The sequence below is a fragment of the Streptomyces sp. DT2A-34 genome (genome assembly GCF_030499515.1).
GTDB lineage: Bacteria > Actinomycetota > Actinomycetes > Streptomycetales > Streptomycetaceae > Streptomyces.
The window spans coordinates 1-56,412 of the sequence record NZ_JASTWJ010000001.1 but is presented as its reverse complement, the minus strand read 5'-3'; the positions used below and the strand labels follow the sequence as shown (position 1 = coordinate 56,412).

The window sequence follows — 56,412 nt, the reverse complement described above, 5'->3', positions numbered from 1 at the left end:
ACCGCGCGTACGCGGACGATCTGCTCACGGTCGGACGGGAAGGGTGACGGCGTGACCCGTAGGAGGTGGGGGGCGTATCCGAACGGATGGTTCGCGGTCGGCTTCAGCGATTCTGTGAAGCCGGGGATGGTCCGGAGCTGGTTTTTCATGGATCAGGCCATCGTCATCTGGCGGACCGAGGGGGGCGCGGTCGCCGTGGCGCGGGCGCAGCATGTGTGCGCCGAACTGGGGCGCGATGGGAAGGTGGAGGGCGAGTTGCTGGTGTGCTGCCCGCACCACCAGTTCTCATTCGACCAGGGCGGGAACTGTGTGGCCTCCAGGCATGGCGGTCAGCCGCCGTGGGCCCGGCTCGGCATGTTCGAGGTGGCGGAGACGAACGGCGTGATCATGGCGTGGTGGCATGCTGAGGGCCGGCCGCCTGAGTGGGAGCCGCCCGACCTGTCGCGGCCGGGCTTCTCGCCCTATGCCGTCAGGTTGGAATCACTGAGTGATCGTCCGGAGCACGTACACGGCCTCGATTCCGGGCGTCTGCTCGTCGTGCACGGCTTCTCCGTTCATCGCGGCATCGAGTGTCTGTCGGCGGACGGGCACCGGATGACGTTCGAGCATGTCACGCGCAAGCGGGTTCCCCTGCTCGGTGATGTGCTGTTCGAGAACCGGTTCGAGCTGTATGGGCTGGGGATCCTCGTCGCTGACGTCCGCGCGCCGAAGCTCGGGCTGCGGGTGCGGGTCCTGGTTCTGTCCACGCCGACGGTCACCTACCGAATGGGGCTGTGGACGATGCTGTCCACGAACGTTCCGGTCGCGCGAGGCGCCATCGACCGGGGCCTCCTGCGCTACCTGAGCCGTGACCTGCAGCGGGACTTCCCGATCTGGCACGACCAGATCCACCCCTTGTACCCGAGGATCGCCGCCGAGGATGGGCCGATCCTGGAGTTCCGGCGATGGGCCGCCACCTTCTACACGCCGTGACGGCCGGACCCGTGGGGTCCTGGTTCAGGTGAGGACGTGCATACGGTTATTGCTGGCGCCGATGCGATCGTCCGGCGGGGTGTTCCTTTTGGCCGGGACGGTCATACCAGCCGTTTGCGGCTGGTGACAGGGGTTCTTACCGGCACCCCGTGCTGCGGTACGTCGCTGACTGCGTGGCCGCCACGTGCTGTCCGATTTGGAACGTCGTTTCGGCCGGAACAAGGTCCGGCCTCCCTCCCCGCTCAACTTCGGTTCACTCGAACCGAAGTGGGCTGCTGCCGGACGTGACCAACGTGCCTCACAACCCATCGGATACCTGTAAGGCCGGTCCCCGAACAGGGCACTTGCGATCCGGCTCTGGCTTCGCCCATGACCCCGGACCGGCGCTAAAACGCCGTGATCGGATCGGTGGCGCGTTCGCGGCGGGCCAGGGTGCGCATCACCGGAAGGAAGCCGCGACGAGCCACAGCGATGCGGGTGAGGCAGGCGGTGACCGCGTCGGTGGCCTCAGCGGGCACCGACGGCGTGGGTGCCTCCAGGCTGACGGCCAGGTCGTCGAGGTGGACCACAAGTTCCACGAGGCGAGCGAGCAGACACTGGTCGAGTGGCAGTACGAGGGCGAACACGCCGACAGGCCGGCCAAGCGGCATGGTCGGCAGCTGCGCTGTGAGCCGGGCGCGAGCGGCGTCAAACTCCTCGGCCAGAGCGGCTGGTCCACCGGCCGCCTCCTGCTCGCCCACCTCGCGGATCCGACGCGGCACCGCATCATCCAGATCCGGCGCCGGGCCGGAGCCGGCCACGAAGTACACGACCGCATCGATCGGGAGCCCGCCCGCCTGGGGCGGCTCGGCCAACCAGCGCTCGACGTTGAAGACCGCACGGGCCAGATGCCCAGCCAGGCCGCTGATCCGAAACTGGGCCAGCGCGCTCGGCCGCTCCCAACGTTCGGCCAGCACCGGCGGACGCAGCAGCCCAGACGCGACCTCGGCGGTGTCGAGGAATGCGGAGATCACACCGGCAGGCTAGCGTCTGGCCTTTGCGGTGCCATCCGCTGCCCGAGATCGCCGCAGCTCCTCCATCAGGCTCCGCGCCTGATCCGCCGGACAGACCCTAGTAGTGCTTCGTTACGTTGAGTGATCTCGGCTGATCGTGGGCAGCTTCCCGGAGTGAGGTTGGGGGAAGTGGAACGGCTCCGGGGCGAGTTGGCGGAGTTCGTTGCCGATGTGTTCGGGTCGTTTCCGCGGCGGGATCAGCGGCGGTGGGGCGAGTGTTATCTGCGGGGCCTGATGCTCGACGGCCGGCGCAAGTCGATCCAGCCGATGGCCGAGCGTCTGCCGGACGGGAACATGCAGGCCCTGCAGCAGTTCGTGAACCAGTCGCCGTGGGATCCGCTGCCGGTCAGGCAGCGGATCGCCGAGCGGCTGTCCGGAGTTGTCAGGCCCGAGGTGTGGGTGATCGACGATGTCTCGTTCCCCAAGTGCGGCAAGGCGTCGGTCGGGGTGGCCCGCCAGTACTGCGGAGCGGTCGGCAAGCGGGCGAACTGCCAGGTCGCGGTCAGTGTCCATGCCGCCACCGACACTGCCTCGTGCCCGTTGGAGTGGCAGTTGTATCTGCCGCGTGAGTGGACGGACGAGCCGGACCGATGCCGCAGGGCAGGAGTCCCCGACGACGTGGTGCACCGGGAGAAGTGGCGTCTCGCGCTCGGTCTCCTGGACACACTCGCCCAGTGGCAGTTGAAGGCGCCGGTCGTGGTCGCCGACGCCGGCTACGGCGTCAGCACCCCCTTCCGGCTCGGTCTCCAGGAGCGAGGGCTGTCCTATGTCCTGGCCCTGAACGGGAAGGAAGTCGCCCACCCGGAGGATGCTGAGCCGCACCAGCCTGCGTATGGCGGGCTCGGACCGCCCACCCTTGCCCGCTACCGCACCCCACCGCGAGCCGTCTGCGTCCTCGCCGGGGAGGCGGGTGCGGAGCGGTTCACCGAGGTGACCTGGAGGCAGGGCAGCAAAGGCGCGATGACTTCGCGGTTCGCGGTGCTGACAGTGCGGCCCGCGGGCAAGCAGTCCCTGGCCGCAGCGCAGGAGGCGGACGGCGGCCGCAACCGGTGGGACGGCGTCCTGCCCGTCCAGACACTCCTCGTCGAATGGCCGGACGGCCAGGACGCTCCGACGGACTACTGGATATCGAACCTGCCTGCCGCCACACCGGCCGCTGACCTGGTGCGGTGGGCCAAGATGCGCTGGCGGATCGAGCACGATTACCGCGAGCTCAAGCATGGCCTCGGACTGGACCACTTCGAGGGCCGCACCTGGCGCGGCTGGCACCACCACGTCACCCTCGTCACCGCCGCCCAGGCATTCCTCACCCTCAGGCGGCTCGACCCAAAAGTCCACACACCGGCCTGACCCTCTACCAGGTCCTCGACGTTCTTCAGGACCTGCTGAGGTGCTGGACCGGTACCTGCACCACCTGCGGACGCCCCCTGCCCAGCCCTCGGAGCAGCCACAGACAGCCCACAACCTAACGAAGCACTACTAGGCGACACGGCGTCGGTCCCGGACCTCTGGGAGCTGCTGGAAGCCGGCGATGGTGATCGCCTGCCGTAGCCGTGACCGCGATGTTCCCGGCCCCCCCACGCCCATCGGCTCGAGCAACCCGGGCTTCCCCGGACCGGCCGACCACACCGTCACCGCCGCTACCGCGTTGCCCTGCTCGTCGTACGCGACCAGACACCGGGCGTCGGCGTACGGCAGTCCGGCCGCCATCGCGCGCCAGTGCTCGGCCGTGAACGTCGACCTTTCGAGCGAGGCCCGCTGTACGGCGGTCCGCACGTGCGCCTGCTCCGACCCGATCACCTCGATCCGCACGCCTCGGTCCTCCACCGGCTCCGTGAGGTCGCGGCGCAGCGGCGTCCACGGCTCATCGGTGTGCCGGCCGTCCTGGAACAGCAGATCTTGGACCAGTGCGCCCACGGGGCCTCGACGTACGCCTTCCCCTCTCTCAGTAGGTGTTTTTGATCCCTGGCCGTGAGGTGCGTGCGGCTGGATGATCTGAGTGTGGGGGCTGGTGAGACGGCTCGGCGGTACTGCCGGGAGTGCGGTGATCCGCTGGCGCAGACGATGGCGGCGGAGGCGGTGTTCTGCTCGGGTCGGTGCAGGTCACGGCAGTGGCGGAGGCTTCAGCGGGCCCGGCAACGGGTGGCCGCGATACAGCGCGGGAAGCAAGTTGAGTGCCCGGTCTGCGGGCGGTCGTGGACGGTGGGAGTAGAGCGGTCGAGGGCGGCGGTGTACTGCTCGGATCGTTGCCGGGTGCGGGCCTGTCGTCAGCGGCGGGCGTCGCGGAACGGCGTTACGGAAACGCCGTAGCCGAACGGCTCGCGAGCATCTTGAACATGCCTTGTTTTGCAGGGAAGTTGGGAGCGTCTACTCGGTGCTTCGAGCGCCCCTGGTTCACGCTCTGCCCCGGCCTGTCGCGTCCGCGTCACGGTGGATGGTGACCCGGGGCTGGCGCCCCTTTTGACCGGTCACGTCGTGGTGGCCGGGCCCGGGCGGGGGCGGTGGTCTTCATGACCGACGTGGCCGACCGGATCGGGAACGTCACCCGGCAGCATTACGAACAGCTCGTCACCCAGGCGAAGGAACTGATCGCGCAGGTCGCGAGGGCGCAGTTCGCCCTGGGTGACATGGCGTTGGAGGTCGAGCCGATGAGGTTGGTGGGCGGGTCGATGCCGAACGGCACGGATGACCTGTTCACGGTGACGGAGTCGTTGCAGATGTTCGTGGACGATATCGGCGTCGAGCGCCGGACGGTGGAGGACTGGCGTTACACCGCCAACCGGTGGCCGAAGGAGCGGCGCAAGGAGGGTGTGTCGTTCACGGTTCACCGCATCCTGGCGTCGGTCGTGGTCGATGACGAGCGGTGGGCGGCGATCGAGGACGCGCCGTTCAACCCGCGCACCGGAGCGAGGCAGTGGACGCCGGACGGCGCGAAGCGGGTCGTCGGCCAGCGCGTCGACCGGCCGGTCACGGTGGATGAGAAGGTCCAGGCCGTGGCCGACCTGACCCGGGACGACGAGGTCGCCGCCCAGGTCGCCACCGACCTGCTGAAGCGGCCCGCAGTGACCGAGCACGTCACCCCAGCCGAGAAGGTGCGGGTCGTCACCGAGCTGACCAGGGACGAAACCGTCGCCCAGGAGGTCACCACCAGCCTGCTGCGCCGTCCAGACATCGCCCGGAAAACGATGCGGGACGACACCACCCGGATGCTCGTCAACCGCGCCCAGTTCGACAACTCCCACGAGACCCGTGACCGGATCCGGGAACGCACCCCGGCCGTCCGCGCGATCGAGCACACCATCGAGTACCTCGACCTGGTCGGCTCCTGCCACGGCTTCGTGGCCACCCTCGGCCGCCTGGTCCCACAGCTGCGCGGGCGGGAGTTCACGGAGGACGAGCGCGAGACCGTGAGGCGGCAGATCGGGCGGGTCCTCGCCGCGGCGGACTGGCTCGAAGGAGCCCTCGACAACGGCGAGTTCACCCTGGACGAGCAGCTGGTCCAGCTACTCAAAGGCGAGTAGGCCATGCCGCGACACCGGGAGGCCCGGCCCCTGGCCGAGCACTACGGCGACCTCGTCCGCGTCGCCCTGATGGAAGCACGCCCCGCCGGCCAGCACACCTACCAGCTCATGGCCGCCACCCGCCTGACCCGCTCGCAGATCGGCCGCGGCATCCGGCACGTCCGCGACGTCGTCGCCGCGGAGAACCTGACGCCGATCACATGGACCCGCCGCGACGGGTTCATGTTCTCCGACGACCCCGCGGACTGGATCGAATACGACAAGCGGCAGTTCCGGCAGATCCTCGGCCGCCTCACCCGGATGATCACGGGCACGCTCGATCCGCACCTGGCCCGCTACCCCGACGACGAATGGGCCCAGCTCGCCACCGCCCAGCTCACCGGCGTCCGCGCCAGCCTCGCCCAGCTCTCCAAATAGCCCTCGCCGCCGATCACCCTGCCGAGCCCGCTGCCACCCGTCGCCGCCGCTACCCGTCCGACACCTCCGTCGCCGAATGGGCCCTTCTGGAACCCCTGCTACCCACCCCGGCCTGCCAGACCAAGAGCGGCGGGCATCCGGAGAAGTGGCCCCGGCGGGAGATCGTCGACGGCATCCGCTACATCGTCGACAACGGCGCGAAGTGGAGGGCCCTGCCTGCGGATTTCCCTCCGTGGGAGACGGTTTACGGGTTCTTCTGGCGGTGGAACCGGGCCGGGGTCGTCACCTACATACGTGACCAGCTCCGCCGGAGGATCCGTACCGGCAAGGGCCGCTGCCCCCATCCCGTGACCCTGATCGTCGACTCCCAGTCGGTCAAGGGAGCCTCCACCGTCGGCCGCAACAGCCGCGGTTACGACGCCGCGAAGAAGATCAACGGGCGCAAGCGACATATCACCGTGGACACGCTCGGCCTGCCGGTGATGATCACGGTGACGCCCGCCGATCTCCAGGACCGCGACGCCGCCCGCGACGTGTTCTGGCGCCTGCGCCTTACTCAGCCGCAGATCACCCAGGTCTGGGCCGACCGCGGCTACGCCGGCGAACTCGTGGACTGGGCCCGCGAGCGTCTCTGGCTCACCCTGCGCATCGTCTCCCGACCCAAAGGGGTCAAGGGCTTCGTCGTGCTACCCCGCCGCTGGAAAGTCGAGCGCACGATCGGCTGGTGCATGAACGCACGCGACTACGAACGGCTGCCCCAGCACTCCGAAGCACACCTGAACTGGGCACTCATCACCACGATGACCCGACGCCTCACCCGCAAGAGCCCCCGCACCGACACTTGGTCGAGGAAGTCACGGGCCACTCAGGGCTGATTCCATACAAGCGTATAGCGCCAGAACAACCGTCGTCGCAGCCGTGCGCCAGGGAGGACGTCTCTGGCTTCACGGATGATGTCGTCAAAGGTCATGTCCGCTGAGCGAGTGGGGGCCGTCATGGAGACGGGCCGCTGCGAGGGGCGACCCTTGTTCTTGAGCCAGCCCATGGCAGCGTTGGCCGGAATGGCGACAACACCGAGCAGGTGGTCCACAGGGGTCTGGGCGCGAGACAGGCCGACGATCACCAGGGTCCCTCCCGGAGCCAGATGACGGCGGAAACGGGTGAGCGCCTGGGTGAACGGCAGGTGGTGGATCGTGGCGACGCATGTGATGACGTCGTAAGGGCCGGCAGGAAACGCCTTACCGGCTCGCCCGCTGCTACGAGCGGCGCGCCACCGTCGTCGACGCATTCGGGACGAACGCTCGAACCGCCGACCATGACCGCGCCCTCGTCCGCGCCACATCCAAACGTCGCGCACCGCGAGCAGTTCGACCGCTGCCCCAGACGACTCCAGCAGTGGTGCAGCGGCAGAACGCCGGGGATCCGCCCGGAAGGCAGCGAGATCCTCGCTGCTGGGAAAGGTTATGAGGTGAGCCTCGACCTGATCGTCCAGAGTGCGCAGTCGGCGCTCAAGACGCCCTCCATGCTCGGCAAGGAGGGGCAGGACAGCGCTCTCATAAGCATCGAAGGCGCCCAAGCCCCCTTCAGGTAGCCGCGCGAGCATCAAGTAGGTCACGGCCATGGATCCCTCATAGCGGTCTGGAACCGGTGATCTTCTGAGCCTAGCTGGAGTACACGCCCTCAACGCCGCCCCAGCGGCCATCTATCCGCGCGACCTCTTACGGCCTGGTCCGCGATAGACGACCGGGGGAGGACGGCTTCTGGAGCGAACTGACAGCATGAGCTCATGGACGATTCAGTGGACCTCGGCGAGTTCGTTGTGCGCCGCGCGAGTGAGTCAGAATCGGACGCGCTGGTTGTGATCGACGCGGTCGCGGTCGAAGGTGACGTAGGGCGGCAGGCGAGCATCCGAAAGTGGTGCCAGCAGGGCTTGGTGGTCGTAGCGGAGGACGCGTCTGGCCTGCTTGGCTACTGCGTGGTTGAGTACACGTTCTTCGAACAGGGCCTCGTCACCATGCTGATGGTGGCCCCATCGGCCCGCGGCAGAGGCGTTGGTCATCGGTTGCTGAACGCCGTGGCTGCCTCGTGCACGAACCCCCAAGCTCTTCACCTCGACCAACGTCTCCAACCAGCCGATGCAGCGACTGCTTCAACGAGCCGGTTGGAGCCCGGTCGGCCTTCTCCACGGCCTCGATGAGGGCGACCCCGAGCTGTTCTACCTCTGCCGACCGTAGACGGGGCGGATGCACCCCGTTACCCGTGACGTGAAGCGGTACGCACGAGTTCATCGGATGTGTCGGTCGAACGGTCGATCGACTGGATCATGAACGCCCGCCGCAACTGCCGGGACTACGAGCGGCTGCCCCAGCACAGCGAAGCCCACTTGGACTGGGCATTCATCAGTCTCATGACGAGGCGACTGACCCGCAAAGACCCGCGCCACGACTGGTCCGAAAGGACCGCGGACACGAGCTGAGCCCAGCTGCTTGTCGGCGGCCAGCTGGATCTCCCTGCCTGCGCCACGCGACGGGGAGTCAACCGGCCACGAAAGTGATCAATGTGGGTAACCCATGCTCGGCTCGGTGGTTCTCGCCGCGCGCGTCATTCATCTGAGCCGGCACCGCCCGTGGCCGGGCCGACCAACTCGATCAGCTCGATCAGCTGAGGATCGGCCAGCAGCACCACACGGTCGGCCGTGGGGTCGAACCCGAGCACGGGATTCCCGTAGTCGCCTCCGCCGGTCATGACCACCGGCTTGCCCAGCCGACGGCCGATCGCCCCCAGGAAGTCGCACAGGATGTCCACCCCGTCCTGGCCCTGCAGCTCGCGGAAGTCGACGTCAAAGTCGATCTCGTCGGCGGACATCGGATAGAAGATCGCCAACACATCCGGGACCGGCCAGACCCGCAGATCAGCGAAGTCCGCATCAGCGGGACGTGACAGCACCTCGGCAGCAGACGGCAGCGACCCGGTGACGCCGCCCTCCGAGTACTCCCACGTCCATCCGCTCGACCGGACCAGGTCGAACACGGCCTCCCAGTCGGTGACCGACGACTCCGGCACGCACACGTCAGGCAGAGCACCCATCAAATCAGGATCGAAGAAGTTCTTGACGTCATCCCACAACAGATCCGGCATCCCGCCATGCTGCCCGTCAGCCCGCCCGAGCGCAGCCCGATTTCCTTGAGGAATCTCCCCTACAGTCCCGCAGCGCAGCCCCGTTGAGCTCCACCGCGTGACCGTGTGTCGACTCCGCTCTGATGCACCACTACGAGCGGGAAGAGAAACACCTACTCAGTACGCCGTGCTCCGGCTCGGTCAGGTCCTCGATCAGCTGCTGCGCCAGCTCCTCGTCCCGCTGGGTGTCCGGCGCGATCGTCAGCCGCAACAGCTGGGGAGCGTCCAGCAGCCCGACGGCGAGGATCTGTCCGTCCCGGCTCCAGGTCCGAGGCGCCGTCGCCCCTGCACCGAACCGCCAGAACCAGCCCAGGTCCCCAGGGTGCGGTTGCATCGGCGCCCCTTCGTACTGCCACTCCCGCAGCACACCCACAGCCTCACTCAACCCGGCGACTCCAGGTCTGCCCAACACGATCGCCATGCGGGATCCCCACGAAGACCGGGGAACCCCTGTGCCGACGGCGACCGGTCGGTGCGTACCGAGGTGTTCGACGCGACTGGCGACGGGGGAGTGGGAGGTGGCTCCCGCGCTGTGGCAGGAGACCGAGCTGCTGCTGTGGAAGCCGCCGACCGCGTGGTTCAGCATCAACGCCTTCTACACGAGTGCCGGGATGCGCAACTTGTACGTGAACTTCGAACATCCGACCCGCCGTACGCCGGACGGCTTCGACACCTTCGACCTCACCGTGGCCCTGGCCGTCACCCCGGCCTCAGCCGCCTCACGTGGAAGGACGAAGACGAGTACGCCCACCTGCGACGGCTCGGCATCATCAGCGACACCGAGCACCAGGCCGTCGACGACGCCCGCGCCTGGGTCCTCGCGATGGTCGAGGAACCCTCCGGTCCGTTCGCGGACGCCGACACGTGGACGTCCTGGCGGTGGAAGCCGGCCTGGCCCGCGCCGCGCCTGCCATAGCCTGTTTCCCGGCCTGGCCCGCGGAATGCGGTGCGGAGCAGCCCCGGATGCGGCGGGAGTCGCGGCGGCCGGCTCCGGCGCGCGGGCGTTGTCGCCCCCCGGCCCGGGATACGGCCCGCTGGGACTGGTCCGGCGGCAGTCTCTGATTGCCTGCGACTCACTTCCCGCAACGTCTACCGCGACATGGTGCCTTATGAGGTGAAAGCGGCTGCCGGTCGGCTGGTCACGGTGTCGCCTTGCGATCGCGCCCACGGTCTGGAGCTAGTTGAGGGACCGGGATGGGCGCGATGGGCGCCGCGGACGCAGCTGGGGACCGGGCCGCGCTCACCGGTGTTGCGCGTCGGCGCCGCCGCGCCCCCGCCGCCGACGGCGTGGCGGCGGGCTGAAGACTTGGAACGATGCCATGGCGAATCCTCACTGTCAGTCGTTCAGTCGTTCAGTCGTTTGGCCTACTGTCTCGGGCTGCGACGGTGGGCTGGTCCTAGGGTCGGAGCTGACCGTCCACTTCGGCCGGGAGGAGAAGCTCATGCGCAGCCGTACCGCTGTCACCGGCATAGTTGCCGCGGTCGCGTGGATCGCCCCTTTGTCTGGTGTTGCTCATGCCCAGGACCTCGACTGCCGCGACTTCGCTTTCCAGGAAGATGCGCAGGCATTCTTCAACCAGGATCCCAGCGATCCTCATCGGCTCGACGAGGACCAGGGGCCCGACGACCAGATCGCCTGCGAGGCGCTGCCACGCCGCGGCACTGCCGCTGCCGCGGGAACCGTGACTCCTGCTGCAACCCCAACGCGTGGAGTGAGGGGCGGGGTTGGAGGCGCCTCCAGCGTGGGAACGTCCGGCTGGGCCATCACACTCGGCGTGGGCCTGACAGCCAGTGCCTTCGCTGTCGGCGGCTACGTGTTGAGGGCTCGCCGCCGGTCCTGAATGGACGTCGCGTGCTTGGGCCGTGTCTGATGCGCGGACGCGACTCTTTCCCGTCGGTGTCGGTCGGCTCTCCCGTTCGGCGAGGGGCTGATCACCGCCGAGTTCGTGAGCCGGGCGGGCAAGGGCGGCCAAGGCTGCCCCGTACCTCCTGTGCGGACGGCGTGCTCCTCTCGTCGAGCTTTGCCACACGGCGCGCGGGGGCGTGTACCGGCGCGGGGAACAGCCGACTTGGTCATGCGCTTTCCTGCCGAGGCCGGCGTTGTTCAACTGGCATCGCAACCGATGCCGTCACCGTCCGCGTCGAGCCGGTGTGGGTCATTGGGGCCGACCCAGACCGGGCCGGACAGATCGGAGCAGTCCACGTCGGGAACACCGGCGGGAGGGCCGTCCGGCAGGTTCGGGCGGGTTGGGGTGTCGGGGGCAGGTATGTCGGAGGGAGCGGTAGGCGTGCTCGATGCATCGGAGCACGTGCTCCACAAACCGGCACCAGCCTGGCGGGCAGTGTCCTCGGCACCCGAGATCCTGGTCCAGTACTTGTCATTCGGAGGGTAGAGGACCGCCTTGGCGTGCCCGCTTCGGACAAGGGATTCGTTGACGAAGACGCCCTGCTCGTTCCACACGTACAGCAGGTAGCGGTCGTAGCGATCGGTGAGTTCCGTGTCGCGTTCGGCGCGTGCGCTGCTGCCGGGCGGCAGCAGTGCGGCAGTGCGGGCGGTCGCGTCGTCGGCGAAGCAGGCGCCCCGCTCCGGGGCGTCGATCTCCAGGAGCCGCACGCGGGCCACGCTGCCCTCCGGGACGACCTGTCCGCTGCCGCGCACCTCGATGGTGTCGCCGTCGATGACGCGGAGCACCACCACGCCCGGCTGTGGTGTCCTCGATGGTCTCGTGGTCGGCGTCGCTGGATCATCGCGCGTTTCCTGCGGCTGTGATGAGCGCGGGGCGTGGTGCCGTCGGATATATCTCTCCGGGCGGCGGATCTGAGGTGGACTGCTGGTCTTCCCCCAGGAGGGCTCCCAAGCCGCCGAGGCCAAGAAGGAGGCCGCAAAGGAGCAGGGCCGCGGCGATCCAGGGGTGCTTGAAGCGTCTGGGCGCCCGCTCACGGCGCAGCCGGCGCCGACGACGCCAGGCGTCCGGCTTTGGAGGAGTTGGTGGGCTCATACCGCCCTCCAAGGGAGGGTGTATTTGCTCCTCCATTACACCCCCATCCGAACCGCCCGCACAGTGGACGATCTGCAGTCCTGCCACTGCAGCCAGGGACCCGCTCATGGATCGTGCGGCGCCGATCCACCCTGGTCACCTTCTAAGTCGACTACCAGCCCGGCAGTGTCCTCACCTACCGCGAAATCCCTCGTCGCCCTGGCCGTGCGGCACGGTCACTGCCCAGCCGCCCGCCGGCACCGTGGCCGCATGGGTCGACACCAAACAGGCCCTGGTCGGGGGACGCACCCTGTGGGGCACCCCGAAACAGCGTGGAACGATCACGCTCCGAGCGGACGGCCGGGACACAGGTCGAACCGCCCACCGCTGGCACTCCGCCCGTCCGTGCGGGACCACTTCCTCGGACGGTCCACCAGAGCGACCTCGTGATCTGGGACTCCTTCAAGCAACCCCATCGCAAGACCCGCGACTGCACGGCATTCGGTCCGTTCCAGTTCGACCGTCACCCATACGATGACGCCCTGCGCGCGCTGACCGCCGCAATCGTCTGGGACGTGATCCGCACCCGTCGGCGCCAGTTCAGAGAAGCGAGGACTCTTGAACGTCGACGCCAATCATGAAGACCCAGGCCGGGACCTCAGCACATGGACGAGCGAACGCCTTCAGTCGTTCGCCTCGGACGCCCAAGGCCAGCAGCTTGAGGCGGTACGCGTCGTTGCGCTGGGTCATGCCTATCGCGCCGACCAACCCCGCGAAGCCCGCCAGCAGTGGGCCAAGCTGTCGTTGCGGGCCAACCAGCGTCTGCCCTGCGACGGCTTGTGGGATCGGGCACGGACGGCTCGGCAGAACTTCATGCTGCGGATGTGGATGATCGATCACCTGGGTCCGGAAAACGAGGACGAGGACTGGAGCCCCGAGACACTGGCGGCCGACACCGTCGCCGCGCTTTCCCTCACTCCTGCTGAGGCCCGTGCTCTCGCCGATCACTGGCGCGATCTCGCGGTCGAGCAGATCGGCGAGCTACGGCGGCACAAGAACCTGACGGCACATCTGGATCGGCTCGTCTGCTACCTGCAAGCCGGCCCGGATACGGGATTCGGTGCTCGCCCGGGCAGAGACCCGCCAGTACCTGCCCTGACCGAAGCCGCGAGTTCAGGGTGGCAAGGTCGGTTGTAGTAGGCGACACGCCTAGTCGGTGGAGCGAAGGCGTCGGAGATCGCTGTGGCCCCGGTGGGTCCCAAGTGGGTAGCCAAGGGCCGGCCAACCCGGTGTGTCTGCGGCTGTCGTGCTGGCTTGCGGTTACGTTCGCGGGGGCTAGTGGAGGCTGTGATGACTGATCACCCGAACATTGCCGTGTTTCATGAGAGCAGTGCTCTCGACGACCGAGATGTGATCACGGCTTATCGGAGCGCCTGCAACGCTTTGGAATCCGCAGAGACGGCGTTCGTTGCATCAGCCCAGAGGCATCTGGATATCGGTGTTGGTTGGCCCGGCGTTCACCAGCGCGATCTTGGTCGGGGTTCACTCGGCAGCGGAGCACGAGTCCACACTCCAGCAGTGGGCCGAAGAGCAGCTGCGCGGACGGGATCTGAATGAGATCGTCGGAGAGCGGCCGACCGCCCAACTCTTCGCCGTCTGGGCTTTACGAGCAGTGGGCCGGCCAGATGCCGGGGCTGTCTGCGGTACGTGTCGCCGAGACGCGCGACACGTCCTCGACGTACCGCGCGGCGTGCCAGCAGTGTCCGAGGCCCTACACGCTGTGCCGGGGCTTTATCTAGGGAGCCTTCTTGGCAGGCGACTTCCTCGCGGTCTTCCGGGCCGTGGCCTTCGTTGCCGTCGCCGGCAGTTCGGGGAGGTTCGCATCGTCCTCGCCGCGCGCGGCTCGGGCCTTGTCCACGGACTGCTGCTGCGCGGCCATCAGATCCACCGGTTGGCCGGGCCGGGCCGTCGGCTCTGGGACCTCCGGCAGTTGGCGGTCTTCCAACCGGCCCCGCCGGCTCAGGGTTGCTTCTCGACGTCCTTGACCGAGGTCGGCCCCAACTGCTTGGCGCTGGCGTACTCCGGCATCGTCATGGGTTTGTCGAACAGGAAGAACGACTGGTTCGTGCCGACCGTGAACTCCATGTACGCATCCGTCGTGGCGTCGAAACCGTAGTAGGCATTGCAGGTGGAACCCGACGTGTACGTGCCGTCCATGCCGGGCTGTGCGAGGACCGCGACGCCGTGGGAGGAGGACTCCGCCTTCTCCGTCGGAGTGAGCATCTTGCAGCGCGGCACCGGCAGGCCCTTCATGATGAAGTACCCGTACTCGCCGTTGGCGTTCTGGATGTAGACGTACGAGAGTTTGCCCCGCTTCCCCCATGTCTTGATCCACTGGTTGATCGCTTCGCGGGTCGGCGAGTACTCCATGCGGCCCGCCGGCTGCTGGGCCACGAGGTGGTCGTAGTTCTCCTGCTTGGCCTTGTTCTCCTTGTCCTGGCTGGAGTCGGTGCAGGACGTCAGGGCAAGGCCCACAACGAGCGCGACGACGGTGGTCAGGGCCGTGCGTGCGAACTTCTTCATGGGGTGCTGCCCTCTTCCCGGGATGAGATGGGGATCAGTTGGTGCACGTCGTGCGCTCGGCGGTGGTATCCAGCCGGTACGGCAGATCCTTGTCACGGAAGGGCGCGCGGTGCTCCTGGGCGGCCTTCGAGTTGTAGGCGTTGACCGACTCGATCCGCGTGGCCTTCAGCGCGGTGATCGACTGGTCGATCTGCGTCGTACGAGTCTGCGAAGCGGTCTTCCGCTCCTCCCGGAGCGCCTGGATCGTCCCTTCGGCGTTCTGCACGGCCTCGCACAGATCGAAGAACTCCTCGTATGTGGTCTGACGGAACTCGCCCGAGCCGACGGTGTTCTCGCGCTTGTCCGCCTCACCGCGGAACGGGGCAGTGATCCACCCCGCGCCGCCGAAGGCGAACACCCCGATCACGTACAACACCGCCAGGCCGATGACCCCGCCGACGGCCCAAGTCCCCAACCGTGCACCCTCGCGTACCTGCCCCATGGCCATTCCTCCTCGAAGACGCGTGCGAAAACTAGTGCTCCGCCGGGAAGAGCCGCAGCTTCGCGGTGTCCTCCACGATGGCGAGAACGGCGATCGACAGCTCGTTGACGGTGGAGGGTCCGCCCTGGTCGGGGCGTTGCCCGAGCAGGTTGGAGGTGAATCCGCTCGCGTCGACCGAGGTCAGGTCCACGCCCTCGGCACCGACGGCGCTCACTGTGAACGGTCCCGCCCTAAGGCCGGCGGCGCGCGGGATCTCGGTGCCCTTCGTCACGACGACCGTGCAGCTTCCGTCTGCACAGGCCCGCAGCTCGGCCGGGGTTGACGGCTTCATCGGCTTCACCGCGGTCGGCGACGGCGATGAAGAGGGCTTCGTGGGCGTGGGCGAGGCGGTCGACGGTTCGGCCGAACGCGACGGTGCGGCTGGCGCGGGCGCCCCCGCGTCGCCGCCCGAGTCGGAGCCGCAGCCGGTCAGCGCGGCGGCGAGGGCCAGGAGGGCGCAGGCGGTCCCCGCCGCGCCGCGCGCCGCAGACAGCCAGCCCGTACGGCGGCGGGCCGATGTTTCCGATGTGGTCATGGGGCCGTTCTATACGCGGGTCCCCGGGAGGGGTCCCGCGCGCTCGTCACCCCGGTGTCGGCCCTGTTCTCCCTCCGAGTCGCGGCCGCCTCGCCTGCGCCGACGTCGTTGGGGTGCCCTGGAAGGACGATCACCCGAGCAGTCTGGCAGACGAGGCCGCCGACGGCCCGCCCGGATCGACTGCGTAGGCCGCTGAAGACGGAAGATGCCTCGTGACCGCGGCCATCTACCAGTACGTCGACCTGTCCGATGCGTCCGTGGTTACCACCCGTGCCCTGCTCACCGCCGGGGAGAACATCTGCGACGCGGTCGCCGCGCGGGCCGTGATGTGTATCCATGGCGGCGCTGGCTTCGGTATGACGTTCGCCGTCAGCATCTGCCTGCGTGGACTCGAACCCCTTGAGGATATCGGTAAGATCACTTTCCGGGGCTCGTCCCATCGCCCGTGCGGTGCGCTAGTACTCCAGCTGTAGATCGTGATCTTCACGTTTGCTTGCCATCGGCATGGAGCAAGCCACCCCACGTCGGCTTGGCAGCGATGCTCGCGGCGCTACGGCATCACGGCCAGGCAGGGAAGCTCTGGACTCGTCAAAACCATGCCCGGCCTCTACGCACTAGAGTCAGGAGCCTTGGCGAGTCCGGGGGAGCATCGTGACCTTTGCTGTAGGCATCTTCGATCTGTTCACCTACGGGATACCTGGAGCGCTGCATCTGTCCTTGATCATTTACGTGCTCGCACGCTTGAACATCATCGATCTCGCGAGTCTGGCCTCGGCACCGTCAGTGCTGCAGGTGGTCGGAGCCGCTGTTGCCAGTTACCTGCTGGGGCATCTCGCCTATCCTCTGAGCGCCCTCTTGGACAAGGTGGCACCGCGCTGGAACTGGAGTCTCGATGACGCTCGCCTTGACTTTGTTGCCAGAGTGCCCGAGGCCCGGGACCGAGCCTTCGTCCGCGCTGATGTGTCTCTGCTGTTGGCTGCGGTGGAACTCCACGACAAGGAGGCAGCGGGCGAGATCACTCGGCTGCAGGGCCTCGCGTTGATGCTACGGAACTCGGCCCTCGCCCTGGTGTTCGCGCTCGTCGTCGTAGTGATCGAGCTCGTCGCGGGACCCGATCGTGTGCTGGCAGGAGGCTGTGCGGCACTGCTACTCGTGAGCCTGACTGCCGCAATCAGACATGGGCGGCGTGTGCGGCACTGGGACCGCCTGAAGACGTTGGAGATCTGCTTCTGGATCCCGGACATCGACGACAGATTCGGCTCCAACCACCGGTGACTCCCGGGCCGGTGCGGAGACGGGTGCGACCACCGTTGATCATCGTGAGTTGTGTGGACTGACGATGAGACGGTGGCCGGAGGTCACAGGATAGATCCCGCCCGATGGCGGGAGGCGTTCGAGGTGGCCATGGGTCGGATCGCGGGCCGGTTCGCCCGGGTCGAACCCCGCCTGCGGGCAGGGTGGTTGGTGCTGGGGCTGCTGTCGGACCTGCCGCGCAAGAACTGCTGGACGATCGCGGAGTGGGCCGGGGAGGCCGACCCGCACGGCATGCAGCATCTGCTGTGCCAGGCCGCTTGGGATGCCGATGCCGTCCGCGACGACGTGCGCGAATACGTCGTCGAGCACCTCCACGACGAGGCCGCGGTGCTGGTCGTCGACGAGACCGGCGACGTGAAGAAGGGCACCCATACCGTCGGAGTGCAGCGGCAGTACACGGGCACGGCAGGGCGGATCGAGAATTCCCAGGTCGCCGTCTACCTCGTCTACGCGGGCGAGCGGGGACACGCGGCGGTGGACCGGGAGCTGTACATCCCGCGATCCTGGACGTGCGACCCTGACCGCTGCCGGGCCGCGGGGCTCGGCGAGGACACCGTCTTCGCGACCAAGCCAGAACTGGCCCGCACGATGATCGAACGATTCTGGGACGCCGGCCACCGCGTCGGCTGGGTCACCGGTGACGAGGTCTACGGCGGCAACCCGAAACTGCGGGCTGCTCTGGAGGAACGTGGCATCGGCTACGTCCTGGCGGTCGCCTGCTCAGCCGAACTACCCACCAGCGCGGGCCCGTTCCGCGCTGATGCCCTGGCGAAGAAGGTGCCGAAGAGAGCCTGGCAGAAGCTCTCGGCCGGACGCGGCGCGAAGGGGCAGCGGTTCTACGACTGGGACGTCATCGACCTCGCCGAGACGGCACCGGGCCACCACCAGCTACTGATCCGCCGCAACCGCACCACCGGCGAACTCGCGTACTACCGCTGTCACTCCACCACACCAACATCCCTGGCCACCCTGGTCAAAGTCGCAGGTTCCAGATGGCGGGTGGAGGAGACCTTCCAGAGCCAGAAGGGGCTGGCCGGGCTGGACGAGCACCAGGTCCGCCGCTACCCCTCCTGGGCCCGCTGGGTCACCCTCGCCATGCTGGCCCATGCCTTCCTCGCCGTCGTCCGCGCCGATGAACACGCACACCGCCCCAGGCCGGACGACCTGATCCCGCTGACCTGCAACGAGATCCAGCGCCTGTTCATCACCCTCGTCGTCCGGCCCTTCAGCGATGCAGCCCACCGGCTGAGCTGGTCCGACTGGAGGCGCCGGCACCAGGCCCGGGCCAAGAACAGCCACTACCGGCGACAGGCTGCAACCCAGACATGAAGATCACGATCTACAGCTGGAGTACTAAGATGTCGTCTCATTTGGAGTGCTGGGTATTCTGCATTGTGTGGTGATGGTTGAGCGCATGGTGCCGGACGAATTGTGGGAGCTGTTCCAGCGGGTGGTCCCACCTGCTCCATCGCGGCCGCAGGGCGGCGGTCGGCGTCGGTACGGGACCGCGAGGTGCTGGCCGCGATCATCTTCGTAGCCACGACGGGCTGCACCTGGCGGCAGTTGCCGCCGGTCTTCGGTCCGTCGGGGCCGACCGCGCACCGGCACTTCGCCGAGTGGAGTGCCGCGCGGGTCTGGGCGAAGCTGCACCGCGTCATCCTCGACGAGCTGGGTTCGCGCGGCGAGTTGGACTGGTCGCGCTGTGCGATCGACTCGGTGAACATGCGGGCCCTGAAAGGGGGAGCTGACAGGTCCGAATCCTGTGGACCGGGGCAAGAAGGGCTCGAAGATCCACTTGATCACCGAGCGGACCGGTTTACCCCTCTCCATCGGCATCTCTGGCGCTAACCTGCACGACAGCCAGGCACTCGAGCCGCTCGTGCGCGGCATCCCGCCGATCTGCTCCCGCCGCGGCCCGCGCAGACGACGGCCCGCCAAGCTGCACGCGGACAAGGGCTACGACTACGACCACCTGCGCCGATGGCTACGCAAGCGCGGCATCCGGCACCGCATCGCCGCAAGGGCATCGAGTCCTCCACCCGGCTCGGCCGGTACCGCTGGACCATCGAGCGCACGATGTCCTGGCCGGCTGCCGCCGCCTGCACCGCCGCTACGAACGCAAGGCCGAGCACTTCCTGGCCTTCACCGCCATCGCCTGCAGCCTCATCTGCTACCGCAGAATCGCCAAATGAGACGACGTCTAAGCAGCGTCGACAGCAGTGGCTTGATGGGACTCTCCCCGCGAAGGTCGCTGCAGAGTGGAAGACTGGGCAGTACCTGTCAGCCACGATGTCTCACAGCGAGACCGTGACCTGCCCTTCCTGTGAGTCTGGTGGACTCCTCGAAGGTGACGAAGTAGTCAATGTCGAGATCAACTACCCATCCACCGCCGGCTACGGGTCGGAGGAAGAGTACGACAGCCACTACCTGGACGACGTCTCGGTGACACTGACGATCGGTGCTGACTACTTCAGCTGTCCCGGCTGCCAGCTAGTCCTGAATAGTTACGACTTGATCAGTCAGGCGGGACTGGACACCGAATTCGCTGTCGACGGCGACGTGGACGAATACGTCGGTCAAGAGCCTGAGTATGGGAACGACTGATTCGCGGGGGTTGGTTCTATGACCCTGCTGGCAGGCGCCACAGAAGTGGTCACCCGATCCGGCCTTCTCCCCATCGCCGAACTGGCAGGCGGCAGATGCGACATCCTCGTCCCGAAACTGACGCCCTATGGCATCCATGGCCATGGCTCTTTCCAACCGGTCGAGGTACGTTCGGGCGGCACTCAACCGCTTTGGGCTGTCACCCTGCACCGCGGTCGCCAGAAGCGAGTGATCCAGACAGCAGCAGGCCAGGTGTGGCTCACCCGCGTGCGTAAGCTCCGACCGCCCAAGCCGAACGGCGCCGGTGGTGGATCGCCCGGCACCGACGGGAAGCCGTCCCGGGAGTCGAGCAGGTACGAGCGGGCACCGGACGTCCGTCACGCGGGTACCAGTCGGCGAAGTCCTCGTCGCACCACAGTCCGTCCAGCCGGTTTCTCACCCACATCGCCGTCGTCCCGCCCGGGTTGCTCGCCCGCGCGATCTGCGCGGTCAGAGACGGGACTTGCTCGCCGGAACGGGGACGGAGCGACAACGGACACCTCGACAACTGCATCGGTCTTCGAAACAGTCCCGAGCATGCCCGCTGATCATGCAGCCGCACCGGGAAATTCCAAGATCCCCGACAGAGTCAAGTTAGGTCGTGTCTGCAAAGTAGTTTGCGCGTTGGTCTGTTCGTGGTGCGTCGTCATGAGCTGACTAACGAAGCGTGGTCGGGTATCGGGCCGTTGCTGGCCCCGCCGAGGAGGGGCCAGCCCGGCCCCAATCGCCGCCAGGTTGTCAACGGCATACTGTGCAAACTGTCTACCGGTCCCACCTTGCGGGATCTTCCCAAGTCCGCACAATCTTTCCCACCCTTCCTCGACTTAACCAGCGCCTTGGTCGGCGCAGGGTGCCGTCGCACCAGCTGCATCGCCGCACCGGACAGCATGCCCGCGCTGAGCGGCACTGCCCTGCCCGCTAGGAGGCGCTCATGAACCAGCGACAGGCGCTGAGCGCACTGGCTGTCAAATCGGCTTGGACAGCGGCCGCCGTCCGCCGGCCTGAGGCCAAGGTCCGCCTGTACTGCCTGCCATTCCTGGGTGGATCGGCTGACTTCTACTTGCCGCTGGCGCGTCAGCTTCCGCCGTGGGTGGAGACGGTGCCTGTCGAGTTGCCCGGCTATGGCCGCCGCAACGAGGGCCCTTCACCGCGCAGTCTCCCTGCCTTGGCGCACTCCCTGTTGGAAATGCTCACAAAGGACGCCATGGGGAAGCCGTCCGCCGTCTTCGGCCACTGCGGCGGCGGACTTGTCGCATACGAGATGACACGACAGCTCCAGACACAGGCTGTCGAGCAACCAGTGCTACTCGGTGTCTCATCCACCCCTCCGCCCCACCAGTGGCAGCAGCTACTGACCAGGATGAAACACAAGCCGCTGACTCACCTGATGCCGTTGACCCGCGAAGTCGCCCGCGACCCGGTCTATCGTCAAGCCGGCTTCAGAGGTCTGTTCAGCGGAGAGGCGGCCGTCTACCGCACGTATCGCCCTGAGGGCCTGCTCCCACTCGAATGTCCTGTCAGCGTATTCGGGGGGCGGGAAGACCCCGTGATCTGGCCAGAAGCGCTCAGCGCGTGGAGCGAACTGAGCAATGCTGAGGTGCGGAAGAGAATCTACCCAGGCGAGCATTTCTACCTCACCACCCACTGGCCCCAAGTCGCGCGCAGTCTCGCACTCGACCTCGACGCCGCCCTTCACAGCCCTCCTTCAGCACGCCCCTCGGAGGGAAGCCCGTAACTCTGGCTCGCCGCGACCTTCCCACTCGGAGCTGCCAGCCGGCCTCCAGAACCTCCGTGCCGAGCGCCTTGGGTGGCGACGACCGTGCTGGTGATCAGCTCGCTGAACGTCGCAAGGTCTAGGGTCTGTTGCGAAAGTGGATCTTGGTCGTGGATGATTTCGCTCTATGGGGCGTGGTGATCTGACGAACGGCCAGTGGGCCCGGCTGGAGCCGTTGTTGCCGCAGGGCATCAAGCCGGGCCGTCCGCCGGTGTGGACACGGCGGCAGCTGATAGACGGCATACGGTGGCGGGCCCGGACCGGTGCTCCGTGGCGTGATGTGCCGGAACGCTACGGGCCCTGGGACCGGGTCTACGACCTGTTCCGGCGCTGGCAGCGGGATGGCACCTGGGCGCAGATCGTCACCCGGCTCCAGGCCGAGGCGGACGCGAAGGGCCTGATCACCTGGGACGTGAACGTCGACTCCACCGTCTGCCGGGCCCACCAGCACGCCGCCGGGGCGTCGAAAAGGGGGACCTGCAAAAGGAGCCGCCCGGCGGCCTCGCCGTCGAGCCGGCCGACCACGGTCTCGGACGCTCCCGGGGCGGACTGACCACCAAGATCCATATCGCCGTCGAGCAGGGGCAGAAGCCGCTGTCTGTGCTGATCAGTGCCAGTCAGCGGGGTGACTCGCCGCAGTTCGAGCCGGTCCTGGAGGCGATCCGGGTGCCCCGCCTCGGGCCAGGCCGGCCCCGCAGGCGGCCGGACCGAGTGCGGGCCGACAAGGCGTACGACTCCCGCCGCAACCGTGCCTACCTGCGCAGACGCGGCATCAAGGCGACCATCCCGGTCCCCGCGGACCGGGTCCGCAACCGTCAGAAACTCGGCTCCCGAGGCGGCCGGCCGCCGAAGTTCGACAAGACCGACTACCGCGAACGCCACGCAGTCGAATGCGGGATCAACCGTCTCAAGCGCCACCGGGCCGTGGCCACGAGGTACGACAAGCTCGCCGTCCGCTACGAGGCGACCGTGCTGGTCGCAGTCCTCAACGAGTGGCTGTGACCAGCACTTTCCCAACAGACCCTAGCGCCCTGCCATCGTTCGCCGAGGAGGCTAGCCTCTCCTGGCACTGGGGTCGTCGTCTCGTGCCGTCGCACGCGGGGCCCGGCGCGCGCAAAGGACCGGGATGTCGTACTACGCCGCCGGGCACTGACCAGTCGGGCCGTTGCTGTACGGCGCCGCCGCGCGTCTCAGCCTCAGGTAGCGGATTTTGCAAGCCGCGAGAGCGCGCGGGTGCCCGGCCTATCGAAGGGTGGCCAGACTGTTGCAGGCGGCTGTCGTCATTGCCGGGCCGCATCGCTTTAGGGCGGCGCCGGGCTGCGAGGGCCGTTTCACGGCCGGCCTGCCCGCCGGCCCTGCGTACGCGCCGCCTCCGGACGAGCAGTACCCGTGACCCGTCGGGCGTGGGAGGGCTCGACCAGGGGGTTGCTTCCTCCCCGCTGGCGCAGGCAAGGCCGGAAGTCGCCGACAGGGGATTCAGGATGCATCGCGCGGCACGGTCGCCTACCGGCGGCCGCGCTGAGGGATGAACGCTGCCGCTGGTAGCGAAGCCAGCGCACGGTTCGCCCTGGCAGATGCATCCCTCGTGTGAGGGACTGTGCGGCTGGTGGTAGCTGCATACGCTGGCACCAGTGAGCCGTTCCGGCCGCTCGACGGGACGCCAGGAGACCCACGGGGGGAGCACGTGGTCGACGGACGAGGCGCAGCCAGTGGCCGTACCGGTAACCCGAACCGCCTGCGGTCCGCCGGTGTGGCGAGCCCAGCCAGTTCGGCGGCTGTCCAAACAACACACTGCTTGGGCAGGAATGCCGGTCACATACCAGACGGTCCTCTTCTCTCAGGACGTGACGAACGCCCATCCCGCGACGCCGCCTTCTCCGCAGACACACCTCAGAGGCTCGGGCCTGCCCTATCCCACGGCCCTGCCCTGCACAGCTGCCTCAAACGCTTCTGTGCTGGCTGAAACAACGCTCACCCACCAACTACGCGACTCAACTGCAGCCAAGCGAGCGCTCTTCCGGTCGGCGGTGCACCTGACGCGCCCCTGCATCGGAGGATGCGTATGGGCCCACTGCTAGGGCGCGCACCAGCATGCGAAGGGACCGTCTTGACGGAGCGGACATACCCAGCTGACCCGGTGGCGATCGTGGGCATGTCCTGCAGACTTCCAGGGGGACTGGACTCGCCTTCGGACTACTGGGCCATGCTGGCGGAAGGACGCAGCTTCTCCTGCGAGCTGCCGCAGGATCGGGGCTGGAACCCCAGCCGTCTCTATCACCCTGACTCCTCGCTGGAGGGCACCACATATGTGCAGCGTGGTGGCTTTCTGAGCGACGTCGGTGATTTCGATGCGGCGTTCTTCGGCATCGGGCCGCGGGAGGCCCTAGCCATGGATCCACAGCAGCGGCTGCTGTTGGAAAGCTGTTGGTCCGCGATCGAGGACGCCCGGGTCGCCCCGCGGTCACTGCACGGCTCGCGCACCGGGGTGTATGTCGGCATCGCCGAGAGCGGTTACGCGACCTGCCGCCACACGATGGACCTGTCCGGCGCGGAGAAGTATCTGGCCACAGGCGGAGCGCTCAGTGTCGCGGCGGGCCGCATCTCCTACGTGCTGGGTCTGCACGGTCCGGCGATGGCGCTCGACACTGCGTGCTCCTCATCGCTGGTGGCGACCCATCTGGCGATGCGGGCGCTACGCGCCGGCGAGTGCGAGATGGCGCTTGCGGCCGGGGTGTGCGTGATGGCCGACCCGAACGTGCTGCTCTACCTCTCCCGGCTGGGGGCACCGGCAGAAGATGGGGTAAGCCGCGCTTTCTCCGCGGATGCTCGGGGCTTCGGCGCCGCCGAAGGCGTGGCGGCAGTGCTGCTGATGCCGCTGGCCAGGGCCCTCGCCGAGGGAAGGCGCGTGCTGGCAGTGCTGCGCGGCAGCGCGGTCAACGAGGACGGCGCGAGCCAAGCGCTCAGCGTGCCCAATGGTTTGGCGCAGCAAGCGGTCATGCAGGCCGCGCTTGAGGACGCGGGGCTGCTGCCGGAAGAGGTCGATCTGATCGAGGCGCACGGCACCGGAACGGTGGTCGGTGACCCCATTGAGGCGGCGTCTCTGCACGCCGTCTACGGCGAACGGCATCGCGCCGAAGCACCGGTTTGGGTCGGCTCAGCCAAGTCGAACATCGGCCATACCCAGGCGGCTGCCGGACTCACTGGACTGATCAAGACTGTGCTGGCGTTGCGCCATGAGCGGATGCCGCCCACTCTGCACATCGAGCGTCCCCTTGCCTCGGTGGACTGGTCCGCTGGGATGCGCCTGCTGCAGCAGGGTCGGCCCTGGCCCCGGGGCGAGACCCCGCGGCGAGCCGGTGTGCTCTCGTATGGCATCGGGGGCACCAACGCCCACGTCCTTGTCGAGGAAGCGCCCGCCACACCCACACGGCGAAGGAGCGGGCCCACTGCGGGCATTCTCCTGTGGCCGGTGTATGCCGACACTCCAGAGTCCTTGCGTGCCCAGGCCGCAGCTCTGGCCGTGGACGTTCGCCAAGGGCGGGCGGACGCTGCCGATGTGGGGTGGTCGCTGCCCACCACGCGCAGCCGCATGGACCAGCGAGCCGTGGTAACCGGCTCGGACTCGGCGGAGCTGCTGGCCGGGCTGGACGCCTTGGTGGCGCGGCGAGACGGTGAGAGCACCACGGACCGGCTGCCTGCGAACGTGACCCGCAGCCGGGCGCTGCCCGGCCCGGGGCCGGTGTTCGTCTTCCCCGGTCAGGGAGCGCAGTGGGTGGGCATGGGCGCCCGGCTGTTGCAGGAGTCCACCGTGTTCGCCAAGGCCTTCAACCGATGTGCTCGTGCACTGCGCCCTTGGACTGACTTCGACGTCACCGATGTGGTGCGCGCTCGAGGGGGAGCGCCACGACTGGAGCGGGCGGAGGTAGTCCAGTCGGCACTGTTCGCCGTCTACGTGGCCTTGGCGGAACTGTGGCAGGCACACGGTGTGCGCCCCGCCGCGGTCATCGGCCACAGCCAGGGCGAGATCGCCGCCGCCTGCGTCGCGGGCGCCCTCTCACTCGAGGACGCCGCCAAGGTCGTGGCGCGGCGTGGCGCGGTGCTGCGCGAGTTGAGCGGCCTGGGGGCGATGGCGTCACTGGGCGTTCCGATTGGCCGGGCCCGGCGTCTGATGGAGCCATGGGAGCAACACCTGGAGATCGCGGTCGACAACGGACCGGCGGCGGTCGCGGTGGCCGGGGACCCGGCCGCTGTGCGCGAGCTGGTGGACCACTGTGCGCGACAGCAGGTGCTGGCCAGGGTCCTAGCGGTGGACTACGCCTCCCACAGCCGCCAGGTGGAAGCGGTGCGCGAACGCATCCTGGCGGAGCTGGACGGGGTCACCTCGGTGGAACCAGCCGTTCCGATGATTTCCGCCACGACAGGTGTGAGCGTGGGCACGGGTGAGCTGGATGCCGCCTACTGGTACCGCAACCTGCGACTGCCCGTACTATTCGACTCCGCTATCTATACGAGCCTGGCTATGGGCTACCGGCACTTCCTCGAAGTCTCCCCACATCCGGTCCTCACGGGTCCTGTGCACGAGATCCTGGCCGACGCCGGTGTGGACGGCAGGGTAGGTGCCTCGCTCCATCGTGACCGGGGCGACCTGGCCGACTTCACCGCCGCACTGGCCACCGCGCACGCGCAGGGAATCGAGGTGGACTGGGGACGACTCCATCCCGGTGCCGCCGAAGTCGACCTGCCCACCTACCGCTTCCAGCGCCGCCGCTTCTGGCCCCGCCCGGCCGCTGCTACCCCCGATCTGGCCGCTTCCGGGCTGCGGAGCACCGAGCATCCGTGGTTGACGGCGGCCATGGACCTGCCCGACGGCTCCGTGGTCGCCAGCGGCCGATTGTCGCTGACCGATCAGCCGTGGCTGGCCGACCACGCCGTGCACGGCACCGCGCTGCTGCCGGCAACCGGCATGATCGAGCTCCTCGCCTGGACAGCTCAAGACGGCGCCGAGGCCGACCGGGTGGAAGACACCGTCCTGCATGCCCCTCTGGTCCTGGGCGAGACCGCCGTCGACATCCAGGTGCACTGCACCGCACCGGCGGCCGACGGGCGCTGCAGGCTAACCCTCTCCTCCCGCAGCCACGCCGGCACCGGCAGCTGGACTAGGCATGCGGAGGCCACCACGACAGAGGCCACCTCCACCGCAGCAGCCGCCCCCACCCCTGCCACCGGCACGTCGTGGCCCCCGCCTGGCGCGGCACCAGTGGACGTCAGCACCTGCTACCGCGTCCTGCAGGACAAGGGGTACGCCTACGGGCCGACCTTCCGTCGTCTTGCAGCCATGTGGCGCGATGACCAAGCCCTTTACGCCGAAGTCCGCCTCCCAGTGACGACGGAGACCGGCGGGTTCCTCATCCACCCTGCACTGCTCGATGCGGCTCTGCACGGACTGATCCTGCAACACACAGGTGAGGAAACCCTGCTGCCGTATGCCGCAGCAGCCGTGCAGCTCACCGGCCAAGGCGCGTGCGTACTGCGCGCCACCGTGACCCGCACCGGCCTGGACCGGGTACGCGTGGACGCAGCCGACGACACCGGAAGGCCGATCGCCTGCCTGGAGGACCTACGCCTGCGGCAGACCGCACCGCGCCAGCTGCGGTCTCTGCTGGCAGCCACAGACCAGGTGATCTACCGTCCCCGATGGCAGCCCGTGCAGCTACCCGCCTCCAACCCCACATCCACCGGCGGTTGGGCAGCGGTCACCACCGCCGACGACTTCCCGATGAGCCAGACGTTCACGGACATGGCCTCCCTATGCGCCTCGCTGTCCGCCACGCCACCCGAATTCGTCGTTCTGGACTGCCGCGGCCCCCTCACACCACACACGCACAGCGAGGAGACGGCCTCCCCCCTCGGCCAGACCACCCGTGAACGGCTGAGGTGGCTGCTACGTCAACTGCAGACCTTCCTCAGCCAGGGACAGCTCACAACCACGCCTCTCCTGGTGCTGACCCGCCACGCCGAATCGACCGCCTTCGCCGAAGCCGTACAGGACCTGGCCGGGGCGGCGTGTGTCGGCATGGCCGCCTCGGCGGCCAGCGAACACCCCGCCCAGATCCAACTGCTAGACCTCGACATGGAACCCGTAAGCGGCGAGGTCCTGGCTACCGTGGTCGCCTCCCAGCGGCCACGCGTCGCCATACGGAACACCCAGGCACTGGTACTGCGCCTGGTGCCAGCCCACGACTCAGAGCCGCTCACGCTGCCGATGGACGGTTCCGCCTGGAGGCTGACCCCCTCCCCCCGCCACACCCTGGAAGATATCCGCGCCGTGCCGGCACCGGATCTCGCACAGCCGGTCGCAGCCGACCGGGCACGGGTACGGGTGAGCGCGACAGGCGCCAACTTCCGCGACGCCGCGGTCGCGGTCGGCCTCATTGAAGGCAACGCCCTCGGCTTCGAGGCCGCCGGCACCATCAGCGCTGTCGGCGCACAGGTCACCGACTGGCAGATCGGCGACCGGGTCCTCACGGTCCTGACATCAGCCGACGCCGGCGGCGGATACGCCTCGCACATCGATGCCGAACCCCGCCACCTGCGCCGCGTCCCCGACGGCACGACGCTGGCACAGGCAGCCGGACTACCGATCGTGTACGCCACCGCCTACCACGCCCTGATCGCGCAAGCCGGGGTGCGCGCGGGAGAGAAGGTATTGATCCATGCCGCAGCAGGCGGTGTGGGAATGGCCGTCCTCCGACTGGCCCGGGAACGTGGCGCCGAGATCTACGCGACCGCCAGCCCCGCAAAGCACCCGCTGCTGCACGCGGCGGGCATCGTTCCCGGGCGCGTCGCCAACTCCCGCACCCTCGAATTCGAGACTCAACTGCGCCAGGCCACCGACGGCACCGGCTTCGACGTCGTCGTCGGCAGCCTGGCCGGCGAAGCAGTCGACGCCTCACTGCGGCTGCTGCGACCGGGCGGCCGCTACATCGAACTCGGCCTGACCGACATCCGTGACCCCGACGACGTCGCTGCACAACATCCGGGCGTGAGCTACACCCACCTCGACCTGCGTGCCTTGGCGACCGACAACAACGCCATGTCGGCCCTCGACGGCGCTGGCATCTCTCCCCTGCCGACGCAAAGGTGGAATGTCCGCTACACCCGGCAGGCATTGCGCCATCTTGCACAGGGCCGGAGCACCGGAAAGATGGTCCTGGCTCAGCCCGTCGAACTGTCCCCCGACAAGACCGTGCTCATCACCGGCGGAACCGGAACTCTGGGCGCGCTGCTCGCCCGACACCTGGTCACCGTCCACGGGGTGCGTCATCTGCTCCTGCTCAGCCGCCAGGGCGAACGCGCCGACTCTGCCCCCGCCCTGCGCCAGGACCTGCAAACCCGCGGCGCCACGGTCACTCTTGCTGCCTGTGACGCCGCTGACCGCACAGCACTTGCACACGTCCTTTCCCGCATCCCCGCCCAGCATCCGCTGGGCACCGTCATCCACGCCGCCGGCACACTCGACGACGCCCTGCTGACCGACCTCACCCCCAAGCGCTTGGACACGGTCCTACGCACCAAGGTCGACGCGGCGCTCAACCTCCACGACCTGACCGCGGACACGGACCTGCAGGCCTTCGTCCTCTACTCCAGCCTCGCCGGCACACTCGGTAACCCCGGGCAGGCCAACTACGCCGCGGCCAATACCTTTCTCGACGCCTTCGCCCATCACCGGCGCCACCAAGGCCTGCCCGCAATCTCCATCGCCTGGGGACTGTGGCAGGAGACCAGTGGCCTGACCGCCCAACTCAGCGACACCGCCCGCGCACGCCTGACCCGCCACGGCCTAGCCCCTCTGAGCACACGCCAAGCTCTGGCCGCATTCGACGCAGCCCTCGACCTCGACTGGCCCCACCTGGCCGTCACCCGCTGCACGGCGGACACGCACCACCGGCCCGACCTATTCGCCGGCCTGCCGCGCCGAAAGACCCGCTCAGCGTCGACCGCGAAACCTACCGACACCTCCAGGCAACCCGATGTGTACCGCCTCCGCTCCCTACCCCCCGACCGACGCCACACCGCCCTCACCACGCTCGTCCGCGCACACGCCGCCGAGGTATTGGGATACAGCGGTGCCGACGACATCGACGCCGAGCGCTCATTCCGCGACCTCGGCTTCGACTCCCTTGCTTCCGTGGAGCTGCGCACCTGACCTTCCCCTCGTAGCGTAGAGATCGTGACTGCAGGGGAAGTTGGGAGTCATGGCGGAGAAGAGGCGGAAGTTCGACGCAGAGTTCCGTGAGGGGGCTGTACGGATCGTGACCGAGACCGGGAAGTCGGTCGCGCAGGTTGCGAGGGACCTGGGGATCAACGAGACGACGCTGGCGAGCTGGGTGTCGCGGGCTCGGAGGTCCGCCGGGGCCGGGGCGGTGGGCGAGAGCGAGGAGCTCGCGCGGCTGCGGCGGGAGAACGCCCAGTTGAAGAAGGACGTCAAGGAGCTGGGGATGGAGCGCGATGTCCTCAAACGCTGCATGGTCTTGTGGGTGAAGTAGCTGAGGCGGACCCGGCGGTGCTCGTCGGGGTGATCAGTGACCAGAAGACCGGGCACAACATTTCGCACCGCATCTCCTGCCGGGCACTGGGTGTGTCGGAGGCGTGGTTCTACAAGTGGCGCCGTCGGCCCGATGAGCCGACGAAACGCGAGATCAGACGGGGTGAACTGGCCGAGCGGGTCCGCTACTTCTTCGACCGCTCGGGCAAGACGTACGGTTCGCCGCGGATCACGCTGGATCTGTGGGAGGAGGGCTGGCAAGTATCGCAGAACACCGTCGCCGAGATCATGGCCGAACTCGGTCTGCAGGGCCGCAAACCGCCACGCCGACGCCGTTCGCTGACCCGTCCCGGCAAGCGGAAAACCGCTGGTGACCTGGTACGGCGCAAGTTCGACGCGATCGCGCCCGACGTTTTGTGGTGGGGCGACATGACGGAGATCGACACCGGTGAGGGCAAGCTCTACCTCGCCTCTGTCCACGACGCCTTCTCCCGCCGGGCCCTGGGCTACGCGATGGGTCGGCGGCATGATGCCGCGCTGGTCAGCGCAGCCCTGCAGATGGCGATCGCAACGAGAGGCGGCCAGGTCGACGGCGTCATTTTTCACACGGACCGCGGCAGCGAGTACACGTCCGAGGCGTTCCAGCAGTTGTGCGGCCGGTGGGGCGTGGTGCAGTCGATGGGACGCGTCGGGTCGGCCCTGGACAACGCCGCCGCGGAGTCGTTCCACTCGGTCCTCAAGGTCGAGTACGTCCACCGGCACACCTTCGCCACCCGAACCGAGGCGAGGCTGAAGACCGCCACCTGGATCGCGGACTTCTACAACACGAAACGGCGACACAGCGCGGCCGGCGGGAAACCGCCCGTCGAGTTCGAACGGATCATCCAGCAAGCGCGGACCCGGACCGATCAGGAGAGCCGGACCGCATAACCAACGTCTCTACGAAACCCGGGGATTGACAGGTCCCAGCCTCCGCGTGGCTACCGAGATTGGACGCTCTCGCGCACCGATCAGAGGTCATGCCCGCCCTCATGCTCGCAAGAATGGTCAAATCCGGCGGACTTGGAGGGGCGCCCAGCCACCCTCGCTTCCACGCCGACGAAACGTGGAAAGCCCTGCACGCGACAGGCATGACCGCGCCACCTCTGGATAGCGCCTACCTGCAACGCCTCGTCTCCCAGGTCGTTCCCATCGCTGTCGCCTGACCGTGCGTTCTCGTGGCGAGATCGTTCCTGGTCAGCGCCGTCAGCCCGCGGATGCGCTGGTGCCGTTCCTGGTGTACTGCCGACAGCGGCTGGCCGATGATCCGCACCTGTGGGCCACCCCTCTGTTCGACGAGGTTCGCGAGCTCGGCTACGACGGTGCGTACTCGACGTTCACCCGGGCCCTGCGCCGTCATCAGCTGAGTCCGCACTGCGAGCCGTGCCAGGGAGCCAAGGGCCGCGACACCGCGGTCATCACCCATCCACCGGGCCAGGAGATCCAGTTCGACTGGCTGGAACTGCCAACACCACCGGAAGAATGGGGTGTTGGTGAGCATGCTCATCTGCTGGTCGGAGCCCTGGGGCACTCGAGCCGGTGGCGGGTCCAACTGGCGGAGAGTGAGGACTTCCCGCACCTGGTCCAGGCTCTGGACTCGGGTGCTTCCTCACCGTCTCCGGTGCCACACCCGATCAGGACCGCTACCAGCACACTCAAGGTACGGCGAGCTTCTTCATGCATCCAGGATGATTCTGTCCATCCGGACTCGCACCCGGGCGCGCAAGAGCCGCCCCACACGCCTGCCCGGGGGTGCACGGGACTATAAATCGTTCGGTGTAACTCCCGATCATGGAAGATGCACCGATGACCAGTGAGAACGTGGCCGAGCACGAGGTCGGCGAGTCGGCGGCGGCTGTGTCGGCGAAGGCCGTCGACGACCAGCTGATCGACGAGTTGGTGAGCCGGGCGCAGGCAGAGGGTCTGCAGCTGACCGGTGAGGGCGGGCTGCTCCAGCAGCTGACCAAGCGGCTGCTGGAGTCCGCCCTGGAGGGCGAGATCACCGACCACCTCGGCTATGACAAGCACGATCCGGCGGGCAAGGACGGCGGCAACTCCCGCAACGGCAAACGCTCCAAGACCGTGCTGACCGAGGTTGGGCCGGTGGAGATAGCCGTGCCCCGAGACCGGGACGGCTCGTTCGAGCCGAAGATCGTCAAGAAGCGGCAGAAGCGCCTGACCGGCGTCGACGAGATGGTGATCTCGCTTGCCGCGAAGGGCCTGACCACCGGCGAGGTCCAGGCCCACCTGGCCGAGGTCTACGGCGCCGAGGTCTCGCGGCAGACCATCTCCACCATCACCGACAAGGTCCTCGAGGGCATGGCCGAATGGCAAAGCCGCCCACTCGACGCCGTCTACCCGGTGGTCTTCATCGACGCCATCCACGTGAAGATCCGCGACGGCGCAGTCGCCAACCGGCCCATCTACGTGGCCCTGGCCGTGACCGTCGAGGGCCGGCGCGAGATTCTGGGCCTGTGGGCCGGCGACGGCGGGGAGGGTGCCAAGCACTGGCTGCACATCCTCACCGAGATCAAGAACCGCGGCGTCGCTGACGTGCTGATGCTCGTCTGCGACGGGCTCAAGGGACTGCCCGAGGCGGTGGAGACGGTCTGGCCCCGCACCATCGTGCAGACCTGCGTGGTCCACCTGCTGCGGAACTCCTTCCGCTATGCCGCCCGCCAGGACTGGGACAAGATCGCCAGGCTCCTCAAGCCCGTCTACACCGCGCCGACCGAGGAGGCCGCCCTGGACCGGTTCGCGGAGTTCGCCGACGCCTGGGGCAGGAAGTATCCGGCGATCGTCAAACTCTGGGAGAACGCGTGGGAGGAGTTCACTCCGTTCCTGCGCTTCGACACCGAGATCCGCCGCATCGTCTGCACCACGAACGCGATCGAGTCGGTCAACGCCCGCATCCGGCGGGCAGTCAAGGCCCGCGGACACTTCCCGAACGAGCAGGCCGCCTTGAAGTGCGTCTACATGGCCATCATGTCCCTCGATCCCACCGGCAAGGGCCAAGCCCGATGGACCATGCGCTGGAAGACCGCGTTGAACGCCTTCGACATCACCTTCGACGGCCGGCTCTCAGCGGCCCGCCACTAACCCAACCACCCCAGTTACACCGTTCGTTTGACAGACCCGATGCTCACGTCGTCCATGGAGGCGATGACGGTGTCGGCGTTGATGCCCTTTTCGCGGGCTTTCTTCTCGTCGAAGATGCGGGGCGTCGCGGTCATGTAGAGGCGGTGGCGGGCGGGCAGTTGGTCGTCGTGGTGGATGCGGGCCCAGGGTTTGTTGTAGTCACCGGCGGTGCGGTGGGCTTCGTCGGCGATCACGACGTCCCAGCGGGGCAGGTGGAAGTCGCGGTGGGCTTCGACGACCTTGTCCAGGGAGTCGTAGGTGCAGAACACGTTGAGCGGCCCTGGGGTGTCGGCTGCCTGCCAGGCCAGGTCGTCGGCGGTGCCCACCATGGTGAGGATGCCGGCCAGGTACGGGTCTGCCGGGTGGCTTGAGGAGCAGACGCCGAGGTAGCGGCCGGGACGTCCTTCGCTGTGCCACTTCGCGGCGGTCTGCTCAAGGAGCCGCAGGGAGGGGACTGCCACCAGGGAGGCGCCTTAAGGCGCGGTTTCCTGGACGACGTGCAGGGCCACCAGGGTCTTTCCGGTGCCGGTGGCCATGTAGACGCCGACGCGGCGGTAGCCCTCGATGAAGCTGCTGGCGGAGGTGTCCACGGCGATTTGCTGGCCTCCGCGCAGGCGGGTCTTCAGACGCGAGGCGGTCGCGGGGGCGGTCATGTCCGGGCGGATGCGCGTCGTCGTGGCCATGGTCCTCCCCCGGTGACGGTGTGCACGTGCACCTGGTTCACAGGGTGAGATGGGTGTGCTGGGCGATGACTGGGCGTTTGCCGGGGTTCACCCGAACGAGTGCTGGTGCTCTTGACCAGCCCCTGGCGGGCCAGTCACGGTGCCCGTGGTGGCGGCTTCGGTGGAAGGGCAGCGGTGCTGGACGATCCCGGTCTGTACGGGCCTCGCTGGCCGCTGCCGCTGCGTGTGGGGCCGGTGCCGGGTGAGTCGACGGGGTCGTTCGTGAACCGGCTCGCGCACGCCAACTGCCTGAGCCTGGCTGCTTTCCTCGACCGCGTCGGGCAGGGCGAGGCATCCGCGTACCCCGAGCGGGTGGAGAAGTACCCGCAGTCCACCGAGATGTACATGAACGAGGCGGGGCTGCGCTATCTGGCTGTCCTTGCTGACCGGGCAGCTGGTCTTCTGCAGCAGGATCTGCCCAGCCTCAGCGCGGAACACCTGCTGCCCGGCCTGGAGGGGGCGCAGTGGAGGTGGCGCTGGGAGCCTGTGGCGGGGCACCTCGTGCGGTACTGCCCGCTGTGTGCTGATGCCCTGGGTGTCGGTGAGACGGTGTGGCTGATGTCGCCGGACAGCTGGCAGGTCTGTCTGCGGCACGGTTACTGGTCGGACGACTCCCGCGGCCGCGGTCCGGACTTCGTGCAGCTGGCCGAGCTACCCGAGACGGTGACCGCGCAGCGCGTACGGCAGCAGCTGGCCGAGCGGTGGGGGCCGGCCGGCGAGGAGTTGTTCGCCGATGCCTTCCAGGTGGCGGTGTACTGGTGGACGCGGATGCCGGACACCGTGTGCTGGGTGCGGCGGGCCTGGACGGCTGGGCTGGACGCGCGGGAGATGCGGGCGGCCCCGCTGGTGATCTACCCGGAGGCCGCGGAACTCGCGGTCGCCATGCTGGACTTCGAATGCGCGGGGCGGCGGGATACGGCGGACCGGTCCCGATGGCTTGCGGGCGTGGAGCAGTTGATGGCCGGGTGGGGGGTGGACGTGGCTGAAGGGCGTCAGGCGCTGTGATGTGGCTGGGGCGCCACCGTAGGGGGGTGCCCGCGCCGTCCGGTCCGGCGGGCGGAAGCGGGCTGCTGCTTGGGGCGGGGCACAGCCGGATCGCGTCCCGGACCGGTCCGGTGAGCGAACGCTCGTGCCTGACCTGGCAGTTGGGCATGGCGGCTGCCGACATGTAGGCGTCATAAGAGTGGAGGGCTCACAACCGTACGGTTGTGAGCCCTCCACTCTGCAGTAGCGGGGACAGGATTTGAACCTGCGACCTCTGGGTTATGAGCCCAGCGAGCTACCGAGCTGCTCCACCCCGCGTCGGTGAACACCACCGTACGTCATGGCGGCGGCCGCTGAAGACCATTTTTCTGCCGGTCGCCGGCTTCTACGCGGCGAAGCCGATGTTTTTGACGTACTCGTACTGGCCCCACTGGGAGCCGAGGTCGGGCAGGACATCGGCGGTCCAGGCGTCGTCCAGGCCCTGTTCCCGGCTGCCACAGCTTCCTCGAGGACGACGAACGCCTCCCGCATCGCGCGGTGCAGGGCCAGGCGGTCGCCGGGGTGGGCGCGCTCCGGGTTGTGCAGCAGGACCAGGTCCAGCCGCTCGCGCCCGAGCTGCTCGCGGTTGCGGCCGGTCTGCCAGCGCACATAGTCCGGGGTGAGGCTGTGCCCGACCACGGCCTGGTCCTCGGTGAGGACACCGGCGTCCACGGCATCGGCACCGGTGGCCGCAGTGAAGTAGCCGGCCTTCGTGGAAACCCGCATTGCCGGGTGGGCGGCCAGGGCCGGGGCCAGGATGGTCTGTGCCTGGCCGGTGGCGTAGTTGGGGGCGGTGTCGATCCACTGCACGCCGGAGACGGCCGCGCAGGCGGCCGCCTCCGGGATCGCCCGGCACCGGTAGGTGCCCAGAGCGAGCTCCGCTGTCACAGCAGGCTCCCCACCGTCGCGGCCTGCCCGGCAACGAGCTCCTGAACCAGCCCGGCGACGTCCTCCGCAGCCAGGCCGGCTGTTTCCGCGAGCGCGGCCAGATCCACGGTGCGGCCGTCGACCAACGGGCGCAGCACCGCCTCCGCCTCGGGTGCGAACTCGAACGTGCTCCCGGCGGCGGAGAGCGTCACCGCATCCTCACCGACCTCCAGCACCGCGCGGGCGGTCGTCAGCCGCACCCGCAGACCGCCGTCGACGGGAACGCCGTCGATGTACGGCAGGCTCGGCACCATCCGGCCGACGGCCTGGCCGTCCATCGCGGCCCGGTAGCGGGCGAGCAGCGTCGGGTCATCCAGCAGTTCCGCGAGCCGCTTGCGCATCCCGTCCACGGCGTCGGCCTGAATATCCGGCGCGGCGAGCAGCGGCAGATCGCGCCGCCAGTCCTCGTGCGCGAGCAGTTGCTCGGACACCCACGCCATCAGGTCCGTCGCGGTGTGGGTCTGCAGTCCGCAGGTGACGTGCAGGGAGCGGGTGCCCTGGTCGGCGGAGACCGCGTGCCACACGCCGCGCGGCACGTACAGGACGTCGCCCGGCCACAGGACCAGGTCGGCGACGGGCTCGGTGGGCGCCTCGCCCGGGTCCTCGATGTCGCAGTAGAGCGGGAACGGGCGGGTGGTGCCGTAGACCCGCCACCGCTTCGCGCCGTCCAGTTGGACGATGACGGTGTCGTGGTCGTCCCAATGGATGCCGAAGCCCTCGGTGCTGGTCCACGACGCGTACAGGTTCGCCTGCACGCGGGTGCGAAGGTCGCGCTCGATCGCTTCGCAATGCGGTGACGTTCCGCCCGAAGAGCGGACCCGTGCGCTTCCGCGGTGTCCTGGCCATCTGCACGGCCAGGTAGAGGCACAGCAGCTCGCGGTCGTCGGTACCGACGTCCGGAGGCATTCCCGTCTCGTCTATTCGGCGCAGGGCGGTAAGACCTCGCCCTTCCAGGCCGCTGAGCTCGTGCTCGACGGCCGTGGAGGGCATGCCGTTGTCGTCCGTGATCGTGTAGAAGCCGGTCTCGGCAGCGACGTTCTTGACGTTGGCGAGGTGCGTCTTCGGCGGGCACCGGCGCCTCACCCTGACCATGTCGCCTCGCCCGAATCGTGCCAGGTAGCTCTGAGGCACATAGTGGTGAAGTTTCGGTGCAGACACGTCGCCCAGCGTAAGCGGCCCGGCGGTGAGCAACGACGGAGTTTCTCCGGGTTGCGTGGAAGGCATAGCCGCATGACCTGGTCCTTGCCCGAGCCGATGCTCACCGTGGCCGTGGAAAGCCCTGACTTGCCCGCTGGGTGGGCCGCGGAGCCGAAGTTATGGACAGGGCTTGCCATTGTCCGTTGTCCATGGCCAAGTCAGGACCATGAAGGGCGGCTGGCCCACTCACACAGATCGCCGCACCCGTCGGTGTCGGTGGACTGATCGCCTCCGTCATTGCCCTGTCCGTCGGCTCATCCCTCTTCAGACGTCTACTAGTCACCGACACCCCCGCCGCACTCGAGCAGCGGGGGTGTCGCATGTTGGACTGACCTGGCCGTCACCCCGTACTTGTCACACGGCGCCGGGGTCCGCGCTGCGGCCGAAGACCCGTGTTTCACAGGTCTTGGAGCTTGTCGACGCGGACGGGACCGCCGGTGGTGACGGACTGGATGGCGGCGAGGGCGATGGCCAGGGCAGCGCGTGCGTCCTCGCCGGTGGCGGAGGGGGTGCGCTCGGTGCGGACGCTGTCGGTGAAGTCGGCGAGTTCGGCCACATAGGCGTCGTGGAAGAGGTGCTGGTCGTAGGTGACGCACTCGGCGGCGACGCCGTCCGGGCCGTATGCGGTCAGGTGGGTGCGGCGGACGTCGCCCATGGTGAGCATCCCGGCCGAGCCGAGGACCTCGGCGCGTACGTCGTAGCCGTAGACGGCCTGGAAGCTGGCCTCGGCGGTGGCGAGGGCGCCGTTGTCGAAGCGGACGGTGACGACGGCGGTGTCGAGCAGGCCGCGGTCCTTGAAGTCGGGGCGGATCAGGGCGTCCGCCATGGCGAAGACCTCGACGGGTTCGGCACCGGGATTGAGGTGGCGCAGGACGTCGAAGTCATGGATGAGGGTCTCCAGGAAGATCGTCCACGGCGGTATGCGGGCCGGGTCGGCCAGAGCGGGGTCGCGGGTGAGCGAGCGCAACAGCTGCGGTGTGCCGATGGCGCCGGCGGCGATCTTCTCGTGGGCGGCCCTGAAGCCCGCGTCGTAGCGGCGGTTGAAGCCCACCTGGAGGGGCACGCCCGCATCCGCGGCGGCCGCGATGGCGCGGTCGGCCTCGGCGAGGGTGACCGCCATCGGCTTCTCGCAGTAGACCGCCTTGCCCGCCTTGGCGGCCGCCTCGACCAGGTCGGCGTGGGTACGGGCCGGGGTGGCGATCACCACCGCGTCGATGTGCGGGTCGGCGAGCAGTTCACCGATGTCGGTGTAGGCGGTGGCGCAGCCGAGCCGGTCGCCCAGGCTCCGCGCGGCGCCCGGGGTGGGGTCGGCGATGGCGACGAGCCGGACGCCCGGGAGGCGGTGGGCGAGGGTCTCGGCGTGGAACGAACCCATCCGTCCGGCGCCGAGGAGGCCGACGGCGAGAGGCTGCTGGGTGGTCATGCGGGTGCTCCGTACGTCGTCGTCAGGGTAGGTACAGGCAGTGGAAACAGTCAGACGGTGAAGGCGGAGCGGAAGCGCTCCAAAGCGAGCTCGCTGTCGCCGGAGGCCCACGCCTCCATCGCCACCGTGCCCTCGTAGCCGAGGCCCGCCAGGGCGCGGGCGATGGCGGGGTAGTTGATCTCCCCGGTTCCGGGTTCGCGGCGGCCGGGGACGTCGGCCACCTGGATCTCGCCGATCAGGCCCAGGGCATGGGTCCTGCTGACCAGCTCGATCAGATTCCCCTCGCCGATCTGGGCGTGGTAGAGGTCCAGATTCATCCGCAGCCCGGGCCGGTCCACGGCCGCGACCAGGGCCAGGGTGTCGGCGGCCGTCGCGAACGGCACCCCGGGGTGGTCGACGGCGGTGTTGAGGTTCTCCAGGGTGAAGACGACCCCGGCGCTCTCGCCCAGCTCGGCGAGGCGGGTGAGCGTGCGGTGGGCGGCGATCCACATCTCACCGGTGACCTCACCGGTCACCGGCACCACCGGCAGGCCCTGGCCATCCAGTCCGGTGCCGTGCAGGTTCAGGCGAGGGCAGCCCAGTTGCTCGGCCGCCTTGAGTGACTCCTCGGCGGTGCTCAGGAGTTCGGCCGCACCCTCCTCGTCGGTCAGACTGCCGCGGATGTAACCGGTCATGGAGGAGAAGTTGGCCGGGGTCCGGGCCAGAGCGGCAAGGTCGTGCCGGGTCCAGTCCCAGATCTCGACCTGGAAACCGGCGTCGTGGATGCGCCGTGCCCGCTCGTCGATCGGCAGTTCCAGGAAGACCATCTCGGCGCAGGCCGCCAGTGTGTACATCGCCACGTACCTCTCTCCGCGACTTCGGGCTAGAACGTTCAAGGAACTAGAACGTTCTAGAACTCCGTGGAGCAGCAGTACGCCAGCTGTCGCCCTCTCCTGTCAAGGCTCCGGTGGTGCGTGAAAGCTAGAACGTTCTATAGTCGACTCTGTAGGAGACGACCCCGACCAGGGAGGACAGGTTGCCGGCGACCCCAGCGGTCCCCAACGGAAAGCGACCGACGCTCGCCGACGTGGCGTCGCGGGCAGGGGTGTCCACAGCGCTGGTCTCCATCGTGATGCGCGGCGCGAAGGGGGCCGGCCAGGCCACCCGCGAGCGCGTCCTTCAGGCCGCGCGGGAGATCGGTTACCGACCCGACGCCCGGGCCCGGCTGCTCCGCAGCCACCGCTCCCATCTGCTCGGGGTGCAGTTCGGCCTCCAGCATCCGTTCCACTCCGACCTGGTGGAGGGCATCTACGCGGCGGCCGAACCGGCCGGGTACCAGATCGCGCTGAGTGCCGTGGCCGCCGGGCGCGGCGAGCAGCGCGCCGTCGAGACACTGCTCGACGACCGCTGCGAGGCGCTGATCCTGCTCGGCCCGCAGGCCCCCGCCGCGCGGCTGGCGGAACTCGCCGGGCAACTGCCGGTCGTCTCCGTGGCCCGCCGGCTGCGGCCGTCCGTCCCGGGCCTGGAGGTCGTACGGACCGCCGACGACGAGGGAGCCGGCCAGGCGGTGGACCACCTCGTCGCTCTGGGCCACCGCGACATCGCCCACATCGACGGCGGCCGGGCACCGGGCGCAGCCGACCGGCGCCGCGGCTACCGCACCGCCATGAACCGCCACGGCCTGGGCGAATACATCCGCATTCTCCCCGGCGGTCTCACTGAGGAGGAAGGCGCCGAGGCCGCCCGAACCCTGTCGGCCACCCGCCCGCGCCCCACCGCCGTACTGGCCTTCAACGACCGCTGCGCGACCGGCGTACTCGACCTCTTCCTCCGCTCCGGCGTCGCGGTCCCCGGCGACATCTCCGTCGTCGGGTTCGACGACAGCCATCTGGCCCGCCTGGCCCACATCGACCTCACCACCGTCGGACAGGACATCGCACGCCTCGCCGGGCTCGCCGTCGGCCGGGCCGTCGCACGCCTGGAGGGTGCGGAGATCCCCGCCGGGGAACAAGTCATCACCCCCCGTCTCGTCGTCCGGGGAACGTCCGCCCCGCCCCCCTGAAGGCAGATCCCGGGCGTGCGCGGCCTGTGTGTTCCACGGCGACGACGCCGACCACACCGAGAAAGTACCGGTTCGACTCGACGTCGTACATGCCGACCGGCCTGATCAGGAACGGCTGCCCCTCGGGCACACGCCACTCGTCCAGTTGCTCATCGAGGCCGCAAACAGCTCGCTGAACTCCCGCATGAACGGCGACACATCCCGCGGCCACATCAGCTCGACGGGTGAAGTGCACCCGCCATCCAGTGATCGACATGGCGCCGGACGATATCCCGCGGACAGCTCAGCAGCGCATAAATCAAGTGGGACGGCTACCGTGCTCAGCTCGCCGTGTACGCAGGCGGACGGGTGCTGCTGCGCTCACGGCGCGGTACGGACATGACGGCCTCGTTCCCCGAGATCCGGGCGGCGGCCCTGGCGCAGCTGCCGGCGGACACCGGGATCGATGGCGAGCTGGTGGTGTGGGAGCGGGACCGGCTGGCGTTCGAGCGGCTGCAGCAGCGGCTCGCCCGGCGCGGGGCAGCTGCCGCTCAGGCGGCACGGGAGTGGCCGGCGCACTTCGTGGCCTTCGACCTGGTCCACCGAGGCGACGACGTGACTGGCTGGCCGTACGCGCGGCGGCGTGCGGCGTTGGAGGCGCTGTTCGCGGAGCGCGGCCTGACGGCGCCGTTCACGCTGTGCCCGTCGACGACCGACCCGGCCCTGGCGCGGGAGTGGCTGTCGTGGACGGCGGCCGGGGTGGAGGGACTGTGCTTCAAGCGGCTGGAGGAGGCCTATCGCGGGGGCGTGCGGTCGTGGCGGAAGTACAAGGTGCGGGTCACCACGGAGGCCGTGATCGGCGCGGTCACCGGGTCGCTTGCCGCACCCCGCACGCTGCTGCTGGGCCGCTACGACACCGCGGGCCGCCTGCAGTACATCGGCCGTAGCACCACTCTGTCCCGGGCCGCTGGCCGCGCTGTGGCCGACCATCTGGCCCCGCCGCACGGCGCGCACCCGTGGAGGGGCTGGACGTTCTCGGCAGGGTGGGGAACGCAGCGCACCCTCGATGCCGTCCTGGTGCAGCCGGAGGTCGTGATGAAAGTCGACGTCGACGTCGCCCGCGACAGCGCCGGACGGTGGCGGCACCCGACCCGCCCACACCGCATCCGCGGCGACGTCGACGTCCAGGAGGTGCCGCTGTTCGGCGAAGGCGGCGCCCGGTCATGAGTCAGGACCGGGCCATGGTCGGCTCCATGGTCGGGCCGGCCACGGCGGCCGCGGTGAGCTGCTGGCGCAGGTCCAGGTAGCAGCGCAGCTACGCCGGGCTGACCGGCATCCCGCGTCGTCTGCTCCGCTGTGGCTGTCGCCCACCGGTCGGCGAGCAGCTGCTGGAAGGCCAGGGCCGTGGCGTCGTCGGCGGCCGCGACGTCGACGACAAGCAGGCCCGGCTCGCTCACGTGCGTCTCGTGGATCGGGTCCGTGTACGGCACTACGCCCGGCGTCCCTGGGTAAGTTCCGCCGCTGCCGTGTCTTCACCCGACCGAGTGGCGGACGGTCAGGGGCTGTCGCCGCCCCAGTCCCAGCGGGCCGGCTCGCCGGAGCGCGGGTCGTACAGGGCTCGCCCGCCGGGGCCGAACTGCCCGAGCTCCGTGGCGAGGGAGACACCGTCGTCGATCTCCTCCGGCCTCCAGCCGGTGATGTCGAGCAGCAGTCCGTCCAGCGGTCCGCCCACCAGTTCGGCGTAGTTCCGTCCCGGCTTTGGGCCCGGGTGGTCGTGGTCGGCTCCGTAGATCCGGCCGCGCAGCAGCTGCTCATCGTCGCTGTCCATGCCCTTCAGCCTCGCAGCCGCCACCGACAACGAGGGCTTGCCCAGACGGCCCTCGGCGAGCCCTCGCGCTGCCAGAAGTGGCTTGCCCGGGTCAGTGCGTGTTTCTAAGCCCCGGTTTTGAGTAGCCTGAGGTCCTACGCTGGCCTGGTGTCCGAGGACGCCGGTCGGGCCGGGGAGAGGATCTGCCGGGGCTGCGGGGAACGGCTGAGGCCGGGAGTACGGCCCGGGGCGGAGTTCTGCTCGTCGGCGTGTCGGTCCAGGCAGTGGCGTCGAGAACGGCGGTTGCTCCAGCGCCTGGCGGCCGTCCGGGACGGCACGGGCGAGGTGGAGTGCCCGGAGTGCGGGGCCCGCTGGGTGGCTGGCGTCGACCGCCGCTCGGACGCGGTGTTCTGCTCACCGCGGTGCAAGGTGAGGGCCTGGAGGCGCCGGACAGAACCGTTCGGCGAACGGTCACAGTAACCGCTGGGCGAACGCATCCCGGATCCAACTTCGGTCACCACTCGGTCATTTGCGGTCATTTGTTGCGATCTTAGGATTTTCGGTCTGACTCTCGGCTTGAAAGCGGGCCCTGTCCCGTCGCGGCCCCAAGCGCCGTGCCCTGGCCCGTAGTTGGTGGTGAGACACCATGACCGAAGTGGTAGAGAAGGTCGGAAGCGTCAGCCAGTCCCGTTACGAACAGATCGTCACCGAGCTGCGGGATGTAGTCGAACAGCAGACGCGCGGGCAGTTCACGATCGGTGACCGTGCTCTGGAGATCGAGCCAATGAGGCAGCGGGGCGGTCCGATCGCGGAGCCGGAGTGGACAGTCGAGGCGTCGCTGAAGCGTCTGGCCGACGACATCGGGCTGTCGGTCGCCACGGTAAAGACCACCAGGTGGGTGGCCTCCCGTTGGCCGAAGGAACACCGGAGTCCGAAGACGGCGTCGTACACGGTCCACCGGGCCCTGGCGAACATCGAGGACGAGGCGGAACGGTTCGAGGCGATCCTGACGCCGCCGGACGGCAAGGCCCGGTGGACCACGGACGACGCGAGCCGGCGGGTGGGTCAACAGGTCGAGACCCCGATCACGCCGCAGGAGAAGGTCACCGCGATCCATTCGCTGGCCCGGGACGAGGAGGTCGCCGCGCGGTCACCACCGACTTCCTGAAGCGTCCGCAGGTCGCGTCCAAAGTGTCGGCGGAGGACAAGGTCCGGGTGGTGGAGGAGTTCACCCGCGACGAGTCGGTCGCGGCGACGGCCGCGACGAGCCTGCTGCGCCGACCGGACATCGCGTTCAAGGCGATGAGCGACGACACCGCCCGCTTCCAGGTCAACCATGCCCAGGTCGAACGTAGTCGGCAAGCCCGGGAGGACTTCGACCGCACCAGCCCCGTCGCCCCGGCAGTCCGCGCGATCGACCGGTCGGTGGAGTTCCTGGACCTGGTCACCGCCTGCCACTCCTTCGTCGCAGCTGCTGGCCGCACCGTCCCCGGCCTGCGCGACCGCACCCTCAACGACGACGAACGCACCATCGTGCACGAGAACGTCGCCCGGGTGAGGGCGACACTGGACTGGATCGAGACGGCCGTCGACACCGGCAAGGTCGACGTCGACGACGAACTGGCCCGTCTGCTCAAGGGCGAATGAGGATGCCCCGCGCCTCACGGCGACGGGGTGATGCCGCCAGACGCCACGCGGACACCCTGCGGTTCGTGCTGTTCGAGGCCAGACCCGCTGGCCTTGAGTTTCCTCAGCTGGTACGCGCGAGTGACCTGTCCCCGAGTCAGGTCCGTTCCGGGCTCGCAGCCTTGAAGGACCAGGCTGCGGAGAAGGGCTGGCCGCCGCTGACCTGGACCCGGCAGGCGGGCTACCAGCTCGGAGCCGAGCGGGCGGTGCTGGAGGCATACGAGCGGGCTGTGGTCAGGGAGAAGTTGACCGAGTTCCGCCGGTTCATCACCGGCACCGTTGCCCCGCACGCCGCCGCCCACCCGGGCGACAAGTGGGTCAAGCACATCGTCGCCCAGCTCAACTCCATCGAGTCCACCCTCGACCTCATCGCCAGCTCGTGACCTGCGGCGGGACCACCCTGCGGGCGGTCCCGCCGCACTCGTTCGAAGGCACTCGTCATGCGCCGACGCCGCTATCCCTCGGACACCACCAACGCCGAATGGGCCCTGCTCGAACAGCTGTTGCCCACCCCGGCCTGCGAAACCAGCACGGGCGGTCGGCCGGAGAAGCATCCCCGCCGCGAAATCGTCGACGCGATCCGCTACGTCGTGGACACCGGCTGCAAGTGGCGGGCCCTACCTGCGGATTTCCCGCCCTGGCGCACGGTCTGGGGGTTCATGGCCCGATGGGCAGCCGCCGGGATCATCGGGCAGATCCGGGACCATCTCGCCGGGCGGATCCGCCGCGACATGGGCAAAGGCCCCCGAGCGGTGGCCACCGTGATCGATTCCCAGAGCGTGAAAGCCGCGGAGACGGTCTCCGAGGCCACCCGCGGCTACGACGCAGGCAAGAAAATCAACGGCCGCAAGCGCCACCTGGTCGTCGACACCCGCGGCCTGCCCCTCATGGTCATGGTCACTCCCGCCGACCTGCACGATGCCGCAGCCGCCAAGGAAGTTCTCTTCCGCCTGCGCCTGATGCACCCCGAGATCACCATCGTCTGGGCCGACTCCGCCTACGCCGGGAAACTCGTCGACTGGGCGAAACAGCACCTCAATCTCACCATCAAGCCCGTCAGCCGTCCCAAGGACGCCTCTGGTTTCGTCGTGCTGCCCCGCCGCTGGGTCGTCGAACGCAGTCTTGCGTGGATGATGCACGCCCGCCGCCACGCGAGGGACTACGAACGGCTCATCCAGCACTCCGAAACCCTGATCACCTGGGCAGCCATCACCCTCATGACCAGGCGCCTCGCACGGAAAGGCGCCACCCCCAGCTGGCCGAGAAACCCGGCGCCAGCCGACGGCTGACCGGGCCTGCATCGCAAGGGTCCGGTCAGCCGCGTCGTCCCAAAGCCGGGGTGCCGAAAAGAGCCAGCGGGCGGGCGGAGCTTGCAGTCCTCGGCAGCGGCAGTCAGGGACGGCAGCCCCGCACCTTCCGAGCGGAGGGGTCAACAGCTCGACGCGCCGGAGGCATCAACCTGGCCTGGCCGATCGCGACCAGCGCGCGGTCCAGGACCTCCTGGACCTGGCCGAGGGCCGAGATCGTGGTCACCAGGCCCTGAGCTTGGTAGTGGTCGACGACCGGCGCTGTCTCGCTGCGATAGACCTCCAGTCGCTTACGAACGGTTGTCTCGCGGTCGTCATCGCGCTGGTACAGCTCACCGCCGCAGACGTCGCAGGCTCCTGCCACTTCAGGAGGGCTGTAGTCGACATGGAAAATGTGTTCGCGGTTCTGACGGCACAACCGTCGTCCAGCGATCCGCCTGACCACCTGGGCCTCGGGAATCTCCAGGTCTAGCACGGCGTCCAGTCTCGACTTCGAGTCGGCCAGGATGCCGTCCAGCGCCTCCGCCTGGGCAAGATTGCGAGGGAAGCCGTCTGCCACACCACGGTCTCCGCCCTGCCGACGCAGGGATGACCGCAGAACCTGCACGCGTTCGTCGAGGACGGCGGCTCCGCCCCGCACAGGTAGAGTTGACTTCTCGTCGACGAGCACCATGCCGATCGACTCCAACGCTGCCCCGCACGCACAGGGGTGACACGATGCGCGGAGTTGCGGTCGCGTATAGGCGGCGGTCCTCTGCACACGCAGGGATGACTCCATCGGACGTGCGCTCCGCTTAAACCGGTATGACTCTCAGGCCTTTGCCTGGCACTCGACCGAGGCGTGCTTCACCCCCGCACGCGCAGGGATGACACGTGGGAGGTCCACCTCAACCCGCACGACGTGTGCTCCCCCCAGCAACCGCAGGGATGACTCCCCGCGCACCACGAGCGGCGCGGAGACTGCTGACTTTGCCCTGCAGAGGCAGGGGTGCGTCCTTCGTGTCCACGTCGGGACAGTCGAACTTCAACTCCTGCCCTGCACACGCAGGGACGACTGCCAACGATGGGCCCCAGTCCCACGCACCCCCAACCCAGAAGAACCTGCAGGTCAGGCGGTGCTCGCTATCGGGATTCTCACTTCAATGTCCTGCATTTTCCCATATGACGTCACATCAGTTTCTCACCGACTGTCGTCCTTGATTCTGCCGAGACTCCGACAAATGAGCACGTGACAAGGGCTACAGCAGCAGAGGGGCACAGGACATCAAGGTGAGAGTTTCACCGGACATCGAAGTGAGACTCAGCAGCCTGGGCAGGCGTATCATGGCCGCACTCACCGAGGAACTGGAACGCCGGGCGCCCGCCACCGCCTACGTCTCGCTGATCGCCGACGGCCCGGCCCGCTTCCTCTACGAGAAGTTCGGCTTCGCCGACACCGTCACCCACGACTCGATCGGCATGTACCGCGTCATCGGCAAACCCCCTGGGGTCGGCCGACCACCGGCGCAGCTCTAGACGGTGCCGGCCCCGTGACCGCGGCTCCCACCGGGCCTACCCGTCCGGTGACCGCGACGGCCGGGCAAGGGCACCGCACCCCGCCCGGCCGATCGTGAACATTTCGTTGCAGGTCGAGGCGTTGATACTGGCCGGGCGAACGACGGGCTGGGGGCGACGGTGGACTGGACGGTGCCAGGAGGGCTGGTCGCCGGGCTGCACACGGCGGCGAGCGGCGCGGACACGCCGTCCCACCGAATGGCCCGCAATCGGCGCAACCCGGCGAACCTTCCCGTCACAGCACGGACCCGCTAAGACGTCGTTTCCTTTGGCGTGATCGTTCGTTGAGCCGTGCATGACGGATCTGATTGAGCGGTTGGTGCCGGAAGAGTTATGGACGCTGTTCCGACGGGTGGTTCCGCCGACGGAGGTCATACGTCCGCAGGGCGGCGGCCGACGGCGGGCGGGTGACCGCGAGTGCCTGGCGGCGATCATCTTCGTAGCCACCTCCGGGTGTACCTGGCGGCAGTTACCCCCGGTGTTCGGCCCGGCCTGGCCGACGGTCTACCGGCGTTTCGCCCGGTGGAGCCGGGACCGGGTCTGGGCCAGGCTCCACCGGGTCCTCCTGGACGAGCTCGGCGCCCGCGGTGAGCTGGACTGGTCGCGGTGTGCCATCGACTCCGTCAGCCTCAGGGCCGCAAAAGGGGGCCCCTGACCGGACCGAATCCGACCGACCGCGGCAAGAGCGGATCGAAAATCCACCTGATCACGGACCGGAACGGTCTGCCTCTGTCACTGGGCATCTCCGGCGCCAACATGCACGACAGCCTCGGTCTCAAGCCACTGGTGCGCGGGATCCCGCCGATCCGCTCCCGGCGCGGCCCGCGTCGCCGACGGCCGGCCAAGCTCCATGCCGACAAGGGCTACGACTACGACCACCTGCGGCGATGGCTCCGTAAACGGGGTATCCGCCACCGCATCGCCCGCAAAGGCATCGAGTCCTCCACGCGGCTCGGCCGCCACCGCTGGGTCGTCGAGAGGACGGTGTCCTGGCTGGCCGGATGCCGACGTCTGCACCGCCGCTACGAGCGCAAGGCCGAACACTTCCTCGCGTTCGTCGGCATCGCCGCGGCCCTCATCTGCCACCGCCGACTCACCAACTGAAACGACGTCTAAAGGCTCTGGATGGTGATGTGGCTGTGGCCTTGGATGACGCCCTCGGGGTCAAGGGGCGAGAGGTTAAGGGACTCCCCGGTGTCACTTGTTACGTGGACTACACCCGGCACGTGGCTCGTCACCTGGGTAGTCCCCTCCGCGGCCACCTCGGTCCCGGTAACGCTGGCCTCCACACAGAACTCACCCGCCGTGGAGGAAACCTCGACCCCAGCACATACGGCCGAGGCGGTGGGCGCGAGAGCGACCACTCCCGAAAGGATCAAGGCGGCTGCACCGAACACAGCTGCAATTCTGACGTTGAGTGTGGCCATGAGAAGTTCCCTCCTGGTGGGTAGGTGAGGACACTCAAGGCGAAGAAATCCTCGCCAGTTGAAAGTCCCACCGCCCCCGGCCGCCGTGAAGAGAGAACATCAGATTGAGAGAACGTGCGGACGGGTCTCCGACTCGCCAGCAGGACCGTGAAGCTGGCCAACGCAACTCCCGCCGCCCGCGGACCCGGACGGCGGGGGCTGGTGGCACTCAGGGGGCGGGTTCGTACGTCACCGTCTGGACCGGGCAGCGCGAAGCCGCCTCTTCCAGCGTGGCGAGCTCGGTGTCGACGGCGATGAGGGAGGGCTCGGCGCCCTGGTCGTTGGCGTACGTCTCGCGGCGCTGGGGTCCAGGCTGATGCGCCGCTGTCCCAGGCTCCGGCGAGGGGCACCATGTGGTCGATGTCGAGTCCGGACGCCGACGTCACGAGTGTGGCGTCGTAGTACGACCACCAGCTGCCGCCGGTCAGGCGGCAGCCGGGGCCTACGGTGGGCGGGGTGATTGCTTCATGGATGAGGACTTCGGCGCGGGTGTTGCAGCCGTCGGCCGGGTCGTCGCCGGTGTTCCAGTGGCGGAACTTGTTGCGGCTGTAGCCGTCGCGGGACTCGGTGGCCACGGGCAGGGTGGCGACGGCTTCGGTCAGGGGCAGGGTCTGTGCGGCGTGGGCGGGGGTGGAGACGGTGGCGGGCAGGACGGCGAGGGCGACGGCCGCGAGGCTGCGCAGGACAGCTTTGATCATGTGCCGTTGATAGCCGCCCTGAAGGGGGCGTGATCAGCGGTTTGCCCGGGGCGCCGGCCGTGTGAGTGGAAAAGATCATACCGGAGCTCTGATCCCTGCGCGTGGTGCTCTGGCGGAATGCGCCTCTTCCCCGCGGGTGGGAAGCCGCGGCATCTCTCGCGGTCGCGCAGAAGCCCTCCCTTTCTCACGTGGCGCAGTCGGCGAGGTTATCGACCGCTCCAGCGCAGCTTCGTGCCGTACGCGGGGGCCTCGGGGACGACGTCCAGGTGGCCGGTGTCCCCGTCGAACCCCACGGCCTGGACGTGGCCTGCGAGTTCGGGCGCCGCCGTGTGGTGTGAGGTCTCAGGACTCAGTTGACACTTCTGACTCATCAGATCCTTGACAGGCTCAAGACTTACTGGACATGGCCGGGCAGCCGAGGCCCGAAGCCGGTCGATCGAGCTGGTGGCAGCACCGTGGTCGACGAGATCAGGGCCCGTCTGAGTCGTCCACGTTCGGATCGACGTTCCATCGCCGGGGTAGGTCTGCGTCGCAGAAGACGCAGACGAAGTGGCCTTCTCGCACGATGTTGTGCTCCCGGCAGGTGGGACACCGACGGAAGACCACTGCGTGTGTGAAGCAGTCCGGATGGTCGAGGTCGGCTTGATCCAGTGCCTGTGCGACAGCCGGCCATGAGGAAACGTCCGGGCAGTAGCCGGTCGACTGGTTGCTGACCTCGTTCACCGCCCAGCGTCCGGCCTCGGGGTAGAAGCTGATTTCGCCAGCGCCCAGCACCCGATCGCCGCCCGCGCAGGCGACGTGTTCGCTGCGGCGTGGGGCCAACCGCAGAGCACCGTCCGTGCCGACGACGAAGGTGAAGGGCTCGTCCAGTTCCTCGGCGGTTCGGGCTGCCACCCAGTCCGCGAAGTCGGCGGCTGTGCGGATCGTGGCGCCACCGTCCGCTGCCTTGACGGCAGCGATCACATGGTGAGGCCCGACATAGCGGTAGCCCCGTCCCAACGCGCTCATGTCGATCAACGTAGAACACGCAGTCTTGGCGTGCTCAGAGTTTCGGCGCGTGGATCTTGGCCTTCCAGCGAGTCACCGGGTGCTGGTCCTTGCGGGCGTGCAGCGAGATCTCGGCGCCTTCGTAGGTGACGCGGAAGTGGGTGTCCTCGACGTAGATAGTGACGATCCGGCCCGCATAGGTGCGTCCGACGCGCAGGCGCTGGCGGGCCACCATCACGACGCCGTCGGTCGGGACCTTGCGCTCAACACTGACCGCGGCCGGGGCCGGCGGAAGCTGCGTCGCAGCGACGCGGGCACCGACGAGCCGTGGGCGCTCTCCAGCCGTGAACGGCGACGGCACGGCTTTGGCCAGCAGACCGTCGTGCACCGCGTGAAGGAGGTGCCCGTCGAGTCGCACGGTGATCCGCCGCGTGGCGAGTTCGGAGCCGATCTTCACCCGCTGCTCAGCCAAGTTGATCCAGCCGTTCGGATCCACGGTGCGTTCGACTTCGAGCGCCTGGTGCGAGGGGAGGCCGCCCACCCGGTCGACGGCCGGGAGAGCGGGTGGTGGTCCTGCCGGCCGGGCGCCGCGGAGCTTGAGCTGGTGCAGGTGCTCGGCGTCGAGGTTGGACGGCACGGTCTTCACCACCTCGCCGTTCACGAGGACGTGGATGGTGTCCTCATCGACCCAAATACGAGCTCGCAGGCCCGCCCGCCCGGCGCCCAGGCGGATGCGCTGGACGGAGGGAATGATGCTGAACTGGCCGCTGGCGGGGAGCACGGTGTCGAACTCGACCGCGCCGACCGACGGCGCCAGCACCAGTGCAGGAGGGGCCGACTCGGCGGGGACCGGCACGGACTCGGACCGCTGGGCCCGGACGACCTTGACCGGCTCGGGCTGCGGGTTGGGGCGGAACAGGCTGGCCGGTGTGGCCATGTCGAGGGCCTGGTGCGGGCGGAGGTGGTTGTAGGTGTGGACCCACTCTGCGATGGCGGCCTGGGCTGCCGCGAGGGACGCGAACGGCCCGCAGTCGTCGAGCAGTTCTCTGCGCAGAGTCCGGTGCCAGCGTTCGATCTTGCCCGTGGTGGTAGGTGAGTACGGCTTGGTCAGGGCGCCGATTCCGTTCTCCCGGCAGACCCGCTCGAACAGCACCTCCGCGGGCCGGGGCCGGGTGTAGCGGCCGGTGAACTGCTTGCCGTTGTCTGTGAGCACCTCGGCCGGCACCCCGTGGATCCGCATGGCCCGCACGAACGCGTCGGCTACCGCCCTCCCGGAGGGCACCGCGAGCACCTCGGCGACCACGATGAAGCTCGAGTGGTCGTCGATCCCTGTGAGCACCTTGCACTCGCGCCCGTCGGCGAGGTAGATCCCACCGACGAGGTCGAGCTGCCACAGGTGCATCGGCGTCTCGCGCTGCCACCGCTTGTACTTGCGCCGGTGCTGCTGTTCCTGCGGTCGAACGAGTCCGTTGCGGGTCAGGACTCGGTGGACGGTGGCCCGCGACGGAGCGGACTCAGCTCCGGTCCGCGTGATCTCGAGGGCGATCCGTCGGGCTCCCCAGCGCGGATGGGACCGCCGCATCTCGCAGACCAAGGCCTCCACGTCGGCCGGCAGCCTGGTCGGACTCGTCCGAGGCCGACGCGATGCCTCCCGCAAACCTTCGAAGCCACCCGCGGCGTACTTCGCCTTCCACGTGTAGACCGACTGCCGGGAGACCCGCCTCTCAACGCGGCGACCACCTCGTCCGTGAGCTCAGGCCCCCCGTCCGCAGCGACGAGAGCAAGCGCCTCCTCGCTCTCGATGCACTCACGCAGGTACCGGACTTGATCGCGCACGCTGTCATCTCTCACACCCGGCATCATTCCGCCCCTGACAGACCAGCGGGAGACGCCTCCCGCATCCCGCAGCTCGTGGGAGCGCGCAGCGCTCGGCCCGGGCGGGCGCGGAGCGGTCACCGGACACGCGGCAAGGCGGTACGACGCGCGGAGCACGGTGTCATACGCGCCGCCCCACCGACCGGCACGCACGGCGACGCGCCCCCGCCGGGAGAGAACGGATGCCGCGCCCCGCCCTGCCGCACCTGGACGACTACCGCGCCCCATTGCCCGGCCGCCCCCGGTATGCCGTGAGGCCGACGCCTGCGGCCTCCCCGTGGTCACTGCGCCGGTGGCACTTTCACGGAGCCGATCACTGCGCGGCCCAGTCGGGTGGCCCATTGCATGAAGTGCGTGTCTCTCGCAGCTACCGGCACCGTGCGGCAATAGCGTCCAAGCGCCGGTCTGCGAAGGACTGGATCGTGTGTCGGAGCCTGTCCCGGACGCTCGACGGCACCAACAGAGGGTGTGGGGCACCCACTTCGCGGCTTGATGTCCTCCATGACGCGCATCTCGTGGTGATCCAGCCGACCGGGCGGCACCGAAGGACTCACCGTGCCATCCTCCACTCGCCGTCAAGCCGCCCGCATCCGCGCCGCTTACACCAGGGAGACTCCTTCCCTCGCCGCACCCGGCATCCCCCGTCACGTCCCTAACGCCCCTTCGCTGGGTAATGCTTTGGGCCTCGACGCCTGCACGCCGGCGCAGCGGCAGCTGCGTGCGCTGCTGGCTCTGGGCATGTTCAACCACGGCCCGACCAGCCTGTGGCCACGTCTTGTCAGCCTGGCCGACATCACCCGCTACACCCTGGTCATCTCCCCTCACTACGACGACCTGGTGATCACTGCCCGGGCCCCCTACAACGTGGCCTGCTGGCTGGTCGGCCGCGACAAGCTCCCAGACATCGGACTGCCCGGGCTGCGGGTGGAGAGCTCCTACGCCGAGGGCTGGCGCCTACGCCACCTGCCCACCGGCGCCACCCTGACCCTGACCGGTGACCGCGACGGCCACCTGCAAGGCCCACCCGACCAAGGCAGCAACTACGCCCACCTCTGGACGAGCGACGTCCCCATCCGCGCGGAGGAGCACGCCGCACTCAGCACGCTCCCCCACCTCAGCGGCGACACCCAGACCCTGCTCGCGGCGCTGACCGTGCGGCTGTGCGCCCATGCCCCGGACGGCAGCTGGGACATCGCCATGTGGTTCAACGACCTGTCCGACCGGCCCGATCGTGGACATGCTCACCACCGCCGCCTGTCCGTTGAAGGCAACCAATGCACCCTCCATTGGGACTCCGACCCCCACCCCGAAGACCTCCTCGCCGCCCTCACCGCCCCTGTCATCGGACTTGCCGAGGCCGCCGGCCACCCGACTCGTGACGGATGGCTCCTGCACTACAAACGCGCCTGCCTCACCGCCCACCCCGTGACATACACGCCCCAACTGGCATGAACCTGAGGGCCGACGGGCAAGCCGGCCGCAACCGCGGCACGCGACAGAACCAGCCAGCCCGAGCCTTCGAGGCGGGGCGCCGGCGTAGCCAGCGGAGGAAGAACTTCCTCGCGGGGTCGGCTATCGGGACGAGCCGCTGCCAGAGGCCGGTGCTGGCCCGGGCGAGGATGACCGTGGCGAACTGCTCGCTGGCGCCGGCGCGAGGCCACCGGCGATGGCGGGTCCGTCGTAGACGATGTGGATGCGGGCCTGGCGCCCCTCGCACAGGACGTCCTCGATGACGGCGACGGCCGGGGACTTCTTGGGGTCGTCCTTCTGCCGGAACGTCTCCCAGCAGCGGGCGAGCTTGCGCAGGGTGTGGTCGGTGGCTTCGAACGCCACCGTCAGGCGCGGCAGGTCGTGGGGGTCGCAGTGCTCGTCGCGTAGTCGATGCGGCGCTTGAGTTAAGCCACGAGTCCGACCAAGGGTCGTGGTTGTCGGCGACGTTGGCGCGGTAGAGCAACGTCGCCTGTGGCGGTGTTGCCGCGCAGGAAGACCAGCCGGGCTTCTTCAGAGCCCACTATCACCGCGACCACGCTGCCGAGGATGGCCGTGGCGCGTCGTGACACAACCGGTCCTGCAATTGCATGGAGCGAGTCGTGTTACGACGGCCGGATGATCGAGCCCTTAACGCTTGTGGCGCTTTAGCTTCTGCGCGCGTCAACGTTGACGGCTTCGGCGATCACTTCCGCTCGATCGCGACCGGAAAAGAAAGAATCTTTTCACGGGCGAGAAGAAGCCATGACTGACACGCGGTGCTACGGAAGTCAGGGAGATTTCCGCTCTTCCCGCAACGAAAATCATGCGTCCTGGGGAGATCCAAGATATGGACACGCGTGAGGCAGATGGGCGATTAGCGCATCGCACTGTGTATCGGCACCTTCACCCTCAGGTGCGTGCGGGATCTCGACTGCGTCTACCAAACCCTGTCCGAGATCCCGCACGCTTTCAGCGACACAAAGGAGTGCCCCATGGGGCGATCTACCCCTCGGCGCCGCCGCGCCAAACGGCCTTCCGGCCACTTTGCTGACGGCAAGCCTAATGGCCGTAACGAAAAGTTCCGTTACGTGAACCGGTTTGGCACGCAGGCTGCTTTTGCATTCCTCGCGACTTTGTTCACCGGGTATGTGCTGGTTTTTCGACCGCCTGTGCAGGTGACGGTGTCCCAGGAAGCCGTCTACGCCCTTGCCGGTGTGCTGTCCGGCGCCGCGCTCAAGGTCTTCCATCGCCGACGCTACCGGCACTGACGCCCATCAGGCGGCGGGGGCGCTGACCGATAGGCCCTCACCGCCCCGACCCGTACGGTCCGGGCCCGCTCCCAACCGGGCCCGGCCGCTCGGGGGCGCGGCGTGTAACGAAAGCCGGTGAAGTTCGGCTGAATCAGCGCCGCGCAACCCGCTCTGAACCCTTTTCGTGACGGGATGGAAGATCTGTGAGCGACACATGCGGGTTCTGCGGCTCCGCTCTCGCCGGAGGCCCGGGCAAAGGCCGGCCACGCAAGTACTGCGGCGACGCCTGCCGCCAGGCCGCCCACCGGCGCCGCCTGCACGGTGACCCGCCGGCTCAGACCCCTGCGCCGCACGCCTCGCCGGCAGGGGTACCGGCGGAGTCACGGCCTGCACCCCGGAGCCCGGCGTCCCGCGCTGCCTCGCAGGGCCCCTCGGCCGGCGAGGAACTCCTGATCGAGATAGCCAAGGACATCCAGGACGGCGCACGCGACCTCGCGCGCCTGCTGCCGTCGTCCGACGGGGAGGAACCCCTGCGCCGCATCGCCCAGCTGCACGAGCAGCTCGACGGCCTGACAGCGGCGCTCGTCGGCCGGGCCCGCTTCCGGCGCCTGACATGGGCCACGATCAGCTCTGTCCTGGGCGTCAGCGAGGACACCGCACGGCACCGCTACACAGAGCGGTACATCCTGCGCCGCCTCGCCCGCTTCAACCGCTCCGAGACGGCACTGACTTCGCTCGCCAGCCTCTTCAACGGCTCTGCCCCACATACCGCTGAGCCCTCGGACGAACCCGCCGCCGGCGGTGATACCGCGGGTGAGTCCCGCGACTCAGCAACAGAACGAGGCGAGGGCCCCGATCAATCCGCACCGATCGAACCGTCCGGAGCGGCATACAACAGGCTCGCACCGATCCTGTCCATGCTGATCCGCACCGCCCAGCTCACCAACAAGGAGGTCAGCAGCCGGACTCGGATGCTCCGCCTCGTACTTGTCGCGGATCCTGTCCGGCGAGCGCGTGCCGACCTGGCACCTCACACGGAAGTTCGCCCAGACCTGCGGCGCCGACCCAGAGGTTCTGCGAACCGTCTGGGAGTCCGAGAAGCTCAGCGAGAAGAGCCGCGAGACAGCCGTGAAACCGGGTGAGCCCCCAAGCCCGCTGCGGAACGGCTTCGCACTGCCGTGCGCACACTGCACCTGCGCGCTGGAAGGCCCGCACCAAGCGACGTCGCGATCGCCAGCCGCTGGCTGCTGAGCGCCAGTGCCGTCGCCTCCATCCTCGAAGCCACAACACTGCCGCACCACGAAGTCCTGGACACATTCGTGCGCGTCCTCGGCGGCGACGTCGACCACTTCAGGCAACTCCTTGACAGCGCCCACCGCGAGGCCACCGGTGGAGCAGCATTCCTTCAGCCCTACCCCCGCCCAACCTCGCCCTGCACGACAGCAGTCCCCACCGGAGCAAGCACTACACCGCAGTCAGACACAGACCTCCACCCCACCGGTGCAGACGCCGTCATGAAGACGTTCAGCAAAGTGCTCACCGAGGACCGGATCGTCGAAGACGGCCGCGCCCGGCTTCTGCACAAACTGGCCAAGCAAGCGCCCTCGCCACAAACAACCGACGGCCGACCCCGGCCTCTCAGGGCGATCGTTGACGCAGTACGCCACGGCGCCCCACCTCACCACATTTCGCCTCTCCGCGCCGGATCATGAATCCTGCGCCCCTCCCCGACCAAAGCACCAGCCGTCCCAGCCAGGCGGGGCCGCACGCACTCGGCCGCGGCTGTGCACCC

General features: G+C 68.5%; 49 protein-coding genes, 1 tRNA gene and 11 pseudogenes (1 of these 61 only partly in view). 34 read left to right on the top strand and 27 right to left on the bottom strand.

Features of this window, described 5'->3' with window-relative positions:
• Together QQM39_RS00295 and QQM39_RS00290 are read left to right on the top strand one after the other, a co-directional pair.
• Nucleotides 1-47: the end of a hypothetical protein gene (locus QQM39_RS00295; protein ID WP_301994539.1), read on the top strand. The gene continues 109 nt to the left of window position 1, outside the view; 47 of the gene's 156 nt are visible here — the last part of the coding sequence; its start codon lies off the left edge, out of view; the stop codon is at nt 45-47.
• Nucleotides 48-51: 4 nt separating this feature from the next.
• Complete coding sequence (locus QQM39_RS00290; protein WP_301994538.1) at nt 52-972, top strand: Rieske 2Fe-2S domain-containing protein; 921 nt, start codon at nt 52-54, stop codon at nt 970-972.
• A 386-nt stretch (nt 973-1,358) separates the two neighbouring features.
• On the opposite strand, the gene QQM39_RS00285 is transcribed toward QQM39_RS00290, so the two are convergent.
• Nucleotides 1,359-1,985 (bottom strand): maleylpyruvate isomerase N-terminal domain-containing protein, encoded by a 627-nt coding sequence (locus QQM39_RS00285; protein ID WP_301994537.1) that lies wholly within the window; start codon nt 1,983-1,985, stop codon nt 1,359-1,361.
• A gap of 153 nt (nt 1,986-2,138) precedes the next feature.
• On the opposite strand from QQM39_RS00285, the gene QQM39_RS00280 reads away from it, so the two are divergent.
• Nucleotides 2,139-3,374 carry an IS701 family transposase gene (locus tag QQM39_RS00280; RefSeq protein WP_301994536.1) on the top strand — a complete coding sequence of 412 codons (1,236 nt, stop codon included), beginning with the start codon at nt 2,139-2,141 and terminating at the stop codon, nt 3,372-3,374.
• A gap of 129 nt (nt 3,375-3,503) precedes the next feature.
• Here QQM39_RS00280 and QQM39_RS00275 read toward each other — a convergent pair whose 3' ends face one another.
• Complete coding sequence (locus QQM39_RS00275; RefSeq protein WP_301994535.1) at nt 3,504-3,941, bottom strand: hypothetical protein; 438 nt, start codon at nt 3,939-3,941, stop codon at nt 3,504-3,506.
• Between the two features lie 593 nt (nt 3,942-4,534).
• On the opposite strand from QQM39_RS00275, the gene QQM39_RS00270 reads away from it, so the two are divergent.
• The 3 genes from QQM39_RS00270 to QQM39_RS00260 are packed head-to-tail and all read left to right on the top strand — an operon-like array spanning nt 4,535 to nt 6,837.
• Nucleotides 4,535-5,545, top strand: a complete 1,011-nt coding sequence (locus tag QQM39_RS00270) for a DUF6192 family protein (RefSeq protein ID WP_301994534.1) — start codon at nt 4,535-4,537, stop codon at nt 5,543-5,545.
• Nucleotides 5,546-5,548: 3 nt separating this feature from the next.
• Nucleotides 5,549-5,962 carry a hypothetical protein gene (locus QQM39_RS00265; RefSeq protein ID WP_301994533.1) on the top strand — a complete coding sequence of 138 codons (414 nt, stop codon included), beginning with the start codon at nt 5,549-5,551 and terminating at the stop codon, nt 5,960-5,962.
• The gene (locus QQM39_RS00260; RefSeq protein ID WP_367668837.1) at nt 5,896-6,837 is read left to right on the top strand and encodes an IS5 family transposase; all 942 of its coding nucleotides are present in this window, start codon (nt 5,896-5,898) and stop codon (nt 6,835-6,837) included. The genes QQM39_RS00265 and QQM39_RS00260 overlap by 67 nt, the downstream gene beginning before the upstream one ends.
• On the opposite strand, the gene QQM39_RS00255 is transcribed toward QQM39_RS00260, so the two are convergent.
• Nucleotides 6,828-7,583, bottom strand: a complete 756-nt coding sequence (locus QQM39_RS00255; RefSeq protein ID WP_301994532.1) for a class I SAM-dependent methyltransferase — start codon at nt 7,581-7,583, stop codon at nt 6,828-6,830. The two genes, QQM39_RS00260 and QQM39_RS00255, sit on opposite strands and share 10 nt — an antisense overlap.
• Nucleotides 7,584-7,748: 165 nt before the next feature.
• Here QQM39_RS00255 and QQM39_RS00250 point away from each other — a divergent pair, with 165 nt between their 5' ends.
• On the top strand, nt 7,749-8,159 hold the full coding sequence (locus tag QQM39_RS00250) for a GNAT family N-acetyltransferase (protein ID WP_301994531.1): 411 nt from the start codon (nt 7,749-7,751) through the stop codon (nt 8,157-8,159).
• A 102-nt stretch (nt 8,160-8,261) separates the two neighbouring features.
• Nucleotides 8,262-8,438 (top strand): annotated as a pseudogene (locus QQM39_RS00245) (IS5/IS1182 family transposase); the annotation flags it as partial.
• A 125-nt stretch (nt 8,439-8,563) separates the two neighbouring features.
• Here the strand turns inward: QQM39_RS00245 and QQM39_RS00240 are convergent.
• Complete coding sequence (locus QQM39_RS00240) at nt 8,564-9,100, bottom strand: hypothetical protein (protein ID WP_301994530.1); 537 nt, start codon at nt 9,098-9,100, stop codon at nt 8,564-8,566.
• A gap of 157 nt (nt 9,101-9,257) precedes the next feature.
• Nucleotides 9,258-9,560 (bottom strand): annotated as a pseudogene (locus QQM39_RS00235) (GNAT family N-acetyltransferase); the annotation flags it as partial.
• Between the two features lie 1,021 nt (nt 9,561-10,581).
• Here QQM39_RS00235 and QQM39_RS00230 point away from each other — a divergent pair.
• A complete protein-coding gene (locus QQM39_RS00230) occupies nt 10,582-10,980 on the top strand; it encodes an excalibur calcium-binding protein (RefSeq protein WP_301994529.1) in 399 nt (132 codons plus the stop codon).
• Nucleotides 10,981-11,243: 263 nt separating this feature from the next.
• Here QQM39_RS00230 and QQM39_RS00225 read toward each other — a convergent pair whose 3' ends face one another.
• Nucleotides 11,244-11,837 carry a thermonuclease family protein gene (locus tag QQM39_RS00225; RefSeq protein ID WP_301994528.1) on the bottom strand — a complete coding sequence of 198 codons (594 nt, stop codon included), beginning with the start codon at nt 11,835-11,837 and terminating at the stop codon, nt 11,244-11,246.
• A gap of 898 nt (nt 11,838-12,735) precedes the next feature.
• On the opposite strand from QQM39_RS00225, the gene QQM39_RS00220 reads away from it, so the two are divergent.
• A complete protein-coding gene (locus QQM39_RS00220; protein ID WP_301994527.1) occupies nt 12,736-13,314 on the top strand; it encodes a hypothetical protein in 579 nt (192 codons plus the stop codon).
• A gap of 598 nt (nt 13,315-13,912) precedes the next feature.
• Here QQM39_RS00220 and QQM39_RS00215 read toward each other — a convergent pair.
• From QQM39_RS00215 to QQM39_RS00200, 4 genes are all read right to left on the bottom strand, one after another.
• A complete protein-coding gene (locus tag QQM39_RS00215; RefSeq protein ID WP_301994526.1) occupies nt 13,913-14,056 on the bottom strand; it encodes a hypothetical protein in 144 nt (47 codons plus the stop codon).
• 80 nt (nt 14,057-14,136) lie between these two features.
• Nucleotides 14,137-14,700 (bottom strand): hypothetical protein, encoded by a 564-nt coding sequence (locus QQM39_RS00210; RefSeq protein WP_301994525.1) that lies wholly within the window; start codon nt 14,698-14,700, stop codon nt 14,137-14,139.
• A gap of 34 nt (nt 14,701-14,734) precedes the next feature.
• Nucleotides 14,735-15,187: a hypothetical protein gene (locus QQM39_RS00205; RefSeq protein WP_301994524.1), complete on the bottom strand. Its 453-nt coding sequence runs from the start codon at nt 15,185-15,187 to the stop codon at nt 14,735-14,737.
• A gap of 25 nt (nt 15,188-15,212) precedes the next feature.
• A complete protein-coding gene (locus tag QQM39_RS00200) occupies nt 15,213-15,755 on the bottom strand; it encodes a hypothetical protein (RefSeq protein WP_301994523.1) in 543 nt (180 codons plus the stop codon).
• A 212-nt stretch (nt 15,756-15,967) separates the two neighbouring features.
• On the opposite strand from QQM39_RS00200, the gene QQM39_RS00195 reads away from it, so the two are divergent.
• The 12 genes and pseudogenes from QQM39_RS00195 to QQM39_RS00140 all read left to right on the top strand — a co-directional run bounded on the left by QQM39_RS00195 (nt 15,968) and on the right by QQM39_RS00140 (nt 33,169).
• Nucleotides 15,968-16,228 carry a hypothetical protein gene (locus QQM39_RS00195; protein WP_301994522.1) on the top strand — a complete coding sequence of 87 codons (261 nt, stop codon included), beginning with the start codon at nt 15,968-15,970 and terminating at the stop codon, nt 16,226-16,228.
• Nucleotides 16,229-16,406: 178 nt separating this feature from the next.
• The gene (locus tag QQM39_RS00190; RefSeq protein ID WP_301994521.1) at nt 16,407-17,030 is read left to right on the top strand and encodes a hypothetical protein; all 624 of its coding nucleotides are present in this window, start codon (nt 16,407-16,409) and stop codon (nt 17,028-17,030) included.
• Nucleotides 17,031-17,159: 129 nt separating this feature from the next.
• Nucleotides 17,160-18,398 (top strand): IS701 family transposase, encoded by a 1,239-nt coding sequence (locus QQM39_RS00185; protein ID WP_301994520.1) that lies wholly within the window; start codon nt 17,160-17,162, stop codon nt 18,396-18,398.
• Between the two features lie 73 nt (nt 18,399-18,471).
• A pseudogene (locus QQM39_RS00180) lies at nt 18,472-19,261 on the top strand (IS5 family transposase).
• A gap of 97 nt (nt 19,262-19,358) precedes the next feature.
• Nucleotides 19,359-19,673, top strand: coding sequence for a hypothetical protein (locus QQM39_RS00175; RefSeq protein ID WP_301994519.1), 315 nt, complete (start codon nt 19,359-19,361; stop codon nt 19,671-19,673).
• Nucleotides 19,674-20,329: 656 nt separating this feature from the next.
• Nucleotides 20,330-20,503, top strand: a pseudogene (locus QQM39_RS00170) (transposase); the annotation flags it as partial.
• Nucleotides 20,504-20,643: 140 nt separating this feature from the next.
• Entirely contained in the window at nt 20,644-21,447 is an 804-nt protein-coding gene (locus tag QQM39_RS00165) for a thioesterase II family protein (protein ID WP_301994518.1), read from the top strand.
• Nucleotides 21,448-21,613: 166 nt separating this feature from the next.
• Nucleotides 21,614-22,488 (top strand): IS5 family transposase gene (locus QQM39_RS00160; protein ID WP_301994517.1). Its coding sequence is split into 2 segments (ribosomal slippage): nt 21,614-21,958 and nt 21,961-22,488, totalling 873 coding nucleotides; the frame shifts between segments, so codons are not numbered across the junction.
• A gap of 1,054 nt (nt 22,489-23,542) precedes the next feature.
• A complete protein-coding gene (locus QQM39_RS00155) occupies nt 23,543-29,692 on the top strand; it encodes a type I polyketide synthase (protein WP_367668836.1) in 6,150 nt (2,049 codons plus the stop codon).
• A 49-nt stretch (nt 29,693-29,741) separates the two neighbouring features.
• Complete coding sequence (locus QQM39_RS00150; protein ID WP_301994515.1) at nt 29,742-30,032, top strand: transposase; 291 nt, start codon at nt 29,742-29,744, stop codon at nt 30,030-30,032.
• The gene (locus tag QQM39_RS00145; protein WP_301994514.1) at nt 30,020-30,961 is read left to right on the top strand and encodes an IS3 family transposase; all 942 of its coding nucleotides are present in this window, start codon (nt 30,020-30,022) and stop codon (nt 30,959-30,961) included. The genes QQM39_RS00150 and QQM39_RS00145 overlap by 13 nt, the downstream gene beginning before the upstream one ends.
• A 915-nt stretch (nt 30,962-31,876) precedes the next feature.
• A complete protein-coding gene (locus tag QQM39_RS00140; RefSeq protein ID WP_301994513.1) occupies nt 31,877-33,169 on the top strand; it encodes an IS256 family transposase in 1,293 nt (430 codons plus the stop codon).
• A 14-nt stretch (nt 33,170-33,183) separates the two neighbouring features.
• Here the strand turns inward: QQM39_RS00140 and QQM39_RS00135 are convergent, their stop codons facing one another.
• Together QQM39_RS00135 and QQM39_RS00130 are read right to left on the bottom strand one after the other, a co-directional pair.
• A complete protein-coding gene (locus tag QQM39_RS00135; RefSeq protein WP_301994512.1) occupies nt 33,184-33,669 on the bottom strand; it encodes a DEAD/DEAH box helicase family protein in 486 nt (161 codons plus the stop codon).
• Between the two features lie 12 nt (nt 33,670-33,681).
• Nucleotides 33,682-33,891: a DEAD/DEAH box helicase family protein gene (locus tag QQM39_RS00130; protein WP_301994511.1), complete on the bottom strand. Its 210-nt coding sequence runs from the start codon at nt 33,889-33,891 to the stop codon at nt 33,682-33,684.
• Between the two features lie 174 nt (nt 33,892-34,065).
• Between QQM39_RS00130 and QQM39_RS00125 the strand changes: the two genes are divergently transcribed.
• Nucleotides 34,066-34,935, top strand: coding sequence for a TniQ family protein (locus QQM39_RS00125; protein ID WP_301994510.1), 870 nt, complete (start codon nt 34,066-34,068; stop codon nt 34,933-34,935).
• A 223-nt stretch (nt 34,936-35,158) separates the two neighbouring features.
• On the opposite strand, the gene QQM39_RS00120 is transcribed toward QQM39_RS00125, so the two are convergent.
• The 7 genes and pseudogenes from QQM39_RS00120 to QQM39_RS00100 form a co-directional block, all read right to left on the bottom strand.
• Nucleotides 35,159-35,232: transfer RNA gene (locus QQM39_RS00120), tRNA-Met, on the bottom strand.
• Nucleotides 35,233-35,299: 67 nt separating this feature from the next.
• Nucleotides 35,300-35,401: pseudogene (locus QQM39_RS46020) on the bottom strand (transcriptional regulator); the annotation flags it as partial.
• Between the two features lie 59 nt (nt 35,402-35,460).
• Nucleotides 35,461-35,763: pseudogene (locus QQM39_RS46015) on the bottom strand (aldo/keto reductase); the annotation flags it as partial.
• Between the two features lie 74 nt (nt 35,764-35,837).
• Entirely contained in the window at nt 35,838-36,659 is an 822-nt protein-coding gene (locus QQM39_RS00110) for a cupin domain-containing protein (RefSeq protein WP_302003423.1), read from the bottom strand.
• Nucleotides 36,660-36,714: 55 nt separating this feature from the next.
• Nucleotides 36,715-37,104 (bottom strand): annotated as a pseudogene (locus QQM39_RS46010) (DUF4238 domain-containing protein); the annotation flags it as partial.
• Nucleotides 37,105-37,474: 370 nt separating this feature from the next.
• A complete protein-coding gene (locus tag QQM39_RS00105) occupies nt 37,475-38,500 on the bottom strand; it encodes a Gfo/Idh/MocA family oxidoreductase (RefSeq protein ID WP_193483521.1) in 1,026 nt (341 codons plus the stop codon).
• 50 nt (nt 38,501-38,550) lie between these two features.
• On the bottom strand, nt 38,551-39,333 hold the full coding sequence (locus tag QQM39_RS00100) for a TIM barrel protein (RefSeq protein ID WP_302003422.1): 783 nt from the start codon (nt 39,331-39,333) through the stop codon (nt 38,551-38,553).
• A 182-nt stretch (nt 39,334-39,515) separates the two neighbouring features.
• On the opposite strand from QQM39_RS00100, the gene QQM39_RS00095 reads away from it, so the two are divergent.
• Both QQM39_RS00095 and QQM39_RS00090 read left to right on the top strand, forming a co-directional pair.
• Nucleotides 39,516-40,541, top strand: a complete 1,026-nt coding sequence (locus tag QQM39_RS00095; protein WP_301994508.1) for a LacI family DNA-binding transcriptional regulator — start codon at nt 39,516-39,518, stop codon at nt 40,539-40,541.
• A gap of 297 nt (nt 40,542-40,838) precedes the next feature.
• Entirely contained in the window at nt 40,839-41,747 is a 909-nt protein-coding gene (locus QQM39_RS00090; protein WP_302003420.1) for an ATP-dependent DNA ligase, read from the top strand.
• Between the two features lie 149 nt (nt 41,748-41,896).
• On the opposite strand, the pseudogene QQM39_RS00085 reads toward QQM39_RS00090, so the two are convergent.
• Nucleotides 41,897-41,977, bottom strand: a pseudogene (locus QQM39_RS00085) (DUF6207 family protein); the annotation flags it as partial.
• A gap of 98 nt (nt 41,978-42,075) precedes the next feature.
• Complete coding sequence (locus QQM39_RS00080; RefSeq protein ID WP_301994507.1) at nt 42,076-42,348, bottom strand: hypothetical protein; 273 nt, start codon at nt 42,346-42,348, stop codon at nt 42,076-42,078.
• 625 nt (nt 42,349-42,973) lie between these two features.
• Between QQM39_RS00080 and QQM39_RS00075 the strand changes: the two are divergent.
• The 3 genes and pseudogenes from QQM39_RS00075 (at nt 42,974) to QQM39_RS00065 (ending at nt 45,302) form a co-directional block, all read left to right on the top strand.
• Nucleotides 42,974-43,974, top strand: a pseudogene (locus QQM39_RS00075) (DUF6192 family protein).
• A 2-nt stretch (nt 43,975-43,976) separates the two neighbouring features.
• Nucleotides 43,977-44,396, top strand: a complete 420-nt coding sequence (locus QQM39_RS00070; protein ID WP_301994506.1) for a RacP protein — start codon at nt 43,977-43,979, stop codon at nt 44,394-44,396.
• Nucleotides 44,397-44,453: 57 nt separating this feature from the next.
• Nucleotides 44,454-45,302: an IS5 family transposase gene (locus tag QQM39_RS00065; protein ID WP_367668835.1), complete on the top strand. Its 849-nt coding sequence runs from the start codon at nt 44,454-44,456 to the stop codon at nt 45,300-45,302.
• Nucleotides 45,303-45,405: 103 nt separating this feature from the next.
• Here QQM39_RS00065 and QQM39_RS00060 read toward each other — a convergent pair whose 3' ends face one another.
• Entirely contained in the window at nt 45,406-45,993 is a 588-nt protein-coding gene (locus QQM39_RS00060; RefSeq protein WP_301994505.1) for a nucleoside monophosphate kinase, read from the bottom strand.
• Between the two features lie 635 nt (nt 45,994-46,628).
• Here QQM39_RS00060 and QQM39_RS00055 point away from each other — a divergent pair.
• Together QQM39_RS00055 and QQM39_RS00050 are read left to right on the top strand one after the other, a co-directional pair.
• A pseudogene (locus tag QQM39_RS00055) lies at nt 46,629-46,835 on the top strand (GNAT family N-acetyltransferase); the annotation flags it as partial.
• A gap of 334 nt (nt 46,836-47,169) precedes the next feature.
• A protein-coding gene (locus tag QQM39_RS00050; RefSeq protein WP_301994504.1) for an IS5 family transposase occupies nt 47,170-47,978 on the top strand; the annotation gives its coding sequence in 2 pieces (ribosomal slippage) (nt 47,170-47,517 and nt 47,520-47,978; 807 coding nt in all).
• An 8-nt stretch (nt 47,979-47,986) separates the two neighbouring features.
• On the opposite strand, the gene QQM39_RS00045 is transcribed toward QQM39_RS00050, so the two are convergent.
• Nucleotides 47,987-48,301: a hypothetical protein gene (locus QQM39_RS00045; protein WP_301994503.1), complete on the bottom strand. Its 315-nt coding sequence runs from the start codon at nt 48,299-48,301 to the stop codon at nt 47,987-47,989.
• A gap of 506 nt (nt 48,302-48,807) precedes the next feature.
• Here QQM39_RS00045 and QQM39_RS46005 point away from each other — a divergent pair.
• Nucleotides 48,808-49,071, top strand: coding sequence for a hypothetical protein (locus QQM39_RS46005; RefSeq protein ID WP_367668834.1), 264 nt, complete (start codon nt 48,808-48,810; stop codon nt 49,069-49,071).
• Between the two features lie 173 nt (nt 49,072-49,244).
• Here the strand turns inward: QQM39_RS46005 and QQM39_RS00035 are convergent, their stop codons facing one another.
• The 3 genes and pseudogenes from QQM39_RS00035 to QQM39_RS00025 all read right to left on the bottom strand — a co-directional run.
• Entirely contained in the window at nt 49,245-49,409 is a 165-nt protein-coding gene (locus QQM39_RS00035) for a hypothetical protein (RefSeq protein WP_301994502.1), read from the bottom strand.
• A gap of 97 nt (nt 49,410-49,506) precedes the next feature.
• On the bottom strand, nt 49,507-50,046 hold the full coding sequence (locus QQM39_RS00030; RefSeq protein ID WP_301994501.1) for a hypothetical protein: 540 nt from the start codon (nt 50,044-50,046) through the stop codon (nt 49,507-49,509).
• 34 nt (nt 50,047-50,080) lie between these two features.
• Nucleotides 50,081-51,718 (bottom strand): annotated as a pseudogene (locus QQM39_RS00025) (IS481 family transposase); the annotation flags it as partial.
• Between the two features lie 860 nt (nt 51,719-52,578).
• On the opposite strand from QQM39_RS00025, the gene QQM39_RS00020 reads away from it, so the two are divergent.
• Nucleotides 52,579-53,352, top strand: a complete 774-nt coding sequence (locus QQM39_RS00020) for a hypothetical protein (RefSeq protein WP_301994500.1) — start codon at nt 52,579-52,581, stop codon at nt 53,350-53,352.
• 120 nt (nt 53,353-53,472) lie between these two features.
• Here the strand turns inward: QQM39_RS00020 and QQM39_RS00015 are convergent, their stop codons facing one another.
• On the bottom strand, nt 53,473-53,733 hold the full coding sequence (locus tag QQM39_RS00015) for a hypothetical protein (RefSeq protein ID WP_301994499.1): 261 nt from the start codon (nt 53,731-53,733) through the stop codon (nt 53,473-53,475).
• 554 nt (nt 53,734-54,287) lie between these two features.
• Here QQM39_RS00015 and QQM39_RS00010 point away from each other — a divergent pair.
• Nucleotides 54,288-54,638, top strand: coding sequence for a hypothetical protein (locus QQM39_RS00010; RefSeq protein ID WP_301994498.1), 351 nt, complete (start codon nt 54,288-54,290; stop codon nt 54,636-54,638).
• A 996-nt stretch (nt 54,639-55,634) separates the two neighbouring features.
• On the top strand, nt 55,635-55,871 hold the full coding sequence (locus QQM39_RS00005) for a hypothetical protein (RefSeq protein ID WP_302003419.1): 237 nt from the start codon (nt 55,635-55,637) through the stop codon (nt 55,869-55,871).
• The last annotated feature ends 541 nt before the right edge of the window (nt 55,872-56,412 follow it).

Excerpts from the sequence above, each read along its gene's own strand:
- QQM39_RS00210 (WP_301994525.1), bottom strand. The coding sequence starts at position 14,700 with ATGAAGAAGTTCGCACGCACGGCCCTGACCACCGTCGTCGCGCTCGTT.
- QQM39_RS00175 (WP_301994519.1), top strand. The coding sequence starts at position 19,359 with ATGTCTCACAGCGAGACCGTGACCTGCCCTTCCTGTGAGTCTGGTGGA.
- QQM39_RS00070 (WP_301994506.1), top strand. The coding sequence starts at position 43,977 with ATGCCCCGCGCCTCACGGCGACGGGGTGATGCCGCCAGACGCCACGCG.
- QQM39_RS00100 (WP_302003422.1), bottom strand. The coding sequence starts at position 39,333 with ATGTACACACTGGCGGCCTGCGCCGAGATGGTCTTCCTGGAACTGCCG.
- QQM39_RS00240 (WP_301994530.1), bottom strand. The coding sequence starts at position 9,100 with ATGCCGGATCTGTTGTGGGATGACGTCAAGAACTTCTTCGATCCTGAT.
- QQM39_RS46005 (WP_367668834.1), top strand. The coding sequence starts at position 48,808 with ATGGATGAGGACTTCGGCGCGGGTGTTGCAGCCGTCGGCCGGGTCGTC.
- QQM39_RS00165 (WP_301994518.1), top strand. The coding sequence starts at position 20,644 with ATGAACCAGCGACAGGCGCTGAGCGCACTGGCTGTCAAATCGGCTTGG.
- QQM39_RS00065 (WP_367668835.1), top strand. The coding sequence starts at position 44,454 with ATGCGCCGACGCCGCTATCCCTCGGACACCACCAACGCCGAATGGGCC.
- QQM39_RS00060 (WP_301994505.1), bottom strand. The coding sequence starts at position 45,993 with ATGGTGCTCGTCGACGAGAAGTCAACTCTACCTGTGCGGGGCGGAGCC.
- QQM39_RS00270 (WP_301994534.1), top strand. The coding sequence starts at position 4,535 with ATGACCGACGTGGCCGACCGGATCGGGAACGTCACCCGGCAGCATTAC.
- QQM39_RS00105 (WP_193483521.1), bottom strand. The coding sequence starts at position 38,500 with ATGACCACCCAGCAGCCTCTCGCCGTCGGCCTCCTCGGCGCCGGACGG.
- QQM39_RS00130 (WP_301994511.1), bottom strand. The coding sequence starts at position 33,891 with ATGGCCACGACGACGCGCATCCGCCCGGACATGACCGCCCCCGCGACC.
- QQM39_RS00080 (WP_301994507.1), bottom strand. The coding sequence starts at position 42,348 with ATGGACAGCGACGATGAGCAGCTGCTGCGCGGCCGGATCTACGGAGCC.
- QQM39_RS00045 (WP_301994503.1), bottom strand. The coding sequence starts at position 48,301 with ATGGCCACACTCAACGTCAGAATTGCAGCTGTGTTCGGTGCAGCCGCC.
- QQM39_RS00150 (WP_301994515.1), top strand. The coding sequence starts at position 29,742 with ATGGCGGAGAAGAGGCGGAAGTTCGACGCAGAGTTCCGTGAGGGGGCT.
- QQM39_RS00155 (WP_367668836.1), top strand. The coding sequence starts at position 23,543 with ATGCGTATGGGCCCACTGCTAGGGCGCGCACCAGCATGCGAAGGGACC.
- QQM39_RS00265 (WP_301994533.1), top strand. The coding sequence starts at position 5,549 with ATGCCGCGACACCGGGAGGCCCGGCCCCTGGCCGAGCACTACGGCGAC.
- QQM39_RS00205 (WP_301994524.1), bottom strand. The coding sequence starts at position 15,187 with ATGGCCATGGGGCAGGTACGCGAGGGTGCACGGTTGGGGACTTGGGCC.
- QQM39_RS00030 (WP_301994501.1), bottom strand. The coding sequence starts at position 50,046 with ATGAGCGCGTTGGGACGGGGCTACCGCTATGTCGGGCCTCACCATGTG.
- QQM39_RS00035 (WP_301994502.1), bottom strand. The coding sequence starts at position 49,409 with ATGAGTCAGAAGTGTCAACTGAGTCCTGAGACCTCACACCACACGGCG.
- QQM39_RS00185 (WP_301994520.1), top strand. The coding sequence starts at position 17,160 with ATGGGTCGGATCGCGGGCCGGTTCGCCCGGGTCGAACCCCGCCTGCGG.
- QQM39_RS00230 (WP_301994529.1), top strand. The coding sequence starts at position 10,582 with ATGCGCAGCCGTACCGCTGTCACCGGCATAGTTGCCGCGGTCGCGTGG.
- QQM39_RS00140 (WP_301994513.1), top strand. The coding sequence starts at position 31,877 with ATGACCAGTGAGAACGTGGCCGAGCACGAGGTCGGCGAGTCGGCGGCG.
- QQM39_RS00260 (WP_367668837.1), top strand. The coding sequence starts at position 5,896 with ATGGGCCCAGCTCGCCACCGCCCAGCTCACCGGCGTCCGCGCCAGCCT.
- QQM39_RS00255 (WP_301994532.1), bottom strand. The coding sequence starts at position 7,583 with ATGGCCGTGACCTACTTGATGCTCGCGCGGCTACCTGAAGGGGGCTTG.
- QQM39_RS00250 (WP_301994531.1), top strand. The coding sequence starts at position 7,749 with ATGGACGATTCAGTGGACCTCGGCGAGTTCGTTGTGCGCCGCGCGAGT.
- QQM39_RS00200 (WP_301994523.1), bottom strand. The coding sequence starts at position 15,755 with ATGACCACATCGGAAACATCGGCCCGCCGCCGTACGGGCTGGCTGTCT.
- QQM39_RS00215 (WP_301994526.1), bottom strand. The coding sequence starts at position 14,056 with ATGGCCGCGCAGCAGCAGTCCGTGGACAAGGCCCGAGCCGCGCGCGGC.